This window comes from Clostridium nigeriense, from assembly GCF_050585265.1.
In the GTDB taxonomy this organism is placed as follows: Bacteria; Bacillota; Clostridia; order Clostridiales; family Clostridiaceae; genus Clostridium; species Clostridium nigeriense_B.
In genome coordinates this window covers 1-57,671 of the sequence record NZ_JBNOOE010000002.1, presented here as the reverse complement: position 1 = coordinate 57,671, position 57,671 = coordinate 1, and the positions used below count along the sequence as shown (strand labels likewise).

At 28.4% G+C, this 57,671-nt stretch carries 55 protein-coding genes (1 of these 55 running past the window's edge); 7 read left to right on the top strand and 48 right to left on the bottom strand.

Features of this window, described 5'->3' with window-relative positions:
* The 24 genes from murA to ACQPVP_RS01860 all read right to left on the bottom strand — a co-directional run.
* Positions 1-640: the 5' portion of a UDP-N-acetylglucosamine 1-carboxyvinyltransferase gene (gene murA / locus ACQPVP_RS01975; protein ID WP_430846740.1), read on the bottom strand. Its footprint begins 620 nt before the window's first position; the window shows 640 of its 1,260 coding nt (coding positions 1-640); its start codon is at positions 638-640; its stop codon lies beyond the left edge, outside the window.
* 21 nt (positions 641-661) lie between these two features.
* Positions 662-1,309 carry a hypothetical protein gene (locus ACQPVP_RS01970; RefSeq protein WP_430846738.1) on the bottom strand — a complete coding sequence of 216 codons (648 nt, stop codon included), beginning with the start codon at positions 1,307-1,309 and terminating at the stop codon, positions 662-664.
* A gap of 335 nt (positions 1,310-1,644) precedes the next feature.
* The gene (locus ACQPVP_RS01965) at positions 1,645-3,630 is read right to left on the bottom strand and encodes an FtsX-like permease family protein (RefSeq protein WP_430846736.1); all 1,986 of its coding nucleotides are present in this window, start codon (positions 3,628-3,630) and stop codon (positions 1,645-1,647) included.
* Positions 3,623-4,390, bottom strand: a complete 768-nt coding sequence (locus ACQPVP_RS01960) for an ABC transporter ATP-binding protein (protein WP_430846734.1) — start codon at positions 4,388-4,390, stop codon at positions 3,623-3,625. The genes ACQPVP_RS01965 and ACQPVP_RS01960 overlap by 8 nt, the downstream gene beginning before the upstream one ends.
* A gap of 109 nt (positions 4,391-4,499) precedes the next feature.
* Complete coding sequence (locus ACQPVP_RS01955) at positions 4,500-5,504, bottom strand: sensor histidine kinase (protein ID WP_430846732.1); 1,005 nt, start codon at positions 5,502-5,504, stop codon at positions 4,500-4,502.
* A gap of 24 nt (positions 5,505-5,528) precedes the next feature.
* Positions 5,529-6,200 (bottom strand): response regulator transcription factor, encoded by a 672-nt coding sequence (locus ACQPVP_RS01950; RefSeq protein WP_430846730.1) that lies wholly within the window; start codon positions 6,198-6,200, stop codon positions 5,529-5,531.
* Between the two features lie 178 nt (positions 6,201-6,378).
* Positions 6,379-6,783: an ATP synthase delta/epsilon chain alpha-helix domain-containing protein gene (locus ACQPVP_RS01945; RefSeq protein WP_430846728.1), complete on the bottom strand. Its 405-nt coding sequence runs from the start codon at positions 6,781-6,783 to the stop codon at positions 6,379-6,381.
* Between the two features lie 11 nt (positions 6,784-6,794).
* On the bottom strand, positions 6,795-8,186 hold the full coding sequence (atpD, locus tag ACQPVP_RS01940; RefSeq protein WP_430841663.1) for a F0F1 ATP synthase subunit beta: 1,392 nt from the start codon (positions 8,184-8,186) through the stop codon (positions 6,795-6,797).
* A 15-nt stretch (positions 8,187-8,201) separates the two neighbouring features.
* A complete protein-coding gene (atpG, locus tag ACQPVP_RS01935) occupies positions 8,202-9,053 on the bottom strand; it encodes an ATP synthase F1 subunit gamma (RefSeq protein ID WP_430846726.1) in 852 nt (283 codons plus the stop codon).
* Between the two features lie 37 nt (positions 9,054-9,090).
* The gene (gene atpA / locus ACQPVP_RS01930) at positions 9,091-10,605 is read right to left on the bottom strand and encodes a F0F1 ATP synthase subunit alpha (RefSeq protein ID WP_430846724.1); all 1,515 of its coding nucleotides are present in this window, start codon (positions 10,603-10,605) and stop codon (positions 9,091-9,093) included.
* Positions 10,606-10,615: 10 nt separating this feature from the next.
* Entirely contained in the window at positions 10,616-11,155 is a 540-nt protein-coding gene (locus ACQPVP_RS01925; RefSeq protein WP_430846722.1) for a F0F1 ATP synthase subunit delta, read from the bottom strand.
* Complete coding sequence (locus ACQPVP_RS01920; protein ID WP_430846720.1) at positions 11,155-11,640, bottom strand: F0F1 ATP synthase subunit B; 486 nt, start codon at positions 11,638-11,640, stop codon at positions 11,155-11,157. Before ACQPVP_RS01920 ends, ACQPVP_RS01925 begins: the two co-directional genes overlap by 1 nt.
* Positions 11,641-11,679: 39 nt before the next feature.
* A complete protein-coding gene (gene atpE, locus ACQPVP_RS01915; protein WP_430841668.1) occupies positions 11,680-11,913 on the bottom strand; it encodes an ATP synthase F0 subunit C in 234 nt (77 codons plus the stop codon).
* Between the two features lie 19 nt (positions 11,914-11,932).
* Complete coding sequence (locus tag ACQPVP_RS01910; RefSeq protein WP_430846718.1) at positions 11,933-12,613, bottom strand: F0F1 ATP synthase subunit A; 681 nt, start codon at positions 12,611-12,613, stop codon at positions 11,933-11,935.
* Positions 12,614-12,976, bottom strand: a complete 363-nt coding sequence (locus tag ACQPVP_RS01905; protein ID WP_430846716.1) for an ATP synthase subunit I — start codon at positions 12,974-12,976, stop codon at positions 12,614-12,616.
* A 516-nt stretch (positions 12,977-13,492) separates the two neighbouring features.
* The gene (locus ACQPVP_RS01900) at positions 13,493-14,671 is read right to left on the bottom strand and encodes an acetyl-CoA C-acetyltransferase (protein WP_430846714.1); all 1,179 of its coding nucleotides are present in this window, start codon (positions 14,669-14,671) and stop codon (positions 13,493-13,495) included.
* A 134-nt stretch (positions 14,672-14,805) separates the two neighbouring features.
* Positions 14,806-15,957 (bottom strand): non-hydrolyzing UDP-N-acetylglucosamine 2-epimerase, encoded by a 1,152-nt coding sequence (wecB, locus tag ACQPVP_RS01895; RefSeq protein ID WP_430846712.1) that lies wholly within the window; start codon positions 15,955-15,957, stop codon positions 14,806-14,808.
* A 286-nt stretch (positions 15,958-16,243) separates the two neighbouring features.
* On the bottom strand, positions 16,244-16,873 hold the full coding sequence (gene upp, locus ACQPVP_RS01890; protein WP_430841673.1) for a uracil phosphoribosyltransferase: 630 nt from the start codon (positions 16,871-16,873) through the stop codon (positions 16,244-16,246).
* A 26-nt stretch (positions 16,874-16,899) separates the two neighbouring features.
* Complete coding sequence (rpiB, locus tag ACQPVP_RS01885; protein WP_430841674.1) at positions 16,900-17,352, bottom strand: ribose 5-phosphate isomerase B; 453 nt, start codon at positions 17,350-17,352, stop codon at positions 16,900-16,902.
* A gap of 73 nt (positions 17,353-17,425) precedes the next feature.
* Positions 17,426-18,475 (bottom strand): L-threonylcarbamoyladenylate synthase, encoded by a 1,050-nt coding sequence (locus ACQPVP_RS01880; protein ID WP_430846710.1) that lies wholly within the window; start codon positions 18,473-18,475, stop codon positions 17,426-17,428.
* 25 nt (positions 18,476-18,500) lie between these two features.
* On the bottom strand, positions 18,501-19,091 hold the full coding sequence (locus ACQPVP_RS01875; protein WP_430846708.1) for a hypothetical protein: 591 nt from the start codon (positions 19,089-19,091) through the stop codon (positions 18,501-18,503).
* Positions 19,092-19,141: 50 nt separating this feature from the next.
* Positions 19,142-20,227 carry a peptide chain release factor 1 gene (gene prfA / locus ACQPVP_RS01870; protein ID WP_430846706.1) on the bottom strand — a complete coding sequence of 362 codons (1,086 nt, stop codon included), beginning with the start codon at positions 20,225-20,227 and terminating at the stop codon, positions 19,142-19,144.
* A 63-nt stretch (positions 20,228-20,290) separates the two neighbouring features.
* Positions 20,291-22,054: a peptide chain release factor N(5)-glutamine methyltransferase gene (gene prmC / locus ACQPVP_RS01865; RefSeq protein ID WP_430846704.1), complete on the bottom strand. Its 1,764-nt coding sequence runs from the start codon at positions 22,052-22,054 to the stop codon at positions 20,291-20,293.
* Positions 22,055-22,071: 17 nt separating this feature from the next.
* Complete coding sequence (locus ACQPVP_RS01860; protein WP_430846702.1) at positions 22,072-22,659, bottom strand: thymidine kinase; 588 nt, start codon at positions 22,657-22,659, stop codon at positions 22,072-22,074.
* Positions 22,660-22,810: 151 nt separating this feature from the next.
* Between ACQPVP_RS01860 and rpmE the strand changes: the two genes are divergently transcribed.
* Entirely contained in the window at positions 22,811-23,017 is a 207-nt protein-coding gene (gene rpmE, locus ACQPVP_RS01855) for a 50S ribosomal protein L31 (protein ID WP_008676589.1), read from the top strand.
* A 266-nt stretch (positions 23,018-23,283) separates the two neighbouring features.
* Positions 23,284-24,384 carry an MGDG synthase family glycosyltransferase gene (locus tag ACQPVP_RS01850; protein ID WP_430846700.1) on the top strand — a complete coding sequence of 367 codons (1,101 nt, stop codon included), beginning with the start codon at positions 23,284-23,286 and terminating at the stop codon, positions 24,382-24,384.
* Positions 24,385-24,418: 34 nt separating this feature from the next.
* On the opposite strand, the gene rho is transcribed toward ACQPVP_RS01850, so the two are convergent.
* From rho to ACQPVP_RS01770, 16 genes are all read right to left on the bottom strand, one after another.
* On the bottom strand, positions 24,419-25,819 hold the full coding sequence (gene rho / locus ACQPVP_RS01845; protein ID WP_430846698.1) for a transcription termination factor Rho: 1,401 nt from the start codon (positions 25,817-25,819) through the stop codon (positions 24,419-24,421).
* A gap of 291 nt (positions 25,820-26,110) precedes the next feature.
* Positions 26,111-27,058: an ABC transporter permease gene (locus ACQPVP_RS01840; RefSeq protein WP_430846696.1), complete on the bottom strand. Its 948-nt coding sequence runs from the start codon at positions 27,056-27,058 to the stop codon at positions 26,111-26,113.
* Positions 27,058-28,146: an ABC transporter permease gene (locus tag ACQPVP_RS01835; RefSeq protein WP_430846694.1), complete on the bottom strand. Its 1,089-nt coding sequence runs from the start codon at positions 28,144-28,146 to the stop codon at positions 27,058-27,060. Before ACQPVP_RS01835 ends, ACQPVP_RS01840 begins: the two co-directional genes overlap by 1 nt.
* Entirely contained in the window at positions 28,146-29,666 is a 1,521-nt protein-coding gene (locus tag ACQPVP_RS01830) for an ABC transporter ATP-binding protein (RefSeq protein ID WP_430846692.1), read from the bottom strand. Before ACQPVP_RS01830 ends, ACQPVP_RS01835 begins: the two co-directional genes overlap by 1 nt.
* A gap of 238 nt (positions 29,667-29,904) precedes the next feature.
* Entirely contained in the window at positions 29,905-31,023 is a 1,119-nt protein-coding gene (locus ACQPVP_RS01825; protein WP_430846690.1) for a BMP family lipoprotein, read from the bottom strand.
* A gap of 337 nt (positions 31,024-31,360) precedes the next feature.
* On the bottom strand, positions 31,361-32,962 hold the full coding sequence (locus tag ACQPVP_RS01820; protein ID WP_430846688.1) for a CTP synthase: 1,602 nt from the start codon (positions 32,960-32,962) through the stop codon (positions 31,361-31,363).
* 169 nt (positions 32,963-33,131) lie between these two features.
* On the bottom strand, positions 33,132-33,434 hold the full coding sequence (locus tag ACQPVP_RS01815; protein ID WP_430846686.1) for a hypothetical protein: 303 nt from the start codon (positions 33,432-33,434) through the stop codon (positions 33,132-33,134).
* 258 nt (positions 33,435-33,692) lie between these two features.
* Complete coding sequence (locus ACQPVP_RS01810) at positions 33,693-34,109, bottom strand: DUF1934 domain-containing protein (protein WP_430846684.1); 417 nt, start codon at positions 34,107-34,109, stop codon at positions 33,693-33,695.
* A 140-nt stretch (positions 34,110-34,249) separates the two neighbouring features.
* The gene (spoIIR, locus tag ACQPVP_RS01805) at positions 34,250-34,927 is read right to left on the bottom strand and encodes a stage II sporulation protein R (protein ID WP_430846682.1); all 678 of its coding nucleotides are present in this window, start codon (positions 34,925-34,927) and stop codon (positions 34,250-34,252) included.
* Between the two features lie 58 nt (positions 34,928-34,985).
* A complete protein-coding gene (gene ispE / locus ACQPVP_RS01800) occupies positions 34,986-35,828 on the bottom strand; it encodes a 4-(cytidine 5'-diphospho)-2-C-methyl-D-erythritol kinase (RefSeq protein WP_430846680.1) in 843 nt (280 codons plus the stop codon).
* Positions 35,829-35,941: 113 nt separating this feature from the next.
* Positions 35,942-38,566, bottom strand: coding sequence for a cyanophycin synthetase (cphA, locus tag ACQPVP_RS01795; RefSeq protein ID WP_430846678.1), 2,625 nt, complete (start codon positions 38,564-38,566; stop codon positions 35,942-35,944).
* Positions 38,547-39,383: a cyanophycinase gene (locus tag ACQPVP_RS01790; RefSeq protein ID WP_430846676.1), complete on the bottom strand. Its 837-nt coding sequence runs from the start codon at positions 39,381-39,383 to the stop codon at positions 38,547-38,549. Before ACQPVP_RS01790 ends, cphA begins: the two co-directional genes overlap by 20 nt.
* A gap of 236 nt (positions 39,384-39,619) precedes the next feature.
* Positions 39,620-41,203, bottom strand: a complete 1,584-nt coding sequence (locus ACQPVP_RS01785) for a DUF3794 and LysM peptidoglycan-binding domain-containing protein (protein WP_430846674.1) — start codon at positions 41,201-41,203, stop codon at positions 39,620-39,622.
* A gap of 387 nt (positions 41,204-41,590) precedes the next feature.
* A complete protein-coding gene (locus ACQPVP_RS01780; RefSeq protein ID WP_430846672.1) occupies positions 41,591-41,827 on the bottom strand; it encodes a Veg family protein in 237 nt (78 codons plus the stop codon).
* Positions 41,828-42,014: 187 nt separating this feature from the next.
* Complete coding sequence (yabG, locus tag ACQPVP_RS01775; RefSeq protein WP_430846670.1) at positions 42,015-42,905, bottom strand: sporulation peptidase YabG; 891 nt, start codon at positions 42,903-42,905, stop codon at positions 42,015-42,017.
* A 200-nt stretch (positions 42,906-43,105) separates the two neighbouring features.
* Complete coding sequence (locus tag ACQPVP_RS01770) at positions 43,106-44,107, bottom strand: CotS family spore coat protein (RefSeq protein WP_430846668.1); 1,002 nt, start codon at positions 44,105-44,107, stop codon at positions 43,106-43,108.
* 105 nt (positions 44,108-44,212) lie between these two features.
* Between ACQPVP_RS01770 and ACQPVP_RS01765 the strand changes: the two genes are divergently transcribed.
* On the top strand, positions 44,213-45,331 hold the full coding sequence (locus ACQPVP_RS01765) for a glycosyltransferase family 4 protein (protein WP_430846666.1): 1,119 nt from the start codon (positions 44,213-44,215) through the stop codon (positions 45,329-45,331).
* Positions 45,332-45,503: 172 nt separating this feature from the next.
* Here ACQPVP_RS01765 and ACQPVP_RS01760 read toward each other — a convergent pair whose 3' ends face one another.
* Genes ACQPVP_RS01760 through ACQPVP_RS01750 form a run of 3 tightly spaced genes read right to left on the bottom strand, consistent with a single transcriptional unit; the run spans position 45,504 to position 48,320 of the window.
* Positions 45,504-46,550, bottom strand: a complete 1,047-nt coding sequence (locus ACQPVP_RS01760) for a CotS family spore coat protein (RefSeq protein ID WP_430846664.1) — start codon at positions 46,548-46,550, stop codon at positions 45,504-45,506.
* A 16-nt stretch (positions 46,551-46,566) separates the two neighbouring features.
* Positions 46,567-47,313, bottom strand: a complete 747-nt coding sequence (locus ACQPVP_RS01755; RefSeq protein WP_430846662.1) for a hypothetical protein — start codon at positions 47,311-47,313, stop codon at positions 46,567-46,569.
* Between the two features lie 14 nt (positions 47,314-47,327).
* Positions 47,328-48,320, bottom strand: coding sequence for a CotS family spore coat protein (locus ACQPVP_RS01750; protein ID WP_430846660.1), 993 nt, complete (start codon positions 48,318-48,320; stop codon positions 47,328-47,330).
* Positions 48,321-48,445: 125 nt separating this feature from the next.
* On the opposite strand from ACQPVP_RS01750, the gene ACQPVP_RS01745 reads away from it, so the two are divergent.
* Positions 48,446-49,567: a glycosyltransferase family 4 protein gene (locus tag ACQPVP_RS01745; RefSeq protein WP_430846658.1), complete on the top strand. Its 1,122-nt coding sequence runs from the start codon at positions 48,446-48,448 to the stop codon at positions 49,565-49,567.
* Here ACQPVP_RS01745 and ACQPVP_RS01740 read toward each other — a convergent pair.
* Positions 49,564-50,691, bottom strand: a complete 1,128-nt coding sequence (locus ACQPVP_RS01740) for an ABC transporter substrate-binding protein (RefSeq protein WP_430846656.1) — start codon at positions 50,689-50,691, stop codon at positions 49,564-49,566. The two genes, ACQPVP_RS01745 and ACQPVP_RS01740, sit on opposite strands and share 4 nt — an antisense overlap.
* A gap of 132 nt (positions 50,692-50,823) precedes the next feature.
* On the opposite strand from ACQPVP_RS01740, the gene ACQPVP_RS01735 reads away from it, so the two are divergent.
* The gene (locus tag ACQPVP_RS01735) at positions 50,824-51,711 is read left to right on the top strand and encodes a LysR family transcriptional regulator (RefSeq protein WP_430846654.1); all 888 of its coding nucleotides are present in this window, start codon (positions 50,824-50,826) and stop codon (positions 51,709-51,711) included.
* A gap of 8 nt (positions 51,712-51,719) precedes the next feature.
* Here the strand turns inward: ACQPVP_RS01735 and ACQPVP_RS01730 are convergent, their stop codons facing one another.
* The 4 genes from ACQPVP_RS01730 to ACQPVP_RS01715 form a co-directional block, all read right to left on the bottom strand.
* The gene (locus tag ACQPVP_RS01730) at positions 51,720-52,685 is read right to left on the bottom strand and encodes a polyprenyl synthetase family protein (protein ID WP_430846652.1); all 966 of its coding nucleotides are present in this window, start codon (positions 52,683-52,685) and stop codon (positions 51,720-51,722) included.
* Between the two features lie 50 nt (positions 52,686-52,735).
* Positions 52,736-53,251, bottom strand: a complete 516-nt coding sequence (locus ACQPVP_RS01725; protein WP_430846650.1) for a Gx transporter family protein — start codon at positions 53,249-53,251, stop codon at positions 52,736-52,738.
* A 9-nt stretch (positions 53,252-53,260) separates the two neighbouring features.
* Positions 53,261-53,641, bottom strand: coding sequence for a NusG domain II-containing protein (locus tag ACQPVP_RS01720; protein WP_430846648.1), 381 nt, complete (start codon positions 53,639-53,641; stop codon positions 53,261-53,263).
* Between the two features lie 112 nt (positions 53,642-53,753).
* Positions 53,754-55,634, bottom strand: coding sequence for an FAD-dependent oxidoreductase (locus ACQPVP_RS01715; RefSeq protein WP_430846646.1), 1,881 nt, complete (start codon positions 55,632-55,634; stop codon positions 53,754-53,756).
* Positions 55,635-55,952: 318 nt separating this feature from the next.
* On the opposite strand from ACQPVP_RS01715, the gene ACQPVP_RS01710 reads away from it, so the two are divergent.
* The gene (locus ACQPVP_RS01710; RefSeq protein WP_430846644.1) at positions 55,953-56,378 is read left to right on the top strand and encodes an FMN-binding protein; all 426 of its coding nucleotides are present in this window, start codon (positions 55,953-55,955) and stop codon (positions 56,376-56,378) included.
* Positions 56,379-56,482: 104 nt separating this feature from the next.
* Positions 56,483-57,529 carry an FAD:protein FMN transferase gene (locus tag ACQPVP_RS01705; RefSeq protein WP_430846642.1) on the top strand — a complete coding sequence of 349 codons (1,047 nt, stop codon included), beginning with the start codon at positions 56,483-56,485 and terminating at the stop codon, positions 57,527-57,529.
* Positions 57,530-57,671: the final 142 nt, after the last annotated feature.

Sequence of the window (57,671 nt, the reverse complement as noted above, 5' to 3'; positions counted from 1 at the left end):
TTTTCCCCATTCCAGCTCCATGAATCTTAGCTCCCATTGAATTTAAAAAATTTGCTAAATCCCAAATTTCTGGTTCTTCTGCTGCATTTTCTATAATAGTTGTTCCTTCTGCCAAAACGGCAGCCATTAATATATTTTCAGTTGCTCCTACTGAAGGGAAATCTAAATATATTCTATTCCCTTTAAGTTTTTTTCCTTTTGCTTCTACAAAACCATGTTCTGTTTCTATCTCTGCACCTAAAAGTTTAAAGCCCTTCAAATGTAAATCTATCGGTCTACTTCCAATATTACATCCACCCGGCATTGATATTCTGCATTTACCAAATCTTGATAACATAGGTCCCATAATAAGAAATGATGCTCTCATTTTTCTTATTAATTCGCTATTCATATTTATTTCTTCTAAGTTAGATGTATTTATTTTTAAATCGCCATTTGCATTACTCTCAATATTACAATTCATACCTGATAATAAATCAGTTAAAACAACAACATCTTCTAACATAGGTGCATTTTTTATAATTATGTCATCAGGGCATAAAATACTCGCAATTATTATAGGTAAAACAGAATTTTTAGCTAAACTAATATTCACTTCACCCCTTAGTTTATTACCACCTTCAACTATAATTTTTTCCATATTATCCTCCATTATAAATTGTTAGTATGTTATGAATATCACTGGTGTTCCTAGAATCAAATATTCTCCTGTATCGTAAGTCATAAAGGAATAATTAATTTTATTTCCATCTTTTAATTTTCCTTTTCCTACTTTTCCATTAACAATATTCAACTCTTCCAAAGTTTTCTCCTTTATATTACTCTTTAGTATATCTAAAAGATTCTGCTTTTGCTCTTCTATTATTTTTACCTTTATGAAATCAAAATATTTTATATTTTCAGCTGCAAAATATTGTATTTGTTCTATTTCCTTCTTTATTTGATTAATAGTGCACTCTTTTCTATTATTTATATAAGTTATTTGCACTTTAGTTTCTTTTTCATCCTTCCATGCTAGTACCTTAATTTCTCTTTGATTATCACTAAAGAAAATATTATTTCCATCAATATAAATGTCTTCTTTAAGTAAATTTCTTAAATTATTTTCTACTATAAGTAACTCATTTTCTAAACTATTTTTTGAACTATACTCTACCCTAACTCCATTTTCTATAAAATCTCCAGTATTAATTACTTCATCTTCTAAAAAATAAAAATTATTTAAAATTGATTCAGATTTTACTGGAACTGTATCAATAATCAATAAAGAAAAGGCTATTATAGGTAGTATAATTAATAATTTTTTCATAAGACCCCCTACCTTTCTTTTCTAATTATTGTCCAGTTTATTTTTTTTTATTCATAAATAAATGGTCATATTATAATATATAAAAATAGTTGAAATTTGTGATTAATTGTCAATACTTAAAAATTTTATAATACTTTTCATTTACATTTTATATTTCAATATTTAATTAGATGAATTTTACTTCTTAATCAAAAAAAGCTATCGTAATGATAGCTTAATTAAAAATTTAATATTATAAATATAATTTATTCAAAATTACTAAAATAATTCTATTTTTGAAAAACCTAAGAAAGTATTTTTATATTTTTAATTCTAATTTGTTAAATATAACCTTTTTATCTACTAACTATCTTATAGTAAGTCTTAGCTGTTAGAATATATATAACACTATATATTACTGTAAATACTAAGAAAGAAACACAAGTACATATTATAAATAATTTAGTATTTGTAAGGTTTAGAGCAGAAAGAATTTTTAATATAAACGGAAATGCAAATGATATATGAATTCCTGCTGTTATCAATGGTAAAAAGAATACAGTTAAAACTTGTGATCTTATTGACCCTTGTACTTCTGAATGGCTCATTCCAACTTTCTGCATAATTTCGAATCTTTCCTTATCATCATATCCTTCTGAAATCTGCTTGTAGTAAATTATTAAAATAGTAGCTACAATAAATAATATACCTAGAAAAATTCCAATAAAAAATAATCCTCCATAAAGATAAATAAATCTACTTCTTGCCCCTAATCTAGTCTCACTTGTAAAATTAAACTCACTATTATTTAACGAACTTATCAGATTATCATAAAATTCCTCTTTATTATTGTTTTCTGAATCTAAATCCATACCATATAAAAATTCTATTTCGGAAGCATTATCTCCATATACTTCTTTTTGCATTTTATAAAGATAATCTAATTCATCCATATCTTTTATTACTATAAATTGGCTACTAGCTATATTAGCTGAAATAATACCATTACCTAAGAAATCATCTACTCTTTCTACCACATTATACTTTTTATCAAAAATATTAATTATGTCATAATCATATTTTTCACGATTTGAATACAGTAATACTTCTCCATCTTTTAAAGTTTTATTTTCTTCTGCTATTCTATTGTAATCTTCAAGGGTAATAAAAATTAAATTATTAATATCACTAGTAATATTTGAATTTGACTCCCTATCTGTAATAAATCTGTCCTTATCTTTTATCCCTGCAAAACTTAAATAAGTATATGATATCTCCTTTTCAATTTTTTCCGAATAATTCTTTGAAACACTATCTATTTCTTTAACTAATAAATCTCTTTTATTAATATCACTTCCATCAGTATAAATAGCAATTTCATATGGATACCTAGTATTTATTATATCTTCCATCCCTATCATTAAAGATGAGGTTGACGATATCATAACTAATACCATTGTAGATAGAATACAAATATTAGCTAGACCTACTGCATTTTGCTTCATACGATATATCATTCCTGCTATGCTAGTGAAGTGCTTAATATTATAATAATACCTTTTGTTTCTTCTAAGAGTTTTAATAAAAGCTATACTTCCTGCTGTGAAAAGTAAATATGTCCCTAATATCACCAAGATAACTGCTACAAAAAATAGTGATATCGCTGTAACTGCATTTTTTGCAGTTAAAGAAATAGAATATCCAGTTCCTAAACATATAAATCCTAATATAGCCATAATCCACTTAGTCTTCGGCTCTCTCTCTCCAATATTTCCACCTCTTAATAGCTCAATTGGATTTGATAAATGTACTTGACGAAGGGAATTAAGAAATATTACAAAAAATATAATTAAAAATAAAACTATAGTTGAAATTATTGATTTCCATGAAATATAAAACCCTAATGAAATCTCTACTTCCATCATCTTTAAAACAATTAAGTACATAAGCTTATCAAGTAAAATCCCTATAGCTATACCTATAGTAATACTAATTAATGCTATATATAAAGTTTCATATGCAATCACTCTTGATAAATGCTTCTTTTCCATCCCTAGGATATTAAATAATCCGAACTCCTTTTTTCTACGCTTAATTAAAAAACTGTTAGTATAAAAAAGAAAGACAATAGCGAAAATAGCTGTTATTTGATTTCCTAATTCTAAGGTAATAGAAATAGTATCACTGCCCATTAAATTGCTAATTCCAGCATTATTAGAAAGAGAATGAATAATATAAAACATAGCTACAGTAAAAATACAAGTAAGTATATAAGGAATATATGTATTCCTATTCTTCTTAATATTACTTCCTGCAAGCTTTGGATAAAAAATATTATTCATTTTTCATTCCCCCTGTTGCAATTAGAGTTAAAGTATCAGATATTTTTTGATACATTTCTTCATTTGAACTTCTCCCTTTATATATTTGATGAAAAACCTCTCCATCTTTAATAAATAAAACTCTGCTAGCATGACTAGCAGCTTTAGTTGAATGTGTTACCATCAAAATCGTTTGTCCTTCAGTATTTATTTCATTAAAAAGCTTAAGTAAGCTATCTGTTGCACGAGAATCTAAGGCTCCTGTTGGCTCATCAGCTAATATAAGCTTAGGATTTGTAATTAAAGCTCTAGCAACTGCTACTCTTTGTTTCTGTCCGCCGGATACTTCATAAGGATATTTATCAAGAATATCCAATATTCCTAATTTTTTCGCAATAGGATGTAGACTTTTTTTCATCTCAGAATATTCTTTTCTAGCTAAAACTAATGGTAAAAATATATTATCTTGTATAGAAAAAGTATCTAACAAATTAAAATCTTGAAATACAAATCCTAAGTTATCTCTACGGAAAGCAGAAATTTCTTTTTCTTTAATATTATTAATACTCTTTCCATCTAGTAAAACCTCTCCATTAGTAGGCTTATCTAGTGCTGCTAATATATTTAGCAAAGTTGTTTTGCCAGATCCTGATTCACCCATTATAGCTACATACTCTCCTTCCTCAACAGAAAAAGAAACATTCCTTAAAGCTTGAACTTGATTCCCTCCAAAACGAGTAGTGTATATTTTTTTCACACTATTAACTTCCAATATTGACATATTATATCCTCCCTTATTTTTATAGTATAAGTATAATAAAATAGCCAAAATGCCTCCATTGAATCCTGTGACATTTTAGCCTTATCTCCTTACATTTTTGTAAGGTCACTTACTCTACTTTAAGGTCTATAGATTTTAAATCTATAAAAAACGTACTCCCTACTCCTACATGAGATTTGACAAATATATTATGTGAGAGCTTATTTGCAGCATTCTTACAAAGATATAACCCTAATCCCGTAGATTTTCTATTCTCTCTACCATTGTATCCAGTGAATCCTTTTTCAAAAATTCTTGGAATATCTTCTTCTGAAATTCCTATTCCCGTATCAGAAATAGATAGTATTTTATTATCATCTACAGAAATAGTTATACTTCCTTTATCGGTGTATTTTATAGCATTGGATAGTAATTGTTCTATTATAAAGGATAACCACTTTTCATCCGTTAGTACTTTTTTATCAGTACTTTTATAATTTAATGAAATTTTCTTTCTAATAAATTGAGATGCATATTTTCTTATAGATTTCTTAATAATATAATCTAAATTATATTCTTTAAAAACAAAATCACTAGAACTACTATCTAACCTGAAATAGCATAAAACCATTTCCACATACTCTTCTATTCTAAATAATTCAGAAAGTAGCTCTTTATTTTCGTTAGTATCCTCACCTTGTAAAATAAGCTTCATAACTGCAATAGGAACTTTTATTTGATGAACCCATGTTGTATAATAATCAATACTATCATTTCTTTGCTTTTGTAGCTCAGTTAAATTTTTATGATTACTTTCAATTAAAGATAAAATCATTTTATGATATTCTTTTTCTAAACTATTATTAGGAGTTGGAAGTTCATTAGCTATTAAAGAAATATTTTTCTCAATCCTTATAATTTCCTTTTTCTTTTTGTAATAATATGTGAATCTATATATAAAATAAATTAATCCTAAAACCATACAAAGTATAGAAGCATATATTATAGCCTCAATTTCTAAATTATATAAATAAAAAACTCCTATAAATATTCCTATAAATATAAGGAAGAGAATAATAATAAAAATATTTTCTAATATATATTTATATAATGTTTTTATAATATTATCTTTCATAAATTAATCACTTCCTTAATATAACTATTCTATAATATATCCTAATCCTATTTTTGTTTTAATAAATTGTACAAGTCCTATTCCTTCTAGCTTTTTTCTTAGTCTAGTTATATTTACAGTAAGAGTATTTTCTTCAACATATGAATCTATTTCCCAAAGCCTAGTCATAAGAGTATCTCTACTTACAACTTTCTTTTTACTCTCCATTAAAGTCTGCAAAATTCTAAATTCATTTCTTGTTAATTCAGCTTTTTCTCCTTCATAAACAATAGTATTATCATATAAATTTAGAATAGCACCTTTATATTCCAAGAAGGGTACTTTACCAGCTAAATCATAAGTTCTACGCAATACAGCTTGTATCTTTGCCATAAGAACATTTAAATCAAAGGGTTTTGATATAAAATCATCTCCCCCCATATTCATAGCCATAACAATATTCATATTATCTGAAGCAGAAGAAATAAATATAATTGGAATATTAGAAATTTTTCTTATTTCACTACACCAATAATATCCATTGAAAAAAGGAAGCATAATATCCAATAATACAAGATGAGGATTAAAATCTGTAAAATCTGAAATTATATTTTGAAAATCTTTTACATACCTCACTTCATTTCCCCATGCTTCAATTTGATTTTTCATTAATGTTGCCATAGTAATGTCATCCTCTACAATCAGTATTTTATGCAAATAATCACCTCTCAAATTTATTTTTATTAGTTTTTTAACTTCACGAATGTCCTATAACTATATTATACAAGAATAATAATACTCATTAATCTATATTTAAACATATTTATCTATATATAGCATATAGTAGTATATAAAGCCATAGGATAACTCCTATGGCTTTATATACTACTTAAATTTAATTATTAATATCTAAAGTGCTAATTCTTGCATTTGCCCTAGCTAATGATCTTTTAGCTCTTTCTACATCTATATTATCATTTTCTTTTAATCTTTTCTCTGCTCTTTCCTTTGATTTTAAGGCCCTATCCTTATCTATATCTGAGCTTTTTTCTGCTGAATCACAACAGAATTTTAATTCATTATTTTTAATACATACTATTCCGGATGATGTAAATAATTCTTCTCTTGTATTACCATTAATTATTGTAGTTGTTGTTGGAATAGTACTTATTATTATAGGAGTATGGTTATATCTAAATTCTATTTGTCCATACTTCATATTTGTTTTTAAAGCTTCTGCTTCGTAGAATATTGGTTCTTTACCAGGAGTAACTATAGTTATTTTCAAAGTTTTACTCATAACCTCATCTCCTATCTTAAGCTTTTAGCTTTTTCTACCGCTTCTTCTATTGTCCCAACAAAAAGGAAAGCTGATTCAGGTAAATCGTCATGTTTTCCTTCTAATATTTCTTTAAATCCTCTTACAGTTTCTTTTACTGGTACATATCTACCTTGCATACCTGTAAATTGTTCAGCAACAGTAAATGGTTGAGATAAGAATCTTTGAACTCTTCTAGCTCTTGCAACTACTTTCTTATCATCATCAGATAATTCATCTACACCTAAAATAGCTATAATATCTTGTAATTCTTTATATCTTTCTAATATATTCTTTACTTCTGTTGCAATATTATAATGCTCTTTACCAACTACTCTTGGATCTAATATTCTTGATGTTGATTCAAGTGGATCAACAGCTGGATATATTCCAAGCTCTGCTATACTTCTTGATAAAACTGTTGTTGCATCAAGGTGAGTAAATGTTGTAGCTGGTGCTGGGTCTGTAAGGTCATCAGCAGGCACATAAACCGCTTGAACTGATGTTATAGAACCATTCTTAGTTGAAGTGATTCTTTCTTGTAACGCTCCCATTTCAGTTGCTAGAGTTGGTTGATAACCAACAGCTGAAGGTATTCTTCCAAGTAACGCTGATACTTCTGATCCAGCTTGAGTAAATCTAAATATATTATCTATAAATAATAATACATCTTGACCTTGATCTCTGAAATACTCAGCCATTGTTAAGCCAGTTAAAGAAACTCTCATTCTAGCTCCAGGTGATTCATTCATTTGTCCAAATACTAAGGCTGTTTTATCTATAACTCCTGATTCTTTCATTTCATAGTATAAATCATTACCTTCTCTTGATCTTTCACCAACTCCTGTAAATACTGAAAGACCACCATGTTCCTTAGCTATATTATTAATAAGTTCTTGAATTAGAACTGTCTTTCCAACTCCAGCTCCACCAAATAAACCTATTTTACCACCTTTTTGATATGGAGCTAAAAGGTCTATAACCTTAATTCCTGTTTCAAACATTTGTGGCTCTAAAGCTTGTTCTTTAAAACTTGGAGCTGGCCTATGAATTGGATACATTTCTTTTATATCTACATTTCCAGCATTATCAATTGGTTTTCCTAAAACATTAAACACTCTACCAAGCACTTCTTTACCAACTGGAACAGAAATACATCTTCCCATATCTGTTGCTTTCATGCCTCTTTTTAATCCATCAGTTGATTCCATAGATATAGTTCTAACTATATCATCTCCCATATGCTGTTCAACTTCAACTATTAACTCATGTTCTCCCATATCTATTCTTATTTCATTATAGATATTAGGTAAGGCATCTGAGTCAAACTTTATATCTACGACAGGTCCAATTACTTGAACTACTTTTCCTACTCTTTCAGCCATAGTAATTCCTCCTTACTATTTTTGAGCTTCTGCTCCACCTACAATTTCTGATATTTCTTGAGTTATAATTCCTTGTCTTATTCTATTGTACTTAAGATTCAAAGCATGTAAAATATCATTTGCATTTTGTGTAGCTCCATCCATAGCCATCATTCTTGCATTTTGTTCACTAACCTTCGAATGTAGCATAGCTCTTCTTATTTTACTTTTTAAAAATATATCTAAACTTGAACTTAAAACCTCTTCTAAATCAGGTTCTATTAAAAACTCTCCGAAAGATTTACTTTGTTTTTCTAATGGTAATAGTTTTTCAATCTTTACTTCTTGCTTTATTGGAGACTTGAATTCAGTGAAAACTAAATTTACTTCTCCTACCTCTCCATTTTTAAACATATATAAAGCATCATCATATATAGCTCTTACTTCTTTTATAGTAGGAATATCTGGTATATCAACATATTCTTTAACAGTATCAAGCCCATATTTTCTTACATAGGGAATGCCCTTAGCTCCAACTACAACAATTCTTGCATTATTCTCATCCTTGATAAAATCATGTAAATTAGCTGCTATATTTCCATTAAATCCTCCGCATAGACCTGTATCTGATGCCATTACTATATACAATTTATCTAAGTTCTCAGAATTTTTACCAAAAAAGGGACTATCATAATAATCTGGCAAAGTTGATAATAAATTTTCTAATATTTCTTTAGATAAATTATAATATTCAAAACTGTCATTTAGTTCCTTTCTCGTTTTCCTAAGTTTAGAAGTGGCCACAAGATTCATAGCTTTTGTTATCTTTCTTGTACTTTCAACTGATCTAATTCTTCTTTTTATTTCTATTAGTCCTGCTGATCCCAAGATTCCACCTCCTAAAGAATTGCATAGCTATTTAAAGCTATGCATCTTGTAAGAATACTTTCTTAAATTCTACAATAGATTTATCTAATTCTGACTTTATTTCATCATTTAAAGATTTAACTTCTAATATTTTCTTTAATAAATCTCTATTGTGAGTATCCATATATTCTAATAATTCTGTTTCAAATCTTCTAACATCACTAACTTTTATATCTGATAAATAATCATTTACTACAGCATAAAGTATAGCTATTTGCTTTTCTACTGCCATTGGTGAGTATTGGTCTTGTTTTAAAACTTCAACTAATCTCTTACCTTTTTCTAGTCTCTTTTTAGAATCTTTATCTAAATCTGAACCAAATTGAGCAAAGGATTCTAATTCTCTATATTGAGCAAGTTCTAGTCTTAAAGTACCTGAAACTTGTTTCATTGCTTTAATTTGTGCATTACCACCAACTCTTGATACTGATATACCAGCGTTAACAGCTGGTCTTTGTCCTGAATGGAAAAGATCCGATTCTAGGAATATTTGTCCATCTGTAATAGATATAACATTTGTAGGAATATATGCAGTTACATCTCCTGCTAATGTTTCTATTATTGGTAATGCTGTTAATGAACCCCCACCATTTTCTTTAGATAATTTAGCTGCTCTTTCTAAAAGTCTTGAGTGAATATAGAATACATCTCCAGGATATGCTTCTCTGCCTGGTGGTCTCCTAAGTAATAGTGACATTGTTCTATAAGCTACTGCATGTTTAGAAAGATCATCATATATTATAAGTACATCTTTTCCTTTATGCATGAAATATTCACCCATACTACATCCAGCATATGGTGCTAAATATTGAAGTGGTGCTGATTCTGAAGCTGTACCGCTTACTACTATTGAATAATCTAAAGCTCCAAACTCCTCTAATGTATTAACTATATTAGCTACAGTTGATTGCTTTTGTCCAATTGCAACATATATACAAATTACATCTTTTCCTTTTTGATTTAATATTGTATCTAGTGCTATAGCAGTTTTACCTGTTTGTCTATCTCCAATTATAAGTTCTCTTTGACCCTTTCCTATTGGTATCATCGAATCTATTGCCTTAATACCTGTTTGTAATGGTTCATTTACCGAACTTCTTTCTATAATACTTGGAGCTGAAACTTCCATTGGTCTATATTCAGAGTGGTTTATAGGTCCTTTTCCATCTATTGGTTCTCCAAGCGGGTTTACTACTCTTCCTAAAAGAGCTTCTCCAACAGGAACTTCTACTATTTTATTAGTTCTTTTTACTATATCCCCTTCTTTTATGCCATCTTCTGCACCTAATAGAACACAACCAACATTGTCTTGTTCTAGATTTAAAGCCATACCATAAACATTATTTGGGAATTCTAGCAATTCGCCTTCCATACAATCATCTAATCCATAGACTCTAGCTATACCATCACCTATTTGAATTATTGTACCAGAATCTGTAGTCTTGATTTCTTTTTCATATCTTTCAATTTCTTTTTTAATTATGGAAGTTATTTCTTCAGGCTTAATATTCATACCTTCACCTCTATTCTCTTTTAAGCATTAATTCTTGTAATTCTTCTAATTTTGATTTAATAGTTCCATCTATAACATCATTATTAATTCTTAAATATATTCCACCTAAAATGCTTTCATCAATAATTTGTTCTAGAATTACATGCTTATTATATTTTTTTTCTAATTCTGATACCAATTTATTAAATTCTTGTTCTGTAAGAGGAACGGTAGTTTTAACAATACCTTTTATAGTATTATTTCTTTCTAAATCTATTTTTTCCATTTCTCTTAATTTTTCTTTTAAGAAAAGTATTCTATCTTTTTCTATAAGAATTAATAAAAATGATAGTAGTTCTTCATCAATATGACCCTTAAATATATTTATAAAAGTCCTTTTTTTCTTTTTTGTGCTTATTTGCGGATGTTTAATTACTTCGTAGAAATCTTTATTATTATCTATAAGATCACATATTTCTCTTAAATCTTGTAGATATTGCTGAACTTTCCCTTTTTCCTCTGCAACTTCATATAATGCAAGAGCATATCTTCGGTCTAAATATTCATACATTATGAATTACCTACCTTAGTTAGAAAATCATCTATTAAATCTCTATTTTTATTTTCATCAATATTCTTTTCAATAACCTTTTTAGAAAGTTCAAGTGCTAAATCTATAGCCTCTTTCTTTAATTGATATTCTACTTTTTCCTTTTCCCTATTTATTTCAACTTTAGCTCTTTCTATAATTACTTTAGCTTCTTTGTTTGCATCTTCTACTATTTCATAATATACTCTTTCAGCTTTTTGTTTATATTCTTCTGTAATTAATTTACCTTCTTTTTTAGCATTTTTTATTATTCTTTCATTTTCAATTGCTAGCATTCTAGCTTTCTCTAATTCTTCTTCGGTTTCATCTAATTTATCTGAAATACTGTTTTCTCTTTCATTTATAATAGCTTCAACCTTTGCAAAAAAGAAATGTTTTAATATTGCCATTAGAATAATAAAGTTTATTATAGTAGCTATAACTACACTCCAATTTATATCCATCATAATATTTGATTTGCCTCCTTTCTGGAGTCATTTGTTATATTATTTTACTCCAACAAATATTAGAAGTATTGAAACTAATAAACCATATATTGCTGTTGCTTCTGCGAAACCTGCTCCTATAATTAATGTAGTTGTAATTTTACCACTTGTTTCAGGATTTCTTGATACACCTTCTACAGCTTTTCCTGTAGCATTACCTATACCTATACCTGCTCCTAAACCAACTAATATTGCAATTCCTGCTCCTAATGCTCTCATTCCTATTTCATTCATTTTAAAATCCTCCTTAAATTTAGTGTTCTGAAACTATTTTAATATTTATCAATGTTAACATAACAAAAATAACCATTTGTATTACTCCATCAAATATATCAAAATATCCATGAAGTGCTACTGGAATAACTAATTCTGTTACCCAAGCAATTTTACCTAAGCTCTCATAAACTAATTCAATTATAAATGTTGCTGCTAGTACATTACCAAAAAGTCTTAATGCTAATGATATTGGTAATGTTACTCTTTCTAATATATTTATTGGTAACATTATTGGTATTGGTTGAGCATAACCCTTTAAATAACTTCCAAAACCATGTTTTTTTATTGCATAACCTTGGACAACAACAAATGAAATTGCAGCCATTCCGACTGTTACACTAAAGCTTTTTGTCGGTGGTACTACTCCTATTAAACCAACAAGATTCATTAAAAGCAAGTAAACAGCCATACTTCCTATGAAAGGTATAAGGTCCCTATACTTTTCACCAGCATTCTCATAAACAAGGTTTTTTATAGTTTCATATATAGATTCTACTATAACTTGTTTTTTATCAGGTTTTATTTTTAGATTTCTAGTTGACCACCAAGCTAATATAAACAATATTAGTATTATTGCCCATTGAATCAATATTTCGGGGGTTATATCAACTTTAAAATTACCAATCCAAAAAGAAACTATTGGTTCTAATGCTTCCACCTAATCACTTCCTTTCCTCTCCCTAATCCAATATATTGTTAGTAATACAAAATGAAATATGTATCCTATAATATATGCCATTATTGTTTTTAAATCATTTATAAAGAATGATGCTATAATTAAAACAATAGCTATTCTTATAAAATAAGATATTGATATCATTAATTTTTTATTTTTGCATATACAATATTCTAAAATAACTCCGCTAGCAGTGAAATTAATTAAAGCTATTAAAGTTCCTAGAAAAAATATTGCTCCAATTTTGAAGGTTAAGAATAATGATAGTATAAGTGAAAAAATCAAACCAAATATTATATCATATCTGACTGTATCTTTTAGTAATCTCTTCATTTCATTACTCATTATTTATTCACCCCCAGCTAACTCTTGTTATTATATTACTATGAAAACATTAATGAAAATCCTAAATTTGGCTATTTATTAGATTATTACTTAATTTAAAATGATTATATAAGTTTATATCATTTTTACTTAAGTAAATTCATTATCTTTCATTTTATCTTTAAATATAGCTTGTTTAGAGCGATTCAATTCATTTTTCTGAAAATTAAATATATTGCATTTTGTTCTTTGTTTAAATTTGATAACATTTTCAATTATTTTTTTATACTTTTCAGTCATATTTTTTTATTTTTTTATTAAAATATCTATAATTTTAAAATATATAATTTTATTTTATTATTAGAAAAATGAATAATATATTTAATATTTATTCATTTTTTTCTTTAAAATCTTTATATATGTTTTTATTATAATTGTTATATATTTTTAATTATATATACTATTATTCTCTGAAATTCAATTTATAATTCAAATAATTTAAAGCCCCCGAATCCTCGGGGGCTTTTATTAAATCTATTATCTTTCTACTATAAGTGCTGTTCCCATTCCTCCACCTATACATAAAGTTGCTAAGCCCTTCTTAGCATCTCTCTTTTGCATTTCATAAAGTAATGTAACAAGTATTCTTGCACCTGATGCTCCAACAGGATGTCCTAAAGCAATCGCCCCACCATTTACATTAACTTTGCTCATATCGAAGTTTAAGTCTTTTGCAACTGCTAAGCTTTGAGCTGCAAAGGCCTCATTTGCTTCTATTAAATCTAAGTCTTCTATTTTTAAATTAGCTACTTCTAAAGCTTTCTTAGTTGCATGGAATGGTCCATATCCCATAATTGCAGGATCTAATCCTTTTTGTCCATATGAAACTATCTTAGCTAAAGGAGTAATTCCTAATTCTTCTGCCTTTTCAGCACTCATAACTACAAATGCTGCTGCTCCATCATTTATTCCTGAAGCATTACCAGCAGTTACTGTACCATCTTTTATAAATGCAGGTCTTAATTTTCCTAAACCTTCTATAGTTGAACCAAATCTTGGGAACTCATCAGTATCAAATACTTTTGGTTCTCCTTTTCTTTGAGGTATTAAAACTGGAACTATTTCATCTTTAAATTTACCAGCTTTAATTGCTGCTTCAGCTTTTAATTGAGAATTTAATGCGAATTCATCTTGTTCTTCTCTAGTTAAATTCCATTCTTTAGCAATATTCTCTGCAGTAACACCCATATGGTAATTATTAAATGCATCCCATAATGCATCGTTAATCATGGAATCTACCATTTTTCCATCGCCCATTCTTTGTCCCCATCTAGCTGATTTTAAAACGTATGGTGCTTGTGACATACTTTCCATTCCACCCGCTACTACAACATCAACATCTCCTGCTTTAATCATTTGAGCAGCTAATGAAACTGTTCTAAGGCCTGAACCACAAACTTTATTAATTGTCATAGCTGGTACTTCAACTGGTAATCCGGATTTAACAGCCGCTTGTCTAGCAACGTTTTGTCCAAGACCAGCTTGTATAACATTTCCCATTACTACTTCTTCAACTAATTCACCTTTTATTCCTGCTCTATTTACAGCTTCCTTTATAACTAATGCGCCTAAATCTACTGCAGGTACATCTTTTAAAGCGCCACCAAAAGATCCAATTGGAGTTCTAACAGCACTTACAATTACAACTTCTCTCATATTCACATCTCCTTCATTTAATCTTAAGAATTGTTAAAATTGTCAAACTTGTTAAACAATTAACACAATTCAATTATACCACTTTCTACCTTTTATTCAACCCAATTGATTTAATTATTTTAATTTTAAAAATATTATCTTAAAAACTCTTCTATTTCTATATTTTTTATTTCAAAATAATTTTCTATAATATCAGCAATTCTCTTTGATGCATATCCATCACCATATGGATTTGCTGCCTTACTCATTTTTAAATATTCATCTTCATTTCTAATTAATTTATTAGCTTCTTTTATAATTTTTTCGACATCTGTTCCTACTAACTTTACAGTACCGTATTCAACAGCCTCAGGTCTTTCAGTAACATCTCTTAAAACTAGTACTGGTTTTCCTAAATGTGGAGCTTCTTCTTGTAATCCACCTGAATCAGTCATAACCATAAAGCATTTGTTCATTAAATTATGAGTTTCATTTGTATCTAAAGGAGGAAGCAAGTGTACTCTATTTATATTTCCTAATTTTCTAGTAACTACATCTTTTACTACAGGATTTAAGTGAACTAAATAAACTAGTTCTACATCTTCATTTTCTTTAACTATTTTATTTAATGCATCACAGATGTTTTCTATACCTTGACCCCAATTTTCTCTTCTATGAGCAGTAATCATTATAACCTTTTTATTTTTAAAATCTATTTTATTTAATATTTCATTTTCAAATATATAATTATCCTTTACAGTATGAAGCATTGCATCTATAACAGTATTTCCAGTTATAAATATATCATTTTCGTTTATACCTTCTCTTAATAGATTAGCTTTAGAGCTTTTTGTAGGTGAAAAATGTAAATCAGCTAAAGCTCCTGTAAGTTTTCTATTCATTTCTTCAGGAAATGGAAAATATTTATCGAAAGTTCTAAGACCTGCTTCTACATGCCCAACTTTTATTTGTTGATAAAAAGCAGCAAGTGCTCCTGAAAATGTAGTAGTAGTATCTCCATGTACTAATATCATATCTGGCTTTTCTTCTAGAAATATTTCTTCTAAGCCTTCTAATACCTTATTAGTTATTCCTGTTAATGTTTGTTTACTTTTCATAATATTTAAGTCAAAATCAGGTTTTATATCAAATAAATCTAAAACTTGATCTAACATTTCCCTATGCTGAGCTGTAACACAAACTCTTGAATCGATACCTTCTCTTTTTTCTAACTCTTTTACTAAAGGAGCCATCTTAATTGCTTCAGGCCTCGTTCCGAATATAGTAATTATCTTTTTCTTTTCCATTTAAGTTTCCTCCTGATATATTGTTAATATCAATATTTTATTATATCTTATACTATCACTTTTATTATACACATTATGTCTTAAATAAAAAAGTATATAAATTTATCTTAATTATTACGTCACAAGTTTAAATTTATTTTAATCATTATTAAGAAACTATATACACTTTTAAATTTAAACTATATCTAACACTTTATTTATAAATATAATTTCCTAAGAGTAAAAAACAGGCTAAAAAATAGCCTGTTTTTTCATAATTGTTATTAGAAATTTTATTTTTTAATTTTTACTTAGTTCCAAATAATCTATCTCCTGCATCTCCAAGTCCAGGAACTATGTATCCATTTTCGTTTAACTTTTCATCTATTCCAGCAACATATATATCTACATCTGGGTGTTCTTTTTGCACAAATGCTATTCCTTCTGGAGAGCTTATTAAGCACATAAGTCTTAAATTCTTAGCTCCTCTTTTCTTTAACATGGTAATTGCATCTGCAGCTGAACCACCTGTTGCTAGCATTGGATCTACAACTATTATATCTCTTTCAGCTATATCTTGAGGTAATTTACAGAAATATTCTACTGGTTGAAGAGTTTCTTCATCTCTGTATAATCCAATATGACCAACTTTAGCTGCTGGTATAAGCTTTAACATACCGTCTACCATTCCTAGTCCAGCTCTAAGTATTGGAACTATAGCTACCTTCTTTCCTGAAAGCATTTTGCATTTAGTTTTACATATTGGTGTTTCTATTTCTACTTCTTCAGTGCTTAAATCTCTAGTAACTTCATAAGCCATTAACATAGAAACTTCTTCTACTAATTCTCTAAAATCTTTAGACCCAGTGTCTTTGTTTCTTATAAAAGCTAATTTGTGTAATATTAATGGGTGATCTATTTGTGTTACTTTACTCATATTTATTCCTCCTACATAAATAATTTTTATTTATTATATTTATTTTCTATTTCTGAAATCTTATCAATTCTATTTTGATGTCTTCCACCTTCAAACTCAGTGTTTAAAAAGGTATTAACTATATCTAATGCTAAGCCAGGTCCAACTACTCTTTGTCCTAGAGTTAATATGTTTGCATCATTATGTTCTCTAGTTGCATGAGCACTAAATGTATCTGAGCATAAAGCTGCTCTAATTCCAGGAACTTTATTTGCTGCTATTCCTATTCCTATTCCTGTTCCACAAACTAAGATACCAAAGTCAAATTCCTTTGCTGCTACTGCTTCTGCCACAGGTAATGCATAGTCTGGATAATCACAAGAATCTGTAGAGTTAGTCCCGAAATCTTTAATTTCATAACCTTCCTTAATTAAAAAATCTTTAATTTCTGCCTTTAGATCAACGCCTCCATGATCAGAGCCAATTGCTATTTTCTTCATTGATACTCCTCCCAACTTTTATATGTTTATTATATATAAGAAAAAAGGGAAAGGTTTCCCCCTCCCTCCCTAATTATACTTCTAATATATCGAAGCCAGCTGCTTTATTTAGTCTATTCATTATAGCAAGACCAACTCCCTTTTCTTCAAAGGCTTGACATAAAATATAATCAACATTTATATCATCACACTTTCTAAGAGCCTCAAACAGATTTCTAGCTACATCATATAGATTTTTTTCACTTCCTAAAGTAATTATTTCCCCTAAAGGAAATCTACCTGATAATTCTTCGGTAGATAAAATTGCTACTTTTTTTTGATTATCTATATAATTTTCTACTATTTCGTTAATTTTTTCAATAGTTTTTTCTTTATTTCCTTTTATTATCTTTAATTTAGCCTTTGGTGCATAATGTCTATATTTCATTCCTGGTGCTTTTGGCTTTAGATTTCCATCTGGCTTTCCTTGTATTGCCTTATCTATAGTTATATCACTACATATTTCTCTAAGCATTTCTAAAGTTATTCCACCTGGTCTTAAAACTACTGGAGGCATTACTGTACAATCTACTATAGTAGATTCAACCCCAACTTCACTTTGACTTCCACCAATAATATAATCTATCTTTCCATCTAAATCCTCTATGCATCTTTCCATATCTGTTGGACTAGGTCTTCCAGAAATATTAGCAGATGGTGCTGCAACTGGACATCCTGAAAGTTCTATTAATTTTAATGCTATTTCATCACTTGGCATTCTAATACCAACAGATTCTAAATTCGCACTAGTTCTATTTGGTATTATATCCTTCTTCTTTAAGATTATTGTTAAAGGCCCTGGCCAAAACTTATTTATAAGTTTTTTTGCAACTTCAGGTATTTCTTTAACTAAATAATCTATATCCTTTGATGCAACATGTACTATTAAAGGATTATCTTGCGGTCTTCCTTTAGCTTTAAAAATTTTATCTACAGCCTCTTCTTTTAAAGCATTTGCTCCAAGTCCATAAACAGTTTCTGTAGGAAATGCAACAACTCCTCCATTATATATTATGCGGCCTGCTTCTTTTAAGTATTCAATATCTTTATTAATATCATTAATAATAGTTACCTTTGTTTCCAAAAAGATTCCCTCTTTCATTTAGCATTTATTCTATTTCTATCTGCTCCCTAGCTATCTTTATATTTTCTATGGCTGAAGCTGTATATGAAGCTCTAACACAGTTCTTATAAATAGTATCTAGTAAAACATATTTTTTTAATGCTCCTTTTCTTATAATTTGAAAATAATAATTCTTTTCAGGATTATTTTTTTTAGCTTTTATATACTCTTCTGAGGCTTCTGGATATTTCTTTAAAAACCCCTTAGAAATTGGCTTTAAATATTGATTTCTAAACCTTACTGTACTTATAAGTATTATATCCATTTCTTCTTTTGATTTATCAGTATGTACAACAGCTATCTTATCACATATTATAACTGACTCTTTTGAAAACAGACCACTTTTAAATCTTAACTTATTATTACTGCAGAAAAACTTTAAATTCTGATAGTTTAATTTATTTATGCAGGATATAATTATTAATATCTCAATAAATCCCAAATAAGCCCATAAAAATAAAGACTTAATTTCAGATAAAAAAGCTATTAAAGGAAGTACTATAAAAAGTGTAATCATTAATATAAAGAAATGCTTTTTATGCCTTCTTTCCTTCTTCAAGGCCTTATGTATTTTCATTCCTTCACCTACTTTAAAAGCCTCACATTAAAAATGTAAGGCTTTTCTTATTAAATAGATTCTGTATTACCCATTTGCTTCATTTTTTCAGCTTGATCTGCTGTAATTAATGCATTAATTACTTCTTCTATATCTCCATTTAAAAATGATTCTAATTTATAAAGTGTTAATCCTATTCTATGATCTGTAACTCTTCCTTGTGGATAGTTGTATGTTCTTATTCTTTCACTTCTATCCCCTGAACCTACTTGGCTCTTTCTATCTTCTGCAATACCAGCATTTCTTTCAGCTTCTGCAGCTTCATATAATCTAGATCTTAAAACCTTCATAGCTTTTTCTTTATTTTTTAATTGTGATTTTTCATCCTGACAAGCAACAACAACACCAGTAGGTATGTGAGTAATTCTTACTGCTGAGTCTGTTGTATTAACACATTGTCCTCCATTACCTGAAGATCTATAAACATCGATTCTTAAGTCTTTTTCATTGATTTCTATCTCAACATCATCAACTTCTGGTAATACTGCTACAGTTGCAGTAGATGTATGAATTCTACCACTTGATTCTGTATCTGGTACTCTTTGAACTCTATGAACACCACTTTCATATTTAAGCTTTGAATATGCTCCATTTCCTTTTATCATAAATACTACTTCTTTAAATCCACCAATATCAGTTTCATTTGCACTCATAAGTTCAACTGACCATCTTTGAGTTTCAGCGTATCTTGTATACATTCTAAAAAGGTTAGCTGCAAATAGAGCTGCTTCATCTCCACCTGCTCCTCCCCTTATTTCTACAAATACGTTCTTTTCATCGTTAGGGTCTTTAGGTAATAATAAAATTTGAATATGCTTTTCTAATTCTGCTTCTTTTTGAGTTAACATTGAAATCTCCTCAGAAAGCATTTCTCTCATTTCTTTATCACTTTCTTCTGCTAACATTTCCTTATTAGCTTCTAAATCATCTATAACTGTCCTATATTCTCTATAAGCTGTAACTATAATTTCTAAATCAGCATGTTCCTTACATAGCTTTCTCCACTCACTTTGATTAGCCATAATTGAAGGATCTGATATCTTTACAGATAATTCATCATATTTATTCTCTATAAACGCTAATTTATCTAATAACATAAATATCACTCCGTACTTCATTTTTTTACATCTACCTATTATATCACAAGAGATAGAATATTATCAATATTTAAAGTATCCCAGCAAAACTCTGTCTAATCCTGCTAAATCTTTTACTAATTTAACATTTGAGAATCCTGCTTCTTCCATCAGTATTCTAACATCAATACCTTGATCATGACCAATTTCAAAAGCTAGAATACCATTTTCTTTTAGTGTTAGCTTACTTTCCTCAACTATTTTTCTATAGAATACTAATCCATCATCTCCACCATCTAATGCCGTATGTGGCTCATAAAGCTTAACATCATCCATTAGATTTCCTATTTCACTAGCTTTTATATATGGAGGGTTTGATACTATTAAATCGTATTTCTTTCCATCTTTGATTGGATTTTCAAGCAAATTACTTCTAATAAATTTAACTCTATTTTCTAAAGCATGCTTAAGTATATTACTCTTCGTTATCTTCTCTGGAATATCAAAATTATCAATTTCATCTACTCTAATATTTTTTCTATATATAGCTAAAGATATTCCAATAGCTCCACTTCCTGAACAAAGATCGCATACTTCTATTTTATCATCCTCTTTAATAATAGAAAGTAATTCTTCTACTAGAATCTCAGTATCTCCTCTTGGAATTAATACTCCTTCTTCTACATCAAAGTCTAATCCCATAAACTCAGTTTCACCTAATATATACTTAATAGGCATTTTCTTTTTTCTTTTTTCAATTAAATCCAAATATTCATTTTCATCCTTAATTGATACATTTTTACTTCTATTAGTAATAAGATATATTTTATCCTTTCCTAAAACCATTCCTAATAATAATTGTGCATCTAGAAGATATGTGTCTATATTTTCTTTTTTTAAGGATTTAGAGCCAATATCTAAAAGCTCTCCTATAGTTTTTTCCTTTGGTTTTATTCCTTCTGCACTCATAAGTGCAGCTATTGCAACCTCTAATTGATCATCATCAGGCTCTTTTGTTGTAAGTTCTTGAAGCTTAAGCCCTGGATAAGCAATTACTTTAGATAATGTATTATTACTTTTTCCTAACCACTTAATCAATTCATAAGTTATACCAGAAACTATTGGAATTAATAGTATTCTAATTACTAGTCTTTGAAAGAAATTTCCCCATCCTGTAAAACTAAATATTATTATACTAACTAACATTATTAAGAATAAGAAGTTTGTTCCACATCTTGGATGAAATCTTACAAACTTTCTTACATTTTCTACTGTCAACTCTTCACCAGCCTCATAACAAAAAATAGATTTATGTTCAGCTCCATGATATTGAAAAACCCTATATATATCTTCCATCTTGCTTATTGAATACATATATATAAGTAGAATTGCAATTCTTATAAATGCTTCAATTAAATTTAGTACTATCGGGGATAAATTTAGCATATTAAATAATGATGCTATACCTGTTGGCAATGCAATAAATAGTCCGATTGCTAAAACGAATGATAATATCATAGTTGCACCTATCATTAGATCATTACTTTTTTCTCCAAATTTATCTTTTAACCATAGCTCAAACTTTGATTCTTCTTCTCCTTCATCTTCAAAAAATGAGGCAGAATAATTTAAAGTACTCATTCCTGTAACTAGTGAATCTATTAAGACAAATATTCCTCTAATAAAGGGAATATTTAAAAATTTATATTTCTTAGTTATAGGAACTATTCTTTTCATGTCTATTTCTATTTCACCATCAGGCTTTCTAATGGCAGTAGCTTGCCCTTTGCTACCTCTCATCATAACCCCTTCAATAACAGCTTGGCCTCCTACTTCACACTTTCTCATACTACCACTCTTTCTAATTATAAATTATTTTTATATTTAAAATAACAGTGTCCACATAAAGATTCATATTCCACATCATTAACATTATCAATAGCTACTTGTTCCCCTTCAAAGACAAATCTGTTATTAATTTTTCTACCATTTAATACCGCTTTTTTCCCACATTTACATATAGTTTTCATCTCTTCTATGCTATGTGCTAATAATAAAAGTCTTGTACTTCCTTCAAACCCTTGCATTCTAAAGTCTGTTCTAAGCCCATAACAAATTACAGGTATATCTAATACCACTGATACTTCAAATAATTCGTCTATTTGTTTTGCTTTTAAAAACTGAACTTCATCTACTAGAATACAATCTATATTTCCAACCTCTTTTGTATACTCCTTAACTTTTTCTAATATATTGTCATCTTCATAAATAACTAAATCTACTTTTCTTTCAACTCCAAGTCTTGAAACTAATCTATCTCCACCTTTAGTATCTGTAAAAGGCTTAATTAATATAACTTTCATTCCTCTTTCTTCATAATTATATGCTACTTGCATAAGATGCGTTGACTTACCAGAATTCATAGCTCCATATCTAAAATATAATTTACTCATGTTGATGTCTCCTTTTCTCTAGATATATTACGATTATAGCATTTTTGTTTATAACTAATCAAAGATATTTTTATTATGTATAACCTTGACCCGTATATTAACCTATGATATACTCTAATAGTTATTTAAGTATTCGAAAGAGGTGAAAAAGATGAGAGAAGGCATACATCCAAAATACAATCACGAAGCTGTAGTTAAGTGTGCATGTGGAAATACTTTTACAACTGGTTCTGTTAAAGACGAACTAAAAGTAGAAATATGCTCTAAATGCCACCCATTCTTCACTGGTAAGCAAAAAATCATTGATGTTGGCGGTAGAGTTGACAAATTCAATAAGAGATTTAACCTTAACAAATAGAAATCTTGGGAAAGACAATGTCTTTCCCATTTTCTATTTTCTTAAGTTTTAAAAAGCTCAACCTTAAGTGAATAGCTATTATATTGCAGTGACTTGGAGCTGTGCGACGGAACAAGCAATATAATATCTATTCACTTATCTATTTCTTAAATTTATCTTAGAATTAATATTTTTTAATTATTAATTTATGTTTTTATATTATAATATAAATATTATTTAAATTATAATATTTTATTATGTTATTTAGAAAAGTGAGTGTTATTTATATGAAAAAGATTTTAATACTAACAACTTCTACTGGTGAAGGTCATAATCAAGCTGCTAAATCTATATCTAGCACCTTTGAAAAATCTGGATACGAAGTCATAACTCATGACTTTTTAAAAAGTAATAGTAAATTATTAACTCAATTATTTGTTAAGGGCTATGAAATCTCAGCTTCATTTTTACCTAAAACTTATGGATTTGCCTATAAATTAACGGATAAATCATTTACTAATAAACTTTTATCTTTAGTTTTTTCTTTTACTAAAATAAAAATAAGTAAACTAATTCAAGAAACTAAACCTGATATCATTTTACTCACTCACCCTTTTGCAGTTAATATTATGGGATCTTTAAAAAGAAAGGGACTAAATATTCCTGTTATTGTAATAGTCACAGACTTTAAAGCGCATGCTACTTACATGGATAAAAATATAGATGCATACATAACCGCTAGTGAAAATACTAAGTTTGATTTATCAAATAGAGGAATAGATTCTAGAAAAATATTTTCCTATGGAATTCCAATAAAGGATGAATTTTTTGAAAATAGGTTAGATATTAAAAATAGCAAAAATGATGATTATTTTAATATATTACTTATGAGTGGAAGCATGGGTCTTAAAAATATTTCATATGTTTTAAAGGAATTGATGAATAATTCTAATAAGCTAAGAATAACTGTGGTTTGCGGTAAAAATGAAAAGCTAAAAGAAAGTTTATTAAGAGAATATACTAATGCTACAAAAAATAAGAAACTTCATATTCTAGGCTTCTCAAAAGACATAGATTCATTAATGGAATATTCTGATTTAATTATTAGCAAACCTGGTGGATTAACAGTATCAGAAGCCATAAGCAAGAAATTACCTTTATTAATCCCTTTTGCAATTCCAGGACAAGAAATTCAAAATGTAGAATTCTTAACCTCAAATGGTTATGCTCTTTATATAGATAATTTATTAGAAATAAACTTAATTATAGATAACTTGATTTCTAACCCTAAGGAACTAGAAAAGATGAGATTGAATCTAGCTCATTTATCATCTTTATATTCTAAACAAAATATTGTTAATTTAGCTGATAAATTAATAGTTAAATAATTTTAAAGGTCTATGGGACAATCCCATAGACCTTTTATTTTTTCTCTATTTCACTTTTACTAAATGTATTTATAAACTCACTATTATTCTTAGTTTTTGAAAGCATATTTATTAGCTTTTCTGTAACATTTTCAACATTTCCATCTCTATACATAACTCTTCTTATTGAATAAGCTACTTCTTTTTCTTCATTTGATAAAATTAAATCTTCTTTTCTAGTACCTGATTTATAAATATCAATAGCAGGGAAAATTCTTCTTTCTTGAAGCTTTCTATCTAAGTGAACTTCCATATTACCAGTTCCCTTAAATTCTTCAAATATCATATCGTCCATTCTCGAACCTGTATCTACTAATGCTGTAGCCAGTATAGTTAAGCTTCCACCTTCTTCAACATTTCTAGCTGCTCCAAAGAATTTTTTAGGCATTATTAAAGCTCCTGGATCTAATCCTCCTGATAAAGTTCTTCCTGTTGGAGTTATAGTTAAATTATAAGCTCTAGAAAGTCTAGTTAAACTATCTAATAAAATAACTACATCTTTCCCTTGTTCAACCATTCTTTTAGCTCTTTCTAAAACCATTTGAGATACTTTTGCATGATTTTGAGGTTCTTCATCGAAGGTAGAATAAATTACATCACCATTTATAGATCTCTTCATATCTGTTACTTCTTCTGGTCTTTCATCTATAAGTAAAACTATAAGCTTAACATCAGGGTAATTTTTAGATATGTTTTGAGCTACTTTTTTTAATAAAGTAGTCTTACCAGCCTTTGGAGGTGCAACTATTATACCTCTTTGACCTTTTCCAATTGGACAGATTATATCCATTAGTCTTGATGATAAATCATTTTCATTATTAGTTTCTAAATGAAGTCTATCTTCCGGATAAATTGGTGTTAAAGTTTCAAAAGATTTTCTTCCTACAGCTCTTTCTGGATTTTCTCCATTTACTTTTTCCACATAAAGTAATGCTTTAAACTTTTCGCCTTCTTTTGACTCTCTAACTTTTCCTTGAACTTCATCTCCAGTTCTAAGGTTGAATCTTCTAATTTGAGATGGAGATACATAAATATCATTTTCTCCCGTTTGATAATTATTACATCTTAAAAATCCAAAACTATTATTTTCTAAAATTTCTAATACACCTTTAGCTGTATCAGATTCATTTATCATAACCTTTAATCTTTCTCTTTTTTCTTCCCTATCTTCTTCTTTATTTTCTTTATTTAAGTTAACATTCTCCTCAACTTTCACTTTAGGTGTTATTTTTTCTTGCAAAATAACTCCATTTCTTTCTATTCTTTTTGGAGAGTTATTCATAATTTCATCTATAAGCTCACTTTTTTTTAATTTGCTAATATTCTTTATATTAAGCTCCTTTGCTATTTCTTTCAACTCTACTAAAGTCTTCTTCTCGTAATTTTCTTTGTTCAAAATTACACCTCCATATTTTATTCATAAGTTCTATTATAATTATGGGAGATTTCAAGATTATTAAAGATATGGATACTCGAATTTATATATGTATTTATATTATGAATTAATCTAGTTAATTAATCAAGTTTATTTATTATTATTACCAAATTCTTTTCCTTTAATCTTAAATATTTAAAGGACTACCTTAATAAGCTAGCCCTTTAACACATATTAATTAGCTTTTAATTTCTTACTCTTTCTTAAGATATCATAAGAAATACATGAAATCAATACATTATATAGTAATAATTATCTCTTACTAGTGTCAAAAGGTTCACCTGAAGCCTTAGGTGCTTGTGATGATTTAGAAAATAAAACTAAAGCTATTAATGTTACTATATATGGGAATGTCTTCAATATCACTCCTGGTATTTTTGATAGTTCTGGAACTGCTTGAGATACATTTGCAATAGTTGATGCAAATCCAAAGAAAAAAGTTGCTCCAAGTATTCCAAGTGGTTTCCATTGTCCAAATATTAATGCTGCTAAAGCAAGGAATCCAAGTCCTGCAACTGTTCCATTAAATTCTCCTGAAAAAGTTAATAGCATTATTGCTCCGCCTAAGGCTGACATCCCTCCAGATATCATAACCCCTATATATCTCATTTTAAACACACTAATTCCAGCTGCCGCTGCTGCTTGAGGATGTTCCCCACAAGCCCTTAACCTTAGACCAAAACTAGTTCTATATAATAGAAATGCACTAGCTAATAATATTATCAACACTAACCAAGTAGTTGCATAAGTTTTTGTGAAAAATAATGGACCTATTATTGGTATTTGTGAAAGTACTGGTATATCTTTTGGAATAAATCCATTAGTTACTCTTATATTACCACTTCCTGTAATATTTCTTGCTAAGTAAATTGTCAATGCTCCTGCCATCATGTTTATAGCTGTCCCACTTATAACCTGATCTGCATTTAAATTTATACTTGCAAATGCATGAAGCAATGAGAATAAAACTCCAACTAAAGCTGCTACTATCAATCCTATCCATAAAGCTCCAGAAACTCCATTTGCCTGTAATTTAGAAACAGTTAAAGCTCCTGCAAAAGACCCAATTATCATAAGTCCGTCTAAGCCTATATTTACAACTCCACTTCTTTCACAATAAAGTGCTCCTAAAGCCGTAATCAATAAAGGAACTGTATAAGAAATTGCATATGGAAAAACTTGTTCAATTATATTCCACATTATTTTTCCACCACCCTTTCATTAGAATTATCATTTATATGAGACTTATCTTTCTTAGCTTTTTTAAATTTCTTAATTACTTTATCCATTATCATACTAGTTGCCGCAAAATAGATTATTGTAGCCATTATAGTATCTGCAAGTTCTGGTGGTACTTTTACAGCAGCATTCATAAATCCCTTACCAACATAAAGAATTCCAAAGAATAATGATGAAAAAATAACTCCAATTGGATTACTGGCTCCAAGTAATGCAACTGCTATACCATCAAACCCTTGACTTGGCATAACTCCAATTTGCATTATATTGGCATTACCTGTATATTGTATAGCTCCTGCAAGTCCTGACAATGCACCAGCTATCATCATAGATATAATTATATTTCTATTTACAGGCATACCTGCATATTCTGCACCAAATCTATTGAAACCAACAGCTTTTAATTCATATCCTAAAACCGTCTTATTTAAAATAAACCATATTATTAAAACTGCTATTAACGCTAAAAAAATTCCTAAATTTATATACGAACCTTTAAATATGTTTGTTAACCATTCCACTTTTAAGGTTGCTGATTCAGATAACATCCTAGATTCAGTTTCTAATAATTCTCCTTTAAAATATCTAGGTACCATATAATAAATTATCCAATAAGCTGTCCAGTTCATCATTATAGATGAAACAACTTCATGTACATTAAATTTAGCTTTTAATAATCCTGGAACTATTCCCCATAAAGCTCCGCCAACAACTCCAGAAAGGATAACTATTGGAACTAATATACCTTTAGGCAAGTCCACTGTTAATCCTACTGCTATTGAACAAAACCCTCCAAATAGCATTTGCCCAGGAGTTCCTATGTTAAATAATCCTGTTTTAAATGCAAAAGCAACTGATAATCCAGTAAGCATTAGAGGTGTAGCAGTGGCTATAGTATTCCCTATTCTTTCAAGGTTCATTAACCCACCTTTAAACAAATATATATAACCCTCAACAGGGTTAAAGCCCATAATTAACATTAGTAATGCACCTGCAATAATGCCTAGTACTATTGCCATTATGGATTTAATCCCTTGATTTTTTTCCATTACCTTTCACCTCTCTTTATCCCTGTCATCATTAACCCAACTTCATTTTCATCTGTTTCAGATGCATCTACAATTCCTACAAGTTCACCATTATTTATTATAGCTATTCTATCTGAAAGGTTTAATATCTCATCTAATTCAAGAGATACTAAAAGTACAGCTTTTCCACTATCTCTTTGTTCAACAAGTCTTTTGTGTATGTATTCTATAGAGCCTACATCTAATCCTCTAGTTGGTTGAACGGCAATTAATAAATCAGGATTTGATTGAATTTCACGTCCAATAATACCTTTTTGCTGATTACCTCCTGATAAAGATCTTGCAATAGATTTTCCACCTTCACCTGATCTTACATCAAAAGTTTCAATAATTTCATTTGCATATTCTGTAATCTTACCTCTGTTTATAAGCCCACTCTTTGAAAATGATTTATTTTTATAAACTTTAAGAGCCAAGTTATCTTCTAAATTATAATCTAAAATAAGTCCTCTTTTATGTCTATCTTCTGGAATATGTGCTATTCCTTCATCTATTCTTTTTCTAATAGAATCCTTTGTAATATCTTTTCCTTTAAAGAATATTTTTCCTTCTTCTATATGTTTCATCCCTGTTATGGCTTCTACTAATTCCGTTTGACCATTACCTTCAACTCCAGCTATGCCAACGATTTCACCTTTTTTAACTTCTAGATTAAAATTCTTTAATCCCAAAACCTTTTTATTATTTTTTACGTATAAGTTTTCTATTTTTAAAACTTCTTCTCCAGCATGAGCTTTTCCTTTTTCAACGCTAAAAGATACTTGTCTACCAACCATCATCTTAGCCATATCAGCTTCTGATGTTTTCTTAACATCAACAGTTCCAATGTACCTGCCTCTTCGTATAACAGTACACCTATCTGCCGCCTCCTTGATTTCTTTTAATTTATGTGTAATTAAAATTATTGATTTACCTTCTTTTATAAGATTTTTCATGATTAATATTAAATCTTCAATTTCCTGTGGTGTTAAAACTGCTGTTGGTTCATCAAAAATAAGAACTTCTGCATTTCTGTAAAGCATCTTAAGAATTTCAACACGTTGTTGCATACCAACAGATATATCTTCAATTTTTGCATATGGATCAACATTTAATCCATAAACCTTAGACAATTCTTCAATTTTCCTTGCTGCGCTCTTTGTATCAATTGTTAAGAATTTCTTAGGCTCAATACCTAAAATAATGTTTTCAGTTACAGTAAAGTTTTCAACTAATTTAAAATGCTGATGAACCATACCAATTCCTAACTCATTAGCTATATTGGGATTTGAAATATTAACTTCTTTCCCATTTACTTTTATTACCCCAGCATCCGGGCTATACATACCAAATAACATTCCCATTAATGTAGATTTACCAGCCCCGTTTTCTCCTAAAAGAGCATGAATTTCCCCTTTTTTAAGCTGTAATGTGACATTATCATTAGCTACAATTCCTGGAAATTCTTTGCGGATATTAAGCATCTCTACTATATACTCCATACAATTCACCACTTTCTTTTTATAATTTTAAAGAGCTGTCACACAAAAAGCCCTAATTAAGAATTTAAAATTAAAAATGAAGAATTATTTATGTAATTCTTACAGAATTACTAAAATTAATTTCCTTATAAAAACTCTTTCAGGAGTTTTTCCATTAATTTTTCATTCTTCATCCTTAATTTTTCATTGTGCGACAGCTCCTAATAATATATTAAAACTAATACTTATATTAAAATGATTAATTTCCAGGTTCTATTAATCCATCTTTTTGATCAGATACAACTATCTTTCCTTCTTTAATTAATTCAGTAATTTCTGAAACCTTATCTTGAGTTTCCTTAGAAAGATTAGGATTTTCTTCTGGGATACCTACTCCCCCTGATTTAACATCAAAAGTTAAAGTTTGTCCACCAGGGAATTTTCCATCTATTTCATCCTTTATTATATCGAAGGTTGCTGTATCAACTTTCTTAACAGCAGAAGTTAATATTATTGATTTATTTTCTGCTTCGTCATATATACCATCATCATATTGGTCAACATCAACACCAATTATCCAAGCTTCTTCACCCTTTGCAGCTCTGGATTTTGCTTCATTAATAGCTCCAACTCCAACTCCACCAGCTGCAGTAAATATTGCCTTAACTCCTCTATCGAACATAGTAGCAGCTAATTGTTGTCCACCTGCAACATTATCAAATGTTCCTTCATATATAACATTTTCTTCCTTAATAGTCACATTAGTTCCTAAATTTTCATTTGCATACTTAACACCTTGTTGGAATCCCCAGTTAAACTTTTGTGGTGCTGGTATTTGCATACCACCTATAAATCCTAGGTCCCCTTCTTTTAATTCTAAGGCTGCTGCAGCCCCAACTAAAAATCCTGCTTCATGTTCTGCAAAGTAAACAGCAACTGTGTTATCTCCAACTTTTTCAACATATTCCTCTCCTGATTTTCCATTGTTAGGAGAAGCGTCAATTATAACAAATTTAGCATCTGTATATTTATCTTGTGATTGGAATAGAGCTGTTCCAAATTTATATCCAGGAGTAACTATAAATTTATAATCTGTATCATAAAGATTTCCTATTTCCTTCATATAATCTGCTTCAGTAGTCCCAGCTGGTTTTATATAATTGTTATCGACCCCTAGTTCATCATGGGCCTTTAAAATTCCTTCCCAAGTACCTTGGTTAAATGACTTATCATCTATAGTTCCTGCATCAGTAACCATACCTACCTTAAGATCAGTTTTTGATTCACCTGTGCTTGATCCTCCGCTACCATTACCACATCCTACTAGGCCTGTGACCATAAGTGCTGAAAGCGTTAGTGCTATTAGCTTTTTTTTCATGTATAATCCCTCCATAAAATAATATATAGCAAACTTTGAAATTCAAAGAAGTGCTCAAATTTAAAATTTTAACTTAAGTTATAGCAGTATCTCCCAAGAATTTTTCCTTTATCCCCTTAAAGTTATCTTAGGTAAAATATAATTATATCTATTCTTCTTAATTATACTAGAATTAAATTTCATTTAATATAATATTTGTTAATTTTTCTAAAAAAATCTGCATATATTAAATATTACTTAATATTTAAATTAATTACTTTATCAAATTTTAATTTCTTAATCTATTTTAAATACAAAAAAGTGATGTACTTTTTTATAATACATCACTTTTTTTATATTACTTTTCCTTTAATGCTGCCTCTATTAATCCAATAAATAATGGATGTGGTCTATTTGGTCTAGACTTTAACTCTGGATGGAATTGAACTGATACATACCATGGATGATCTTTAACTTCTACAATTTCAACTAATCTTCCATCTGGACTAGTTCCAGTAATGCTCATTCCAGATTCGCTAATAGCTTTTCTATACTCATTATTAAACTCATATCTATGTCTATGTCTTTCATAAATTAAATTTTCTTTATAAACATCATAAGCTCTACTATCCTCTTCTAATTTACATGGATAAAGACCTAATCTCATTGTTCCGCCTAAATCTTCAATGTCTTTTTGATCTGGCATAATATCTATAACAGGATATTTAGTTTCTGGATCTATTTCAGCACTATTAGCATCTTTATATCCCAATACATTTCTAGCAAATTCAATTACTGAGCATTGCATTCCAAGACATATTCCAAGGAAAGGCTTCTTATTAACTCTTGCATATCTTATAGCTTCAATTTTCCCCTCAATTCCTCTATCTCCAAATCCACCTGGAACTAATATACCTTGACAATCACTTAATAATTCATCACTATTTTCTAAAGTAACATCCTCTGCATTAATCCATTTAATTTCTACATTAGAATTATTAGCTAATCCTCCATGATTTAAAGCTTCAACTATAGAAATATATGCATCATGTAATTCTACATACTTACCAACTAATGCAATTTTAACATTTTCTTTCAAGTTTTTAACTTTCTTAACCATTTCAATCCATTCACTATTATTTATGTCTCTACATCCAAGCTCTAGTTTTTCACAAACTAATCTATCTAACCCTTCATTATGTAACATAAGTGGAACTTCATATAAATGCTCAGCATCTAAGTTTTGTATAACACATTTAGCTTCTAAATTGCAGAATAATCCTATTTTTGCTTTCAAGTCATCTGATAATTCTTTTTGAGATCTACAAACAATTATATCTGGCTGAATTCCTATACTTCTTAATTCTTTAACTGAATGTTGAGTAGGTTTAGTCTTAAGCTCTCCCGCTTTTCCTAAGTATGGTACTAATGTAACATGAATAAAACATACATTTTCTCTTCCAACTTCATACTTAATTTGTCTTATTGCCTCTAAGAATGGTTGGGACTCTATATCCCCTACTGTTCCACCTATTTCTGTTATTACTACATCTACTTCTTTTTCTTTAGAAACTCTATAAACTCTTTCTTTTATGGCATTAGTAATATGAGGAATAACTTGAACAGTTCCTCCTAAGTACTCTCCTCTTCTTTCCTTAGATATAACAGACCAATATATTCTTCCAGTTGTTACATTATTATTTTGACTTAAATTTTCATCTATGAATCTTTCATAGTGTCCTAAATCTAAATCCGTTTCAGCTCCATCATCAGTAACAAAAACTTCTCCATGTTGATATGGACTCATTGTACCTGGATCAACATTTAAATATGGGTCAAATTTTTGTATTGAAACTTTTAATCCTCTATTTTTTAATAATCTACCTAAAGATGCTGCTGTTATTCCTTTTCCTAAAGAAGATACAACTCCTCCAGTTACAAATACATACTTAGTTTTCATAATACTCCTCCCAAAAAATAAAATTTGTATTTATTTTCTTGACACTAATCACCCTATTTGATATAATCATAATTACCTCACTATTTATAATGGGTTTATAATGCCTAAATTCAATAAACTTTATGTTATCATATATAAACAAAAAAATCTAGTATTTCTTGTTTTATTTTTAAATAATCTTATTTAATCCTTCTTGAATTTCAAAATACATTTCTCTAAATTCTTTATTTACAAGAAATTTTTCTTCAGCCTTATCCATATTATACTTAATACTTTTATCACTAATTATATCTAATACCTCTTTTATTTTATCCTTTTGAAGACATTTATAATTTTTCAATAATAATAAAAATATATATTTATTTTCCTTTTTCTTCAGTTTTTCATTCATTTCTTTTACTTCAATGCCTAAATATGATGCTAAAACATTCATAACTATAGTAACCTTATCAAGTTTATTATCACAACTCAAAAGACAATCACCCCCTTATTTTTCTATATTATTTCCATTTTCTATAAAACTTATTCATAAAACATTGGCTGATAATATATTTTGTATTATCACTTAATAATATTCCTTATTAAAAATAAAAAATTACTTCTATATAATTTTGATTATTTCATCACTTTACTTTTAATTGGATGTTGAATTTTTCCTAGACAACAAAATAGAGTATAGAAAAACTAATCAATAATGTTTTCTATACTCTATCTATTAGAACATTTCATATTAACTTGTCTTTACACTTACCGCAAGTTTAGTTGTAATTGGCGGCTGTCCTGCAAGCTCCATTGAATACTTTGCTGTAATGTCTCCACCATTCTCATTAATATCAACTTTTAAATCTTCAGTATGGATTTGTAAATCTAACACCCCATATGGTGTATTATATAATGATACGGAAGTTTCACCTTTCTTAAAATCCATTTTAGCACTTATTTTTCCTTCTCTTTCAAGAACTAATTTATCATTTAACATCGTTAAAGTTGTTGTCGTTCCATTCATACCAGATAACTCTGTTTCTTCATATACAGCCTTAAATCCATCTTCAGTAACTAAAAATTCACCAGGAGTTACAACTTCTATTACATCATTTTCGTCTAAATCATTAAAACTTCTTAAAGATATAACTGCTTTCTTTTTCATATATATTTATAGATAAAGCTATTAAAGCTTAATCTAAATTCCCTCCCTTCTTTTATTATGTAATTAATCTCTATATGTTTGTCTATTTTTCTTTTATTACCTATATATATCATATAGTTTAATTATAATATTTAAATTAATCAAGATTTATTTTTAAATAGTATTTCAAATAATTTAAATTTAAATTTAATCTTATTCTCTGTAGGCTTATCACTATCTTTATTACTTTCTTCCTTGCTTTCTTTATTACTATCCTTGTTACTATCTTTATTACTTTCTAGTGTATTTATTATAGCTTTAGAATCTACTACTTCTTTAGTGCCATCTACAAAGCAAAGAGGAGGAAACATAACACACCACCAGTTTTGACCTTCAGCTTCTCCAATTAATATTCTGTAGGCTTCATATTCACCTTGAGGGAATACAACATCTCCATATACCTTATCGGGAAAATTTTCTCTAGATAAAGTGCTAGTTACATTATAAGAATATCCATTTTCAATTACTACAGACTTAGCAATGCTCTCTATGTCACTTTTATTATCAATTAAAAACTGTCTTGCTTCATCTAAACTTTTAGCATCTTTTAAATTACTAGAAACAAATTCAACTACCTTATCTCTTACTTTTAACTTTAAACTTTGATCTTCATCTGAATCACTATTTGCAATTACATGAAACCTAATTATCTCATTTACTATATCCTCATAAACTAATTCATTATCTAAATTAAAGCCTTGTCCATTTTCAATGCTTGTACAACCACTCAAACTTAAAATAATTAATATTAAACTCACTACAAGAATCTTGTTTCTCATATCAAAACCCCCTTACAGCTTTAATTATTGCCAAATTTAGGAGGTTTATACTTAAATTTTAAATTGTTCTTGTAATAAATACATCATTATATTTCAATTTCATTTTTTCAAAACATTTTTGAGCCTTAAGCATATCATCAAAAAATGCAAAAACAGTAGGCCCACTACCACTCATCATAGCTCCTATAGCTCCAGTATTTTTCATTTCTTCTTTTATGTTTATTAGTACTTTATGCTTTCTTAAAGTAACATTTTCTAATAGGTTCTTCATATTATTAGAAACAAATCTTAAATCTCCGTTTTCTATAGCTTTAATTAAAGCTTCTGTATTAGGATGACTTCTGACCTTTCCTAAATCAAAATCTTGATAAACACTTTTTGTAGAAACTCCAAAAGGTGGTTTAACTAAAACTAAAATTTTATCTTTAAATTCATTTAGTTTAGTTACCTCTTCTCCAATTCCCTTACATAACGCTGTTCCTCCCTTTATACAATAAGGCACATCAGCTCCCAACTTCAATCCAAGTTCCATTAACTCTTCATCACTAGCATTAACCTCAAAAAGCTTATTCATAAGCTTTAATACCGCAGCCCCATCTGTGCTTCCTCCTGCAAGTCCAGCACATACCGGAATATTCTTTTTTATATTTATATTAACTCCACTATGTATATTGTATTTTTCCATAAATAATTTAGCTGCTTTGTAAGCTAGATTTCTTTCATCTGTAGGTACATAGGGTTTATTACATTTAATAGTAATATCTTTGCTTTGTTTTTCTATATTTATTTCATCATATAAATCTATAGCCTGCATTATCATTTCTAATATATGGTATCCATCTTCTCTTTTTCCAACTATATCTAATGATATATTTACCTTAGCATAAGCCTTAATCCTCATACTTTTATTTCCTTTCGACTAAATATTTTAAAATAAACTTCAGATAATAATCTGAAGTTTATTATTTTAATTATATATTTTTTTAATAATATAGTAAACCAGGGACCATTCTTTTAATTTAAAGCTTCATTCCTATAAGTAATATCTTTACTTTCACCCTCTGAAAACTTCTCAATTATTTTAACCAACGGCTTCATATCTTCAAAAAATACTACAACGGTATCTCCACTTTTAGCCATATTTAAAGCTTTTATTAAAGCTTCATCTTCATTTAAAATCACTTCATATTTTTTATTTATATCTTCTTTATTTATTCCATTTACTATTAAATTTGCTATTTCCCCTTGCTTTCTACCTCTTAAATTTTTATCTTCTTTAACTATAATATAATCTAAATACTTTGATGATATCTCACCTATTTCCATAGCTGATTCATTCAATCTATCTCCTGGAATTCCTATTACTCCATAAAGATTTCCTTTTTGTAATTCTTTAATAGCTGAAAGAACCGCATTATATCCATCCACATTATGACCATAATCTAAAATAACATTAACCCCTCTAACATCAAAGCAATTAAATCTCCCTGAATTTTTTTCTGAATTTAATAAATACGTAGTAATTCCATTTTTAATCATACAATAATCTATTTGCATAGCTACTAAAGCTCCCGATGCTGCTAGAATATTTTCAATATTAAATTTAAGTTTGCCACCTAATGTTATTGGAATATCTTTTATATTACATAAAGTATATTTCTTATTCTTATTAAAGATTACTATATCTTCATTTTCTATATAAATATAAATGTCATCAGAATTTTTATTCTTCAAAACATCATTATCAGAGTTTAATGTAAAATATACCTTCTTAGATTTTATTCTATCTAATATAGTTTTACTCCACTCATCATCAGCATTTATAACTACATATCCATCTTTCTTAACAGCTTCACCAACTAATGATTTAACATAACAAAGATCCTCCATAGAATTAATTCCATCAATCCCTAGATGATCTTCTCTTATATTAGTGATTACAGCAACATCTGCAACATCGTATGCTAGACCTTTTCTAATAAGCCCACCTCTAGCAGTTTCCAAGACAGCTACCTCTACATCTGAATTTAATAATACAGATTTTGCACTTTCAAACCCAGTATCATCACCAGTATCTATACATTCATCATCTATGAATATCCCACTACTACTAGTCATACCAACACAATACCCCATTTTTGATAAGGTGTGGCTAATTAATCTTGTTGTTGTAGTTTTCCCATTAGTTCCTGTAATTGATATTACAGGAATATTATAAGGCTTATTATTGTATATCATATTTACAATTTCTTTTCCTATATTTCTCGATTTTCCTTTACTAGGATTTAAATGCATTCTTAAGCCTGGCGCTGCATTCACTTCCATCACCACTCCATTATTATATAGTGGTAAAGATATATCTTCTGTACAAATATCTATACCACAGATGTCTAGATTTAAAGCCTTTGCAACTCTTATGCATAAATTTATATTTTCATCACAAATGTCATCTGTACAATCAACCGACTCTCCACCAGTAGATAAATTCGCATTTTTTCTTAAATAAAGTATTTCACCCTTATTCAAAACTTCCATTAATGATCGCCCTTGTTCTGATATACATCCAAATACATCTTCATCTAATTTGATTTTAGTTAATGGTTTTTCATGATCTTCTCCTCTTAAAGGATCTTTATTCAATTGATGTATAAGTTCAAATATACTATTTTCTCCATCTCCTATTACAAAAGGTGGGGTTCTAAGAGATGCTGCAACTACCTTATAATTTATTACACATACCCTAAAATCTTTGCCCTTATGATACTTTTCAATTATCATATCTTTAAACTTATCTTTTAATTTTTTATAAGAATTTAATAATTCTATTTCATTTTTTATATTTAAAATTACCCCTTTTCCCTTATTTCCATATTGAGGTTTTAGTACTACAGGGTAACCAATTTCTTCTGCCATTTGTAATAGATTGATTATATTTCTAACCTTGCTTCCTTTAGCCACAGGTATATTTTGAATTCTTAAAATCTCCTTTGTAAGTAGCTTATCAGATGCTATATCAACAGATACACATTTCGTATTTGAGCTAATTGAAGTTTCAATTATCTTACCTTGTTTTCCATATCCTATTTGATAAAAATCTCCATTTCCTAAATTAACAACAGGAAGACCAACTTCCATTGCATAATCACAAATAGATTTGGTACTAGGTCCGAGAAATTCATCATTCAAAACTTCTTTTAAAAATTCTATTCTATCCTCATAATTTATAGGAATTTTATTAATTAACGCATTTACAATATCTATAGCAAGCTTAGAAACTTCTAGAGCTGTACTTTCATAAATATATTGAAAAATTATATAATAACGATCATCTTTAATTTCCCTAGACTTTCCGTAATGAACATCTATTCCAATCTTATTTTGAATAGCTAAAATTATATGTTCACAAATGTGAGCTAGATAAGTTCCTTCTTTAAGTCTTTTTATAAAACCCTCGTCTTCATCAATCCCACATCTATGAGTTCTTAATTCTGGAATCATATTAACTAGATTGAAATTGAAATCTTCAATATCCTTACTTGGTGTTTCGCAATAACCCTCTAAATCCACATCAAGTCTAATACATTTTTTAAGGGAATATATATTCTTCCCCTTAAAGACCTTAGTCTCTATTACTTTCATCTTTACTATTTTCCTCCTCAAAAGGCATCTTACTTAGGAGATTAAATTTATCTCCTTCTTTTAGTACATGTAAATTAACATTAAACATACTTAATACTTCATCATAATTTTGTTCAGATACATTACTATATGTTATATTTCGTGCATCTAAAAAATATACAGCTCCATTTCCAACAACTTGTGCATCTCCATTATCTCTTACTACCAATGCTGTATCTTCATCTATCCCAATTCCTAAAATTTCTGGATTTTGGGCAATCCCTGTTAAAAGCCTTCCTATTCTTCCTCTTTGAGCAAAGTGTTGATCTATCATTACACCTTCAACAAAGCCTAAGCCTGGAGCCATTTTTAAAGTGCATTTTCTTGGTGACTCATCATCATCTCCATTAACCACCATAGTATCACTCATTACTGATGCTCCTGCAGAAGTTCCAACTATGATGCATCCATTTTCACTAGCACTTTTTAATGCATCATAAATAGAAGTACCTCCAACTAAGCTAGTTATTCTTAACTGATCTCCACCTGTAAAAAATATAAGAGAGGCTTCCTTAATAAGCTTTATATTTTCTTTATTTAAGGAATCTTCTCTATCTTTAATATTTAATCCTTTTACATTTTTAACTCCTAAACCCTTAAATATTTTAGTATATTTTTCTAAAGCTTCTTTTGGATATTCTGTTGCTATAGTAGCAATTAATATAATATCCTCTTCTTTATTTATAGAATTACATACCTTTTTTAAAATATCTTTATCGCCCTCTTTATCTTCTGCTCCTCCGATGATAATTAAATCGCCCTTAATTTTTTCTGCCATAATCTCACCTCTTATCATGCATTTCTTATTTTATCCACCAAGGGTTAATATTATTCACTTTTAATATGCATGTAATATAATAAAAAAGTTATTAACAGGGTAACATCTTTATAATTTCCTAAAGAATAAAAAAAGAAATCTAGCAATTGCTAGATTTCTAAATTAAGTAAAATTCAAAATATTTAATTTTGCTAATTGAATTTACTCTATTAACATATATGAATATGGAGTTTCTTTTAAAATATGGCTCTACCAGGTATAATTAGTTTATCTCCTGATTTAATTTTATTATCATCATCTAGATCATTTAATCTTTCCAACTCACCAATAGTAGTGTTATATTTTTTAGCTAAATCCCAAAGAGTTTCTCCATCCCCTACAACATAAATAGTTACTGATGCCTTCTTTTCTTTTACTTCTTCTTGTCCTTCTGATACATTATTAACATAATTCTTACTAACTTTGTAAAAGGATTTAACATTAAGCCCAACAGTTGCTTTAACTGAAATTGCATTTCCTTCTACATTTGTATCAATATTTTCTATATATGGCTTTACTAAAACATTCATATCTTTTCTTAAGCCTTTAATATCTAAAACTGCATTAAACGGAACATCTCCTGTTAATATTCCATAATTAATTTCTTCTCCTGACAATTTATATATAATATAAACTTTAATTACACCTTCTATTTTTAATTTTTCATTTTCAACAACCTTATCCTTTATAATAGGACATCCTGTCACTGCTATTACTTCATCAACTCTATCTTCTTTATTTTCTAGATCAAGAACTTCTTTTGCAGAAATCTCATGATTTTCTATATTATGAATTAAAGTAAATTCTTTATTGCTATTTTCTAATTCTATGTTCATAGTTGGTGAATAGGCATCTTTTAAAATTTCAACTTTTTCATTTGAATATACTTTAACATTACCTCTAACTGTAAATTCAATATTCACCAACCTATTTTCTCCAACATCATCCAAATTAACTGCATATTGACTATCAGCCACCCTTAAATCTAGGGAACTAATCATATCACCAGTTATTCCTGGCACTTCTTCCTCCTTTGATAAGTAAACATCGTCTTCTAATACGTCAAGTTCCTTATCATCACGACTTCTATAAAGTATTGCTACCTTACAATAACATCCAATATAAACTTTTCCTTCTACAACCTTAATTTCTTTTTTATGAAGATTCATATCACACTTTAAAATTTCATCTATTTCCGGCTTATCCATTGTTACTTTTAACATAGATTTACCCATTAAATCTATATCTTTTTCACCTCTAACACCATTTAAAACTTGATTCTCTTTTTGAGTTTGAATATCATCTTTACCTTCAATATCTTTCACATAATCAAACTCTCCATTCTTATAGATCTCCCATCTTAAAGTTAGTATCCCATCAATACCAACTTTTCTCTCATTCATCCAATTTGCTTCAATATGTTCTACATCGCACTCAACATTGCATTCTATATTATGTTCATCATCATTAAGATCTACATAATTTGAGAACTTATCATTAAAGACAACTGAATGTATTTTGTTAGTTGGTGAATCTGTAATAGCTTCTTCCTTAGAAATATAAAATACTATATAATTTAAATCTCCCTCTACCATAACTCTATCTCCAACAAGCTCTTTATTGTTTATAGTAGCTTTTACGTCTATTCCTAATACATCTTTCATATCAGGATATTGTGAATCTCTTAATAAATGCTCACCTTTTAAAGTTTGATTAGTTAAGCCTTCTCTTAGTAATTGCTCATATCGAACACTTTCTCTTATTACATCTATTTGTGACATATAATCCCTCCCATATAATACCTATTAATAAATATATTCTAACCATATATATTTATTCAAAGTTTTATATAATGTTTCAAAAAGAAAATTAGCAAATTTCAACACTTACCTTACTCTTATTTACATCTGAGGATTATTTATCTAAATTTATGTCGAATTATATAAAAACATAATTTTTTTTTCATTTTTTCTCTAATTTTTTTAAATAATATGTTGACACTGATTAAAATATGTCGTATTATAATTATGGTTATTGACCATATAACCTCTCATAAATTCTCAATACCCTTTTATACCATAGTTGAAAGATGGAAACCCACCATCTTTCTTTTTTTTGCTTAAAAAAGGGAAAAAAAAATTAGAGCTCAAAATATGGAGCTCTAATCACTATAACGCAAAATATAACTGTACTGTCTTAGTTAATACATCTGAATAGCTGTATGTTACTGTCCTTGGCACATCATTATCTAATCTTACTACAAAAATGCTTGGATGCGCACTTTCTATTATTCCGTTGTTTATTAGGATCTTTTTTCTTCCACCGTTTGCCTTTAAAGTTACTTTCTCTCCTATATGGTCTTCAATACTTCTCTTTATAGACGCGATAGTCTTTACATTTTCCACATAAACACCCTCTTTCTTTATTATATTATACACCCAAACCCACATATTGTCAAATAAAAATTATAATTTTACCACCTTACAAAAGAATTGTCAATGTAAACTTTTACCTTTTTTATTACTCTTTTATACATTCACTATTATTCCTTATTTTTATTTTTTTATACATTTTATTTAACTTTATTTATATTTAAATATATGGAGACCTAGGATATCCTTCTCTATACTTACCTCTTGTCTGTAGTCCTCCTATCCCCTTAATCCCAGTTATAGTATTATCTATGACCTCTGTAATAGATACTACTTTATCTATCCTTGTAAATGCTATCTTCTCACATACTAGAACAGGATCTAAACAATGAATTAAAACTCTATTAGGAGAACTTGCAAAATTTGCTCCAGCATCCAACATACATTCATAACAGCTTTGACAGGCTCCAGCAAATATCACTAACTCGTCATAACTAGAATTATAATTTCTTAAAGCTTTAACAGCATCTATATAATATTTGGAATTTCTATAATTCTCTAAATTCAAATAATCATCTGTTTCCCTTACAACACTATCATGCCCAGTCAGAACTACTATATCAGGCTTAATTTCTTTAACTAAATCTACTATAACTTCAGGCTGTTTTTTTTCAGTAATAGCTCTGCCTACAGCATCCAAAGATAATTGCTTATAAACCTTAAGACAAGTCTCTAAATACTCACTATCACCATCTATATGAAGTATTTTCCCTGGTCTTCCAAATATCAATTCTTTATTCTGCTGATTTTTTAATGATTTGCTCCCCCGGGATAAGTTGTTTAATATCTTAACAGCTTCAGTATCACTTCTCATTGAAACTGCTTTTTTTAGAGCCTCTTCTACTCTTCTATTTAGTATCTTTTCCTTGGTTCCAACAAATTCATCATCTACCATTTCTAAATCATCATCTCTGGAATCTGCAATTATTCTTATACTTATTCCTTTTAATATATAAATTTTATTACCTCTTTCATCTTCTTTAATATCAATAATTTTAAATGTAATATCTTTATCATATGACTTTCTAACTACTAAATCTCCTACTTTCATCTTTTCCCTCTTAGTTATTAGTTTATATTATTCTATGTCGAATTCTCTGTATTTGTACATAAAAAAAGTAGTAAATATGTTATATTAGTCACTCCCGTTTCAAGCATCTCAGAACTTAGGTAAGAAAATTATAAAATGTTACTCCCATGGTAATGCCATTATAATTTTCCAAAGAGTAAAAAAGTGCCCTAGGCACTTTTTTAATTTAAGTTGTATTCATTTTTAAACTCATTCAAGAATTTAAGCATAGATTCTTGTTCACTAATTATAGACTCAAGCTTACTGCCAAAGGTATTTTGACCCCAATTCACCTCATTATAATAATATCTATTAGCAAGTCTCCAGTATCTTTGAGGAAATTGTAAATAAGCATAAAGTACTTTATATTCACTTTCTAATAAAGGTGAAACTTCATTATAAGACTCTATAATAGCATTTGCAAAGTTGATATCCCAATTTACTCGCTTTAATACTTTAATCATAAAATTCGATATATCAAAGGTTCTAACTTCCCTCTTGCAATAATCAAAGTCTATTACATTGCAGTTATTATTTTCATCTAAAATTATATTGTGATAAGTAAAATCATGATGGCAAAAACTTTTATCATTTTCAGCTATTTCACAAAGCTTATCATACTCTGACTCTTCCAATGTCTTTAAAGCTTTTTTACCAATTTCTTTATAGAATTCCATAGATTTTATATATAATAAATCAAAATCATTTTTATTATTTTTCTTTCTTACCATATATCTCATCTTATCTAAAGATTTAATTCTCTTATTCATAAGGTGAGTCCATCTGCCTAAATCACTCTTTAACTTTGAATTTTCTGGAGGATCATATCCCTTAGAAGCCTCATGCATCATAGCTAAAGTCCTAGCAGCTAATTTCACCTCGTCTATGTTATGAAAATCACACTCCCTCCCCTCTATCCATTCAGATAAAGTGTAAAGATCCTCATTTACAAGGGCATACGGTTCCTCATCTATGTTTAAAAAATACCTATCAACAGCATTAAAACCATTTTTAATTAAATGTTCTTTAGCGCCATAAACAAATAATAACTTTTGAGGTCCATAATTAATTTTCTTTAAGCATTTTTCTCCCTTATTTGTCTTTAAATAATATACTCCTTTATTTGCCTTTAAAACTTCAATCTTAATATCAAATTGTCTTTCTATTTCAAATTCTCTCATCATAACCCTCACCCCCTTTATATTTATATGACTATATTTATTCTTTTATTAACATTTTATTCCTAAGTTTAATATAATAAATTAAAAACAATGAGAAAGGATTAAGTCATGAAGATAGGCATAGACGGTAGAGCTGCTAAATGGTATAGAGGAACTGGAATCGGAACATATACTTATCAACTTATTAATAGTATAAATAAAGTTGATAATATTAATGATTACTTAGTTTTTTTGCCTGAAAATTCAGCTCTAGATTTAAGTGATAATTTCAATGTTGAGTTGATTAGGGCAACGGCTTCAGCAAATTTTTGGGACGAAGTTAGAGTTCCAAATATTTTAGATGATAGTAATATCGATCTTTACCACGTGCCTCAAAACGGTGTTGGGCTGTCCGCTAATATTAATTGTCACAAATCTATTACTTTGCATGATATAATCCCATTGAGAATGCCAGAGACAGTTAGTGAACGCTATTTGTATATCTTTAATAACGAGCTTCCTAAAATTATAAATAGTTGTGATGGAATACTAACAGTTTCTGAATTTTCAAAGCAAGATATAGCAAAAGAATTTAACTTTCCTATAAATAAGATCTTTGTTACACATCTTGCTGCTGAGGATATATATAGACCTTTAGATAAGTCTCAATGCAAAAAAATATTAGAAAAAGAATACAATATTAAAGAAGATTTTATACTTTATGTAGGAGGTTTTAGTCCTAGAAAAAATATTGTAGGCTTAATTGAAGCCTTTTCCCTTCTCCCTGAAGATATTAAAAAAAATCTTAAATTAGTTATAACAGGCAAAAAAGGAATTTCGTACAGCATTTATAAAAAAAGAGCTATAGATCTTCATATCGAAGATGATGTAATTTTTACAGATTTTATTCCTCTAGAAAAATTGCCTATTTTTTATAATGCCTCAGAACTACTAGCTTATCCTTCATTCTATGAAGGCTTTGGACTACCTCCTTTAGAAGCAATGGCATGTGGCACTCCAGTTATAGCATCCAATGTGACCTCTGTTCCAGAGGTATGTTATGAATCTGCTTTATTAATTAATCCATATGATATTAAAGAATTATCAACTTCAATAGAAAGAGTTTTAAAAGATGAATCTTTAAGAGCAAAAATGATAACTAATGGACTTATTCAAAGCTCTAAATATTCATGGAATATAACAGCCCAATCTACAATTAATGCTTATAAAAAAATTATTGAAAACTAAATATAAATGGGCTGTCTCACAAACAGCCCAAATTAAGAATTAAAAATTAAAAATAAATAATTATTGATGTAATTCTTGCAGAATTACTAAAAATTAATTTCTTTCTAAAACTCCTTCGGGAGTTTTTTCATTACTCATTCTTAATTTTTCATTGTGTGATATCTCTGTTTATCTAATAAAAATATTCATTTAACTCTGAAATGAATATTTTAACAAATTCTTCTCTATATAGTTCATTATTTATTTTATTTTTCATTCTATTTAGAAACACTTCATAATCCCATTTCTTTTGTCTATAATAATAATCTCTTGAAATAGTTATAAAATCTCTTGGAAAACTTAAAATAGAATATATTAATTTAACTTCATCTTTAGTTAAGTTCTCTACAGAATTGTAAGATTCCAAAATCCTCTTAAAGGTCTCCATATCATAATAACTATTTTTTATAACCTTCATTGCAAAATTAGCTATATCTACAGCCCTAGTATCAATCTTACAATAATCAAAATCTATTATTTTTATTTTATCCCCATCTACTATAAAATTATGATGCGCTAAATCATTATGACATAAAACCCTTTTTCTAAAGTCTTCTAGCAAACTATTATAATTACACATAGCTAATAGCTCTATAGATTTTTGAATTTCATTAATACGCTTATCAACATTTTCTAGAAATAAAGTATCAAACTCTAATTTATGCCTAAATCTTAATATATATTCTTTAATATTAAGTAAATCATCCTTAGCTTTATTATATTGATATGGTAAATACTCTCCTAAATTTCCTTTTACTATATCTGCATTAAGAGTTTGAAATATTCCCCTTGATGCCTTATGCATATTAGCCATTGCTTTAGTGCACATTTCCACTTCAACAAGATTAGTAAATGTAGACTCTCTACCTTCAATCATATTTAGTATTACATAAGTATTTTCCCCTGACTTATAAGTTACTCTTCCATTTTCATCTTCATAATAACTAAGTAAATCCTCATATTTCTCAGATACATATTTTAAGGCTTCATTAATAAATTTTATTCTATCTTCAGATGAATCTGTAAGCTTTAATATTTTTTTACCTTCATTTGTTAACAATACAAATACCTTTCTCAAAGGTAGTATATCATCAATATCAAAGGATAACTTGTTAAAAAACTCTTCACTTAAATCGTATTTACATAATATATCCTTATCCACATATCTAAATTTATTCATATTAAGTCCCCCTTTACTAAATAATTCTTGCCTTACTATCTATATTTTTAGCCTTATATAATGCATATAAAACCTCTTCTTCCCTCATCTTAAGCTTTCCTAGAATATATCTTTCAACTAATTTTAGTTCTTCATTAGGATAAGATGATAGTCCTCTTAAATACTCTTTACTGTCTTCATTAAGATTAGCAGTTTTAATATAATATTTAATTATCTCATCTATATTTAAATCTATTTCTCTTCTTTTTATTTTCTTTATATATGAATAAATATCATGTTCCTTAAGATTATAAGTTAAATACCTTACTGTACTTACTATTATCTTTCCATCTTCTTTCACATTTAAATTTTCCTCATCAACTCTAGTTAAACAAACCTCATAGCTTTTCATACTTCTTTCAATAAGACTTCTAAAATTATTAGAATATACATGTTTCAATGCTTTTTCCCCTAAGCTAACTAACTCTTCTCCCCTATTTATTAAATAAAAATCTATAGAATTTAAACTACTCTTTTCCTGTATTTTTCTTAAATACTCATTTATTATCAGTATTTGAGAATAATAACTAGTTACTTCCTTTCCTATAGATGCTCCAATTCTAGGAAATAAATTTTCCTTATATGGTCCAATTTTATTATGAAAAAATATTATATCTTCTATTTGCTTAAATATATTTATATTATCTTGATTTTTATCTATTTTACCATTCAGCACTATTATCCCCTTATTTTCCAAATAAGAATTTAATTCTGTTTTCTGCATCTTATCACCACCTATTAAATAAAGTTATCTAGAAAGCTTTCTCTATTCTCTCTATCTTTCAAATATTTATTTAACTTATTTACTAAAAAATCTTCCCCCCAAGGTTGTTGCTCCCAATAATATTGAAGACCAATTTGCCAAAATCCTTGTGGAAACATTATAAATCCCTTTATTAATCTTACTTCTTCATCAAATAAGCTATGGGTATTAGAATAGGAATTTAGTATAAAATATGCCTTATCCCTACTCCAACTTCCATCTTTCATAGATCTAATTAATAAAGAAGCTAAATCGTGAATATGAGTATCTAAGATACAGTAATCAAAATCAATAATATTTACTTCTCTATCTTTGCTTATAAGAACATTATGATGTGCATAATCATGGTGGCAAAAACCTCTCTTATTAACTTCTTTCTCCATAATTTCTATATACTTATTATTTCTTAACTCATTAATGGCTTTCTTTGCAATATCCAGTTCTTCTTCTATACCCCTTAAATATACTTCATCAAATTCTGATCTATATGCCTTCTGATAAATTCTCTTTTTAAAATCCAAAATTTCATTACATCTAGTTTGAAAAACCTTTATCCAGGAAAACCATGCAATTCTAGGCTTCATATGTCTATTTAAGGTAAAACCTTCACTACAATTATGTAGTTCTCCTAGGGTTTCAGAAGCCAACTTTAATTGCCCTAAATCTTTGTAATTACAACTTTTAGAATCTATCCATTTATTTAAATACGCATAATTATTTCCAAGACTTATATATTCTAAACCATCCTTGGTATTTATAATTTCTGGAATCTTGTTAAATCCTCTATTTTTCAAGTGTTTAATGGCTGATAAAATAAAATGAAAATGGGGATATTGATATTTAATTACCTTAATACCATAATCCCCATCATTAGTTTTTATCTTATAGCTATTTTTTACCTTTTCTATAGTTTCTATATCTAACATATACTTATCCTGAATTTCACTTTTAATATCTGAAATTTCCATAGGCTTCTCCTTAAGATTTATTCAATGATATTATATGAAGTCGCTTATTTTATTGTGTTTATAATCATAGAATTAAATCATTAATAATACTTATAAATATATATGATAATTTTAGGAGGATAGCTATGAATATATCTATAGATGCTAGAGGTATTAATTTATATAATGGTACTGGAATAGGTACTTATACTGAAAATTTAGTGAGAGAATTACTTAATATAGATGAAGAAAATAATTACTATCTTTTTTGGACAGGTAAAAATTATGAAAGATATAAAAAGGATAATTGTAAAATAGTTTTTACTTCTAGAAGACATGGTAGTTTTTATGAAAATTATTATTTCCCAACATTTTTAAAAAATAATAATATAGATATTCATCATATTCCACAAAACGGTATGGGGCTTTGCGAAAGTTACGACACAAATTGTGTAGTGACCATTCATGATTTAATTCCATATTTACTACCAGAAACTACTGGCCGAGGATACCTTGAGCGTTTTTTAAGAAATATGCCCGATATAATTGATAAGTCTAAAGGGATTTTAACAGTTTCAGAATACTCCAAAAGAGATATTTTAAAGTTCTTTAATCATATTCCAGAAGATAAAGTCTATGTTACTCCTTTAGCTGCAAATACTAATTTTAAACCTTTAGACAAAGAAAAATGCAAATCCTTTATAAAAGAAAAGTTTAATTTCAACAGTCCTTATATTTTATACATAGGAGGATTTAGCTCAAGAAAAAATGCCAAAGATCTTATATTATCATTTAATAAAATTTATAAAGACCTAAATGAACCTCACACGTTACTTTTAGCAGGATCAATTAAGGATGAAGGAAAGAAACTTGTTGCACTAACTGAAAATTTAGAGTCGAAAGATAATATTATTTTCACAGGATTTATAGATGATGAAATTCTTCCAACACTATATAATGGAGCCGAAGCTTTTGTATATCCATCTTTATATGAGGGGTTTGGACTTCCTCCATTAGAAGCCATGAGCTGCAAGACCCCAGTTATAACATCTAATATTACTTCTATTCCTGAAGTTACTGGAGATGCCTGTATATTAATTAATCCTTTTGACAAAAATGAATTAGAAAAAGTTTTAGTAAATCTACTAAATAATAAAGAATTGAAAAATGATTTATCACAAAAAGGATATGAAAGAAGCCTCCAATTTTCATGGAGAAATACTGCCATAAAAACTTTAGAGGCTTATAAAAAAATAAATGAAAATTAATTATCGGAAAGTTCGAAAATTATCTCTTTAAATTTATCATAATTTGTTATACTTGGGACTCTTTCCACTATATTCGTTAATATTAGGAATGGGTTATTTTCTTCATCACTTTCTGAATTACTTTTGCTCTCTTTATTATATTTAACCTTTAATGAATAAAGGGAGCTTGGGAAAAAATTATATTCTAATAATTCTTCCGATAATAACTCTTTATTTGTTGCTGCAAAAGCAATAAATTCTTTAATAGCCTCTTCATTTTTTTCAACTTTTAAGGCAACTAAATTTTTACCACCTAAGTCAAATAACCTATTTTCTCCAATATTAAAGCTTGGAGGATTTTTACATTCCCAAAGATATTGAGTACCATCATTAACCATTTCTTTATAAAAATCTAATGATGCAACTCTGCATAAATAATTGTCACTATCAGTTATATAGTCTTCATTATAAATATTTTTAAACTCACTTATAATATCCTCTTTTGAATATTCTTTAGTTTCATCATCAACTAATTGAGATAATATTAGAAGCGCTATATTTTTCTTATCTTTATTTGAAAATATTTTGATTTCACCATTAGTTTTTGTTTCTATTTCTTTTCCAATACTAATTAATTGCTTCCATGTATTGATATCCTCACTTTCATATCCATATTCCTTTAAAATATCTTTTCTTAAATATAAAGCTATTGGATTCGATGTAAATGGCACAGCATAATAATCTTCATTTACCTCAACTTCCTTAATTCTACTTTTATTAAAATTTTTCTTGTAGGTTTCAATGATATCCTTATTTTCTTCAGTAAAATTAATTTTATCTTTTACTTTATTTATATCCTCAATATTAAGCTGAACTATGTTCGGCAAGTCTCTATAGTTAGAATGTATAATTCTATCTAAATACTCTTCCTGAGATATATTAATTACGCTTATATGTACCTTTCTATTTTTACTTTCAAATTCGTTAGCTACTTTAGTAAAATATGAATAGTAAGTATTATCTGTCCAAACTACTATATCTCCCTTTAATACTTCCCTGCTTGATTTACTTAATACTAAATTAATAAAAAATATAAAAATAAAAACTGCTAATAATGAAAGTATTCTTCTTCTTTTAATTCTCATATTTATCACATCCTAATTATATATAAATTATACACTAATAATCTATTATTTGAACAATATTAATTATTTTGCAATTTATAATTTATTATACTATAATAGACTGACATATAAATTATTGAATAGGAGATTGTTATGCATATAGATAGTTTAAACTATTTTTATCAAGTTGCTAATTCTAAAAGTATTTCAACTGTTGCTAAAAATGCTCATATCTCTCAATCTGCACTGAGTCAACAAATATCAAAGCTAGAAAATAAGTTAAATGTTAAATTATTTGAAAGAACAAACAAAGGAGTAACTCTAACACCAGAAGGAGAAATATTATTTAAGTATTCAGAGTCTATATTAAGCTCTTATAATAAAATGCAAGAAGAATTACTAAACTCTATAAATAAGATAAAACTTATATCTATTGAATCAGTTGAATCTATAGGATTAACTATATTACCTACAGCTATTTTTAAAATGAAAAAGCTTTTCCCTTCTTACACTATTAATCTTAATACAATAGATTGCTGTTCGAAGTCAAGTTTATTAAATAACATATGTGATGTTTCAATATGCTATAGTAAAATAGAAAATACTACTGGGGTAGTTACGAAGCTTCTAGGTAACGATGAAATCCTTTTAGTAGCGGATAAAAGTTTTCCATTAAATACTATAAAAAAAGAACAAATATTTGAATTACCATTGATATTTACTTCAAATAAGAATTGTTTAAAAAAATTAATATGTAGTAATTTAAATTGTGATGAGGAAGCTCTAGAAAAAGCTAATATATTATATAATACAAACTCATACTTTTCTGCATTGAAAGGAGTTTCATCTAGTAAGGCTGCTACCTTTATACCTTCTAGTATATATTATAATTATCATTCATTATCAAATATTAAAATAATAAAAATTGAGGATTTCTCTATTTCTCTACAACTTTACATTAGTTATTTAGAATGTTTTTATAAAACTAATTCAGAATTTGTTAAAACATTAAGAAATATATTAAAGGGTTACTTAAATTAAGTAACCCTTTAATATGTCCTCTGTAATAGCCAATTTGCTATTTCTCTTAAAACATCTTTATATTTATTTTCAGGAAGCCTCTCTATTCCCTTAAAGCATTTATTCATATATTTTTCTGCTAATTCCTTAGCCATTTCTATTCCTTTATTTTCTTCTACTAATTTTATTATTTGGACTATATCATCTTCCGAATAATAATTTTTTCCTAGTATATCTTTAAATGCTGATTTATTATTTCTATAAGCATAAATTAACGGAATAGTATAAATACCTTGTCTTAAATCATTAGCAGCAGATTTCTTTATACTTTTATCACTGCCTTCATAATCTAATATATCATCTATTATTTGAAAAGCCATTCCTAAGTTATGTCCTATATTCCCTAACTCTCTTGAAACCTTCTCTTCTGCCTTGCATTCTGCAGCCCCTAAATATAATGAAATTGAAAATAACTCTGCTGTTTTTCCTGATATTCTACTTAAATAATCTTTAACAGACAATTTCATAGAGAATCTAGCGTTTAATTGGTTTACTTCTCCCATACAGATCTTTGACATAGCTCTAGAATCCATCTTTATTGCTTCTAAAGACTCATGTGTTGCTAATATTTTAAAGCATACACAGAATAGGTAATCTCCTATATATACAGCATAATCTTTTCCATATTTAGACTGGATAGTTTCTTGGCCTCTTCTAAGCTTAGAATCATCTATTACATCATCATGTACTAAAGATGCCATATGAAGCATCTCTATAACTGCTGCAGTAGGAATTGATTTTTGTCCATCATTATCTCCAAATTTTGCTCCCATTAAAACAAAAGCAGGCCTTAATAATTTTCCACCTGATTCTATTAATTCAATTATAGAGTTTTCTATTTTTTTGTCTTTGCATTTAACATTTTTCTTCATTAAATCTAGCACTTCTGCAAGCTCTTGTTTTATTTCAGGATAATTATTCCAAATATTGTCCATCACAATCCACCTTCTTAGTGATTAAAAAAATCATAGATCTATTTAGTCTTTTAACTTTTAAACATTGGAAGTTTTCTTAAATGCGCCACCGCATAGTTAGCTGTTATTCCAATAAATATACCAGTACCAATTCCTATAGTTGATAATATAGGTAAATATAGCATAACACCTATATTCTTTACTATTAGTGAAGCAATTATTAATTGTCCTACATTATGAAATATAGCTCCAGCAGAACTTACTCCTATAATACTAACCTTATCTTTAAATAAACCTTTTACTACAACCATAGAAAGAAAGCTTAATATTCCTCCTGCTGCACTATACATAAAGGATGATAAATTTCCACCAAACATAGTTGATAATGTAAGTCTTAAAAATAAAACTAAAAATGCATCTTTTTTACTATCTAATGTATATAAAGCAATTACAGTAATTAAATTTGCTAAACCTAATTTTGCACCTGGCGTTATAAAAGGAACAGGAATAGAACGCTCAACAATGTATAAAACTAAAGCTTGAGCTACTAATAATCCAATATATACCATTTTACTAGTTTTCTTCATAGCATCTCCTTAATATGATAGTATAATATCATCTTCTGCCATCCCTTTAATTTCTATCATAACCTTATGAGGAAGGCACACTAAGCTTTGTCCTGCTTTCTCAATATATTCTGGATTCATGCAAACCTTGTCTGGACAATCTGCTTCAATTATACCTATCTTATTATCTTTTATCTGAATAATATTAATTCCTAAATCTGTTTTTAGTTCTATAGTTTCTTCACCCTTATGAACTGATAACGGCACTGTTTTGTATAACTTACCTGCAACTGTTATTTCTGCATATGTATTGCTAAATCCTTTTCCTACCGAAGCTCCTAACATAATTTCAGGTAAAAATGATAATAGCATCAATACTGCAATTATAACAAAGTCTAACTTTTTAAACATATTAATCCTCTCCATTATAATGTAATCTCATTATAACCTTACAATTTATAAGGTAGAGTAAATACCCTACCTTATAAATTCATTATACAATATATTTAAATTATTTCATTAATTATTGTGCATTTTTATATATTGGTTGTTTCTTCCCATGCCAGAAATTATCTGCCATTCTAGTAATCCATGGCATAATATAGTAATCTAATCCAAATGTTCTGCCTGCTCCACCCATTAGTGCAATTGCTCCAAATGTATACCACAGTATGTCCCAACCGGCCATAGCACATAATATAAAGTTAATTGTCATACCAATTGAAATTCCACTAAAGATAAATGTGAATAATCCTGCTATTAGGCATAGACCCATTCCAATTTCCATTAATACAACTATTCTTTGGAACCAAACTGCAACTTCAGGGTTTGGCATCATAATTTGCATTATTGCTGAATACCAACCTGGGATTTCTTTAAGTATTGGTGTTGCAAATTCAGTTGCTGTTTCACCAGCAGCTGCTGAAGCACCAGATGTTGCATCTTGTAACCAAGTAAATGGCATTTGTACATTTCCAGCCTTAGTCCAACTATCAGCACCAATAGCTATCTTATCGAAGAAACCTTTAATAGTTGTGGCATTCCACATAGCTTCCCATGTAGATTCTCCAAGTAATTTTTTCAGACCTTCTATTAACCATAAAGACCCAATAAATAATCTTAATGGCACTAACCATAATCTATTAGCCTTAGATGATAAATGACCTCTCATTACTGATCTTTTATCTTCCATTGTAAAGAACTCATGTTGTAAATAATTATATATAGCATTAATATTATTTACTCCCCATAAATAATGAATATTTACTAAATGCTTCATTATCATTGCAAAGAATCCTGATAATTTAAATCCCATTAAGTTTGCAACACAATATCTTCCACCAATTGAAACCATAAATCCATGATATTTTCCTTGGAATTTTTGCATTTCTTTGTTTTCTATTGAAGCAACTATATTCTTAACAACTATATCAGCTGTTTGTACAGCAGCTTCAACTATTTGTGGAGTACCTTTTCCAGCTTCTTCTTCAAAGTAAGCCATATCTCCAACTACGAATACATCTTTCTTACCTACAGCTTGCATAAATTCATTAGTTTGTAATCTACCTGCTCTAGCTGTTTCTAATCCATATTCTTTTGCATCTTGATTAGCTTGAATTCCACAAGTCCAAATTAATGTTCTTGTATCAATTTTTTCCCCACTCTTTAAAATCACTTGATTTTCAGTAACTTCAACTATAGGAGAATTTTTTAATATTTCCATTCCATGCTTTACCATGTATTTTTCTGCTTTATCAGCTTGTTTTCTATCTAACATATTTAAGATAGTTCCCATAGCTTCAACAACTTTTAAAGTAACTTCCGATTCATCTACATTATATTTTCTAGCTAATCTAGTCTTCCATTCAAGAAGTTCTCCAGCCATTTCTATCCCTGTAAATCCTGAACCTGCTACTATAAATGTAAGCATTTCTTTTCTCTTCTTAGCATCTCTTTCAATGCTTGCTTTAGCAAACATATCTTCAATGTGATGTCTTATTCTAAGTGCATCTTCAAATGACCATAAAGTAAATCCATTTTCCTTTACACCAGGAACCCCAAAGAAAGCTGGTTCACTACCTGTTCCTATAACTAGGTAATCATATGAATATTCTCCATTTGTAGTTTTAACAACTTTTTTATCTGTATCAACTTTTTCTATAAAATCTGTTACAACGTTAACTTTTGATTTTCCAAAAATTTTACTTAGTTCAACTTGTACTGATTCAGGGTGAACTCTTCCCCCTGCAACTTCATGTAATTCTGTCATTAACGTATGATATTGATTTCTGTCTATTAAAGTTATTTCCACATCATTATTTTTCTTATATTTTTTTGCTAGTTTCTTAGCGGCATGAACACCACCATATCCAGCTCCAAGAACAAGTATCTTATTCTTCGACATGTGTTACACCTTTCCCTTCATTAAATAATTCTAAAATAGCATAATTAATTCTATACACTATTCACTAATATGTCCATATAATAAAAATATTTTTTTGTAGCTTTTTTAACAATATTTTTTAGAAATATTTTAAGTATTTTTTTATCAAAGCCTTATATATAGTCATTTATAAGGCTTTATTAATTTTTTAACGGTATTAACATTACTTATATGCCATAAGAAACTTGAATACCTAATCTATTTTATTTTGTGTATAATGAACTAGTGATTGAAAACAATTCAATACAAACTATATAAGTTTTTAAGGGGGATTTTTTTATGAAATCAAAAAAAGTTATAAGCTTATTAGCTGTTGCTGCTTTAGCTACTACTATATTTGTAGGATGTGGAAATAAAGAAGAAGCTCAAGAAGCTGGATTAAAAGATGGAACTTACACAAAAACATCTGCAAAAGATGATAAAGGATATACTGCTTCAATTGAAATAGAAGTTAAAGACGGTAAAATTGCTACTGTTAAATATGATGAAGTTGCAGAAGATGGTACAAGTAAATTAAACAATGAAGAATACAACACTAATATGAAAAATGTATCAGGAAGTAACCCAATAGAAGCTTTCCCAGCTTTAGAAAAAGCTTTAGTTGAAAAGCAAGATGTTGCTTCAGTTGATGCTGTAACTGGTGCTACTAGTACTTCAGACAAATTCAAAAGTTTAGCAGAAGAAGCTTTAGCAGACGCTAAATAGTTATTGTTAATAAATAGGACTTTAGGCTCTTGCCTAAAGTCTTTTGTTATTTTTTATTTTTATACTTATAATAATATTAATAGTATTAAAATAGGAGGACTATTATGACAAAAAAAATGATAAAAATACTTAGTATTTACCTTTTGTTAATTTTTTCTCTTGTTAATTTGGGTGGTTGTTCAAAAGATAACAAAGTAATAGAACCCTTATCTAAAAGCGAAGTTTTAATGGGAACTGTTGTTACTGTAAGCCTTTATGATAATAAAGATGAAACAATTTTAAATAAGGTATTTAATAAGGTTAAAGAATTGGAATCTATACTAAGCATTAATGAAAATGGTACATTAGTAGATGAAATTAATAATGAAGCTGGTATAAAACCTGTTAAAGTAGATGATGATACATATAATATAGTAAAAAAATCGCTAGAATACTCAAAGCTTTCTAATGGATTATTTGATATATCAGTAGGACCAATAGTTAAACTTTGGAATATTGGTTTACCAGAGGCTAGAGTTCCAAGTCAAGAAGAAATCACTGAAAAGCTTCCTTTAATCGGTTATAATGATATTGAAATTGATGATACCAATAAGACTGTTTTTTTAAAGAGAAAAGGTATGATGATAGATTTAGGTGGTATAGCTAAAGGATACACTGCTGATGTAATATCAGATATACTAACTGAAGAAGGAGTTAAAAGTGCTATTATAAACCTAGGTGGAAATGTATTTGCTCATGGGAAAAAAGTAAATGGTGATGATTGGAAAATAGGAATTCAAAATCCTTTTACTGAACGTGGAGGAATAATTGGTAGCATTACTACTAGTAATAAATCCGTAGTAACTTCTGGAATATACGAAAGATACTATGAGGAAAATGGAGTAAAATATCATCATATTTTAAATCCATCCACTGGCTATCCTTATGATAATGAAATTGCTGGCATTACTATAGTAAGTGATAAATCAACTGATGGAGATGCCTTATCTACTTCAGTATTTGCTATGGGAGTTGAAGAAGGAATGAAATTTGTAAATACTCTAGATGGTATTGATGCAATATTTATAACTAAAGATTATAAAGTTTATATAACAGATGGCTTAAAATCAATTTTTACCCTAACTAATGGTGATTTTACATTAGAAAGTTAATTGTAAAAGGAGCTGTCACACAGACCAATGTCACTTAGTTAACATTATGGCAGCCTAATAAAAACATGAAGCTATCGCTATCTGTATAAAAAATCCGCTAGCGATAGCTATTTTTTATATTTAAAATAAATTGTTTAAATCT

What these genes read in the sequence shown, in the direction of transcription:
- ACQPVP_RS01970 (WP_430846738.1), bottom strand. Translation starts at nt 1,309, where the DNA reads ATGAAAAAATTATTAATTATACTACCTATAATAGCCTTTTCTTTATTG.
- ACQPVP_RS01965 (WP_430846736.1), bottom strand. Translation starts at nt 3,630, where the DNA reads ATGAATAATATTTTTTATCCAAAGCTTGCAGGAAGTAATATTAAGAAG.
- ACQPVP_RS01960 (WP_430846734.1), bottom strand. Translation starts at nt 4,390, where the DNA reads ATGTCAATATTGGAAGTTAATAGTGTGAAAAAAATATACACTACTCGT.
- ACQPVP_RS01955 (WP_430846732.1), bottom strand. Translation starts at nt 5,504, where the DNA reads ATGAAAGATAATATTATAAAAACATTATATAAATATATATTAGAAAAT.
- ACQPVP_RS01945 (WP_430846728.1), bottom strand. Translation starts at nt 6,783, where the DNA reads ATGAGTAAAACTTTGAAAATAACTATAGTTACTCCTGGTAAAGAACCA.
- atpD (WP_430841663.1), bottom strand. Translation starts at nt 8,186, where the DNA reads ATGGCTGAAAGAGTAGGAAAAGTAGTTCAAGTAATTGGACCTGTCGTA.
- atpA (WP_430846724.1), bottom strand. Translation starts at nt 10,605, where the DNA reads ATGAATATTAAGCCTGAAGAAATAACTTCCATAATTAAAAAAGAAATT.
- ACQPVP_RS01925 (WP_430846722.1), bottom strand. Translation starts at nt 11,155, where the DNA reads ATGTATGAATATTTAGACCGAAGATATGCTCTTGCATTATATGAAGTT.
- ACQPVP_RS01920 (WP_430846720.1), bottom strand. Translation starts at nt 11,640, where the DNA reads ATGATGGATATAAATTGGAGTGTAGTTATAGCTACTATAATAAACTTT.
- atpE (WP_430841668.1), bottom strand. Translation starts at nt 11,913, where the DNA reads ATGAATGAAATAGGAATGAGAGCATTAGGAGCAGGAATTGCAATATTA.
- ACQPVP_RS01905 (WP_430846716.1), bottom strand. Translation starts at nt 12,976, where the DNA reads ATGAGTAATGAAATGAAGAGATTACTAAAAGATACAGTCAGATATGAT.
- ACQPVP_RS01900 (WP_430846714.1), bottom strand. Translation starts at nt 14,671, where the DNA reads ATGAGAGAAGTTGTAATTGTAAGTGCTGTTAGAACTCCAATTGGATCT.
- wecB (WP_430846712.1), bottom strand. Translation starts at nt 15,957, where the DNA reads ATGGAAAAGAAAAAGATAATTACTATATTCGGAACGAGGCCTGAAGCA.
- upp (WP_430841673.1), bottom strand. Translation starts at nt 16,873, where the DNA reads ATGAGTAAAGTAACACAAATAGATCACCCATTAATATTACACAAATTA.
- rpiB (WP_430841674.1), bottom strand. Translation starts at nt 17,352, where the DNA reads ATGAAGAAAATAGCAATTGGCTCTGATCATGGAGGCGTTGATCTAAAG.
- ACQPVP_RS01875 (WP_430846708.1), bottom strand. Translation starts at nt 19,091, where the DNA reads ATGAAAATACATAAGGCCTTGAAGAAGGAAAGAAGGCATAAAAAGCAT.
- prfA (WP_430846706.1), bottom strand. Translation starts at nt 20,227, where the DNA reads ATGTTATTAGATAAATTAGCGTTTATAGAGAATAAATATGATGAATTA.
- prmC (WP_430846704.1), bottom strand. Translation starts at nt 22,054, where the DNA reads ATGAGAAAGTGTGAAGTAGGAGGCCAAGCTGTTATTGAAGGGGTTATG.
- ACQPVP_RS01860 (WP_430846702.1), bottom strand. Translation starts at nt 22,659, where the DNA reads ATGAGTAAATTATATTTTAGATATGGAGCTATGAATTCTGGTAAGTCA.
- rpmE (WP_008676589.1), top strand. Translation starts at nt 22,811, where the DNA reads ATGAGAGAAGGCATACATCCAAAATACAATCACGAAGCTGTAGTTAAG.
- ACQPVP_RS01850 (WP_430846700.1), top strand. Translation starts at nt 23,284, where the DNA reads ATGAAAAAGATTTTAATACTAACAACTTCTACTGGTGAAGGTCATAAT.
- ACQPVP_RS01840 (WP_430846696.1), bottom strand. Translation starts at nt 27,058, where the DNA reads ATGTGGAATATAATTGAACAAGTTTTTCCATATGCAATTTCTTATACA.
- ACQPVP_RS01835 (WP_430846694.1), bottom strand. Translation starts at nt 28,146, where the DNA reads ATGGAAAAAAATCAAGGGATTAAATCCATAATGGCAATAGTACTAGGC.
- ACQPVP_RS01830 (WP_430846692.1), bottom strand. Translation starts at nt 29,666, where the DNA reads ATGGAGTATATAGTAGAGATGCTTAATATCCGCAAAGAATTTCCAGGA.
- ACQPVP_RS01825 (WP_430846690.1), bottom strand. Translation starts at nt 31,023, where the DNA reads ATGAAAAAAAAGCTAATAGCACTAACGCTTTCAGCACTTATGGTCACA.
- ACQPVP_RS01820 (WP_430846688.1), bottom strand. Translation starts at nt 32,962, where the DNA reads ATGAAAACTAAGTATGTATTTGTAACTGGAGGAGTTGTATCTTCTTTA.
- ACQPVP_RS01810 (WP_430846684.1), bottom strand. Translation starts at nt 34,109, where the DNA reads ATGAAAAAGAAAGCAGTTATATCTTTAAGAAGTTTTAATGATTTAGAC.
- spoIIR (WP_430846682.1), bottom strand. Translation starts at nt 34,927, where the DNA reads ATGAGAAACAAGATTCTTGTAGTGAGTTTAATATTAATTATTTTAAGT.
- ispE (WP_430846680.1), bottom strand. Translation starts at nt 35,828, where the DNA reads ATGAGGATTAAGGCTTATGCTAAGGTAAATATATCATTAGATATAGTT.
- cphA (WP_430846678.1), bottom strand. Translation starts at nt 38,566, where the DNA reads ATGAAAGTAATAGAGACTAAGGTCTTTAAGGGGAAGAATATATATTCC.
- ACQPVP_RS01790 (WP_430846676.1), bottom strand. Translation starts at nt 39,383, where the DNA reads ATGGCAGAAAAAATTAAGGGCGATTTAATTATCATCGGAGGAGCAGAA.
- ACQPVP_RS01785 (WP_430846674.1), bottom strand. Translation starts at nt 41,203, where the DNA reads ATGTCACAAATAGATGTAATAAGAGAAAGTGTTCGATATGAGCAATTA.
- yabG (WP_430846670.1), bottom strand. Translation starts at nt 42,905, where the DNA reads ATGAAAGTAGGAGATTTAGTAGTTAGAAAGTCATATGATAAAGATATT.
- ACQPVP_RS01770 (WP_430846668.1), bottom strand. Translation starts at nt 44,107, where the DNA reads ATGATGAGAGAATTTGAAATAGAAAGACAATTTGATATTAAGATTGAA.
- ACQPVP_RS01765 (WP_430846666.1), top strand. Translation starts at nt 44,213, where the DNA reads ATGAAGATAGGCATAGACGGTAGAGCTGCTAAATGGTATAGAGGAACT.
- ACQPVP_RS01760 (WP_430846664.1), bottom strand. Translation starts at nt 46,550, where the DNA reads ATGAATAAATTTAGATATGTGGATAAGGATATATTATGTAAATACGAT.
- ACQPVP_RS01755 (WP_430846662.1), bottom strand. Translation starts at nt 47,313, where the DNA reads ATGCAGAAAACAGAATTAAATTCTTATTTGGAAAATAAGGGGATAATA.
- ACQPVP_RS01750 (WP_430846660.1), bottom strand. Translation starts at nt 48,320, where the DNA reads ATGGAAATTTCAGATATTAAAAGTGAAATTCAGGATAAGTATATGTTA.
- ACQPVP_RS01745 (WP_430846658.1), top strand. Translation starts at nt 48,446, where the DNA reads ATGAATATATCTATAGATGCTAGAGGTATTAATTTATATAATGGTACT.
- ACQPVP_RS01740 (WP_430846656.1), bottom strand. Translation starts at nt 50,691, where the DNA reads ATGAGAATTAAAAGAAGAAGAATACTTTCATTATTAGCAGTTTTTATT.
- ACQPVP_RS01735 (WP_430846654.1), top strand. Translation starts at nt 50,824, where the DNA reads ATGCATATAGATAGTTTAAACTATTTTTATCAAGTTGCTAATTCTAAA.
- ACQPVP_RS01730 (WP_430846652.1), bottom strand. Translation starts at nt 52,685, where the DNA reads ATGGACAATATTTGGAATAATTATCCTGAAATAAAACAAGAGCTTGCA.
- ACQPVP_RS01725 (WP_430846650.1), bottom strand. Translation starts at nt 53,251, where the DNA reads ATGAAGAAAACTAGTAAAATGGTATATATTGGATTATTAGTAGCTCAA.
- ACQPVP_RS01720 (WP_430846648.1), bottom strand. Translation starts at nt 53,641, where the DNA reads ATGTTTAAAAAGTTAGACTTTGTTATAATTGCAGTATTGATGCTATTA.
- ACQPVP_RS01715 (WP_430846646.1), bottom strand. Translation starts at nt 55,634, where the DNA reads ATGTCGAAGAATAAGATACTTGTTCTTGGAGCTGGATATGGTGGTGTT.
- ACQPVP_RS01710 (WP_430846644.1), top strand. Translation starts at nt 55,953, where the DNA reads ATGAAATCAAAAAAAGTTATAAGCTTATTAGCTGTTGCTGCTTTAGCT.
- ACQPVP_RS01705 (WP_430846642.1), top strand. Translation starts at nt 56,483, where the DNA reads ATGACAAAAAAAATGATAAAAATACTTAGTATTTACCTTTTGTTAATT.